The sequence below is a fragment of the Nocardioides sp. P5_E3 genome (genome assembly GCF_054049275.1).
Map to the genome: position 1 here is coordinate 1 of NZ_JBFUMR010000035.1, position 48307 is coordinate 48307.

Sequence of the window (48307 nt, forward strand, 5' to 3'; positions counted from 1 at the left end):
ACGCTCGCCCGGATCTGCCGCGTTGAGGGCGGCTACGCTCGCCCGGATCTGCCGCGTTGAGGGCGGCTACGCTCGCCCGGATCTGCCGCGTTGAGGGCGGCTACGCTCGCCCGGATCTGCCGCGTTGAGGGCGGCTACGCTCGCCCGGATCTGCCGCGTTGAGTGAGCCGCTCGTGTGACAACACCATGCAACATCACCCCTGGTCCTATCCGGGGGTTACCGGGGTCCAGTGGTAGCCGTCGTGGGAGATGGAGATTGTTCGCATCCCTGTGCGTGCCACGGTCACCCCGCCCGAGGTGGTGATCCCCACCGACCGGAAGGGGCCGAACAGAGCCGGGGCACCAGTCAGGGGCTCGGGCACGGTGCTACCGCGAGGGAAGCGCCAGATCGTGCCCGGCCGCGTGCAGGGCGACGTGTCGCAGTAGGTGTCGGGTCCGGTGAGTTGAGCGAACAGCAGTGCGCCGTCCGCCGCGTACGTGACGCCGCCGAAGAACGGTCGGTACCACGGCAGCGGGACTTGGCGGAACCGCTTCTCGTTGTCGGTCTGCCAGAGCGCGTTCACGTACGGCGGTGCGTCCTGCAACGAGGTCGTCGACACGGTTGCCTGCAGGTGACCGGGGCCTACGGCGGTGCCCGAGACGCCGCCGAATTCGGTGCCACCGGCTGATCTCACGGCTGGCAGGTCTGCGTCTGTGGCGGTCCAGGTCCGGCCGCGGTCGGTGCTGGACTCGAACTGCCACTGCTGGTCGCGCCGCTTGAAGCCCTGGATGCTCAGGACGGCGCCGTTGCGGCCGCCTACGTGCTGCCACAGTTCGCCGAACCGAGTCCCTTGCACGGGGTAGACCTCTGCTGCGTCGACGTCAGCTGCCCACAGCCGGCGTGGGTGGAACTTGTCGAAGCCGCCGAGGACGCTGCCCCACTGGTCGAGGTCGAGGAGCGCGTCTCCGCGGCCCCGTTCCTGCGGCCCAAGGACGCGTAGGGGCTTCGTCCTGCCGTTCGGATAGAGGACGAACCCCGGGTAGTTGATGTAGGGGGCCTGCTGTCGAGCCTTGATGGCTACCGCCCCATCACCGAGTGGGCTGTAGGAGACGAGGTACGCGAGTGCGCCACTGATGAAGAGCCGGGAGGCGTGCGCCCAGTTGTCGTCAGTAATGGCGATGATGGTGCCCGCGTCGCGCCCACTTACGTCGTAGAACTCAGCCACAGCGTCGGTGCGCGAGGTGTACTGGACCTCGTCGAGCTCGAACTGAGGGCCGACATGGTCGAGGAACCGCGTCCTGTCCAGGAACCCGGTGAGCTTCTCGCGTCTCGCCTGCGAGATGGGGCCCTTCGTGGCCGGGGACGCTGCCTCGGCGGAAGGCGAATCGGTGTCCGGGCTCTCGACGGCGGGGCTTTCGCTGGCAGGGACCTCGGAGCCCGGCTCGCTGCGCGGTCGGCGCTCGTCGCTGCTGCACCCCGCGACCAGAGTGACGAGGGCGGCGAGGGTCACCGCAGCGACGTAGGACCTGTCCTCCCGCATGACCCCTCCCGACTGTCCGGGGTAGGTGTCCACCTCGCCTCAGAGTGCCCACGCGTATGGCGTCTGGCAAGGGTCAGCGTTCGGGGGCCAGGCGGACGACGTCGATCTCCTTGAGGTTCGGCGCCGCCCAGGCGATGGCGGTGTGGCCTCTCGGTCCGATGGCGACTCGGAAGGTGCGTTGCGGGTGGGTGGCTTCGGCGGTCACTTCGATCGGTTCGGTCCAGGCCTGCCCGGCGGGCTTGTAGCGGGCCCACAGCTGCGGGGTGTCGTCGGTGATGCGGTAGACGACCACGGCGTCGCCACGGGCGTTGACTGCGACGGCGCCTGAATCCTCGTCGGAGTCGAACGGGTTGCTGGCTCGGTCGGTGAGGACGCACGGCGTGTGCCACCGTCCGTCGGCGTCGCTCCACCGGATGGAGAGGCGTCGTTGGTGCCAGTACATGTAGGCGGCGCGGCCGTCGCCGTCGATCGCCACGACCGGTGCGAGGCCGAGGGTGTCGGGCTGCCGGACGGCGGCGCCCCAGGTTCCGGTCGGGGACATCGAGTACGTGTAGTGGCGGGTGTTGGGGAAGCCGCGGCTAACCCTGACGAGCGCGGCACCGCCGGTGGAGGCTTCGAGCTGGTGGTCGTTGCCGGGGAGGAGCGTGGGTCGGCCCCAGCCGGTGCCCGGGGTTCCCTTGACGGCGAAGACGTCTTGGTCTTGGTTGCCGTAGAGCATGACGACTTGTCCGGCGTCGTCGATGCCGACGTCGACCACGCCGGCGGCGTCCGGTGGGGCTGAGTGTGCGGGTCCCCAGGCGGCGCCAGCGGTGGGCCGGTAGCTCAGACGCAGCGGTTCCTCGAACCCCTGCCAAGCGACGACCGCTGTGCCGGAGGCGTTGACCGCCAGGTGGCCCCGCAAGAGGAAGGCGGTACCTGCCACGTGCGGATCCGGTGGCCAGGCCCGACCGGCCGGCCTGTCGGAGAGCACGAGGTCGTACGTCTCGGAGCCCATGCCGCGACGCCGTCGGATGTCTTGGTTGAACATGGCCGTCACGGTGCCCGCGTCATCGACGCCTAGGTGGGTGCTGCCGTCTGGGAAGGTTGCAGACACCCCGTATCCGTCCGGCACGGGCATGTTGGGCGGTGGGCCTGGGAGCTTCTGCGGGTCACCTTCGGCAGCGGGCACGCTGAGGGTGCGTGCGTTGAACAGTCCGCCGACCCACTCGTCGAAGGCAAGGGTGGCGGTCCCGTCGCGGTCGACGACGAGGTCCCCAAGGTCTCCCCAAGGGAAGTCCTGGGTCGTGCTGTCCACGGTGGACCACGCGCTCCAGGGTTGCGACGGGCACGGCCGGTAACCGGTTGGCGTCGACCTGGTCGCTTCGACCTCAGACGGTGTGTCGCCATCAGGCGTGGTGTCGTCCTCGAGGTCTGTAGCAGCCTCGGACGACGGGCTCTCCTCGTGCTGCTGTGCGTCGGAAGAACTACTCCCGGAGCCCGTCGCGTCGCAGCCCGACCACGAAACGAGGACCACAGCGACCGCAAGCCCCAACACGGCCCTGCGGCCGCCCGCTCGCTGGTTGCTGTCCATGAGTCGAGTGTGCGCCGCTCGGCGTGCTACCGCACGGGCTGCCGTCCCGGCCGGGCCGGGAACCTGAGGCGCCCACCTAGTCCCGGCCCCGGTGTCAGAGCCGACCGTCACACTCGGACGCATGGCCGAACACGGCCCGAGCTCGAGCGGGAGCACCGGTTCGGGACACCAGCGAGCAGCGTGACAGGTGGCAGCGGCGGGCGACCTGGCTGACTCAGCTCGGGCTCAGCACCGAAGAGCCAGCGCCGGTCGACGTCATAGAGGCGATCGCCGGTGCCGTGCTCACGGTCTTGACCGAGGTGCAGCGGCTCGAGTTGGAACGCGCTGAAGCCTGCGCGTGGGCGTGGTCGGACTACCACCGCGAGGTTCACTACGACTGGGTGAGCGTCGCCGGCAACACCTACGACGGGGGCAGCGACGAGCTCCCGGACTGGCTGGCGGGTCCGCGCACCCCAGACGCGCAGGAGTGGTGGCCCACCGCCGAGGGCTGACCGGCCACCGCCCCGGAGGACCGCACGACGGTGGTCTAGGCAGCGCGGCCTTTCGCTCCGGAAGGTCGGCGGACCACTTGGCAACGCGCTCGGTCGGGCGGACCCTGAAAGGAGAGGGAGGCCTTCGATGTCGACGCTGAAGGCAGCGACGGGAGCGGGCGCCGTGTTCGGGGGCGTCGCGTGGATGGGTGCCTGCCTCGAGCTGGCATCCCTGCCGGAGGGGTGCGTGGGCGACGAGTGCGTCACTCAACCCCAGCGCGACTGGTCGACGCTGGCGACGAGCTTGTCCTTCCTCGGGTTCGGGCTCATGGCTGCAAGCGCAATTGGGATGCTGCTGCTGGCTCTGCGCGCTTCCGGTGGCCGGCGTAGCCGGCTCGCTCGAGCGGCGGCTCTGGTCGGTGCGGCCGGGGTCGCGTTGCTGGTGACCGCTGGGGTGCTGGCGGCTCTGGGCGTCAGGTTCATGGACGACGCAATGCCGGGGTTCGTGGTGCCGGGTCTCGCGCTATGTGTGGTGTCGGCGGTCCTGACGGCGTGGCTGGTCGTCCAGACGCGTGTGCTGCCGCTGTGGGTTGGCGTGGTGCTCGCGGTTGCCGCCGCGGTCGCGCTGGGAGCCAACGAGCAAAAGGACACAATCCTGGTCGGTGTGCCCCTAGGCGCGGCGTGGTTGCTAGCCGGGGTTGTGCTACTGCTCGACGCTGCGCGCTTCGCGCGGGCGGGAGCGCGAACGGCGCCCGTCGCCTAGAGCCAGCCGCACGCCCACGGACGGCCGGCACCATGCGGGCCCGCCGAGGAAACGCGTCGGTGTACTGGTGCGCGAGGCGCGCCGTCACCGTAACCCCGGACCGGACGGTTGGTCAGCCGTCGGTGTCCTCCGTGCCGAGCTCCGCCTCGAGTTCGAGGTCGAGTTCGAGGTCGAGGAGCCCACGCGCAGCTGAGGACTTCGCGTCGCATCCCTGTGCCGCTGACAAGCAGTCACCCCCGCCCAGACGGCGCGGGTGAAGGCGGGTTCTGAGGTTCGTCTTCGCAGGATGAGTGCTCAACGGCCGAGAAGGTGGGCGAGGATGTTGTTCGCGCGTTCGGCTGCAGCGTGACCGTCCTCGGTGGCCTCTTCCAAGGTGGCGGGCGTGGCTTTGCTGTGCGTCAGCCACCGGACGCGGGTCACGCTGTCGACGCCGACGGTGAATGCCTCTAGGTCAGCGGTGATGGAGACGAGCCCGGTGTACTCCTGCACCCAGTTCGGAGCGATGGTCACCCGACGGTTCTGATCGTCGATGCCGGGCTGCAGCCCACCGCCGGTCGCGTGAATGGCGACGAGCGCCTCCACCACCGCAGCGACGGGCTTGTGGTAGTCGAACGACAGGTCGTCGCCAGGATCGTGCATCCACTCACCGTCGGTGAGGGGCCGCTTCATCGACTCCTTCTCGGTCAGGACCCTGTCGACGGGCTTGCGGTCGCCGTCAAAGATGGGCACACAGGGCAGGTCGGGACCGGCCTTCCGGTGAGCCGGCGCGGCTGGTGTGGTTGAACGCCTCGACAGCCAGATTCCCCAGAATGCGACCGCGAGCAGTCCGCTGACGCCGGCGATGTCGAGGCGTGTACCTGCAAGATCGGGGCGCCCGCCGCTGTCGACGAACCCTGCGACCGCGCCTGCGGCGATCACGGTGGAGAAGACGGCGATGACGAGCACCAAGGATTGGACGCCCCCGGCGGCCGGAGGCGCATGGGTGGGCTGGCGGCTCGCAGCCGTGCTGGGCACCGACGCGGCTGCGCCCTGCAGGATCCGTCGAGCGCTCCCATTCACGGGCGTCATCGCTCCCTGGATGTCGTACCGGAACAGGGCGACACCCAACCTGTTGGCGTCCTCGAGTGCCGGCTGGGAGTAACCGTGGCCAGGGCCGGTGAAGAACAGGAGGGTCTTCTCATGACGCTGCCCCCGTGCGCCAAAGAGCTTCTGTACCGCGTCGCGCCCCATGGGTTTGCCTGTCCACTTCACCTGAGCGAGAGCGGCGCCGGCCTGCACGTCGATCCCGCGGTCGCTGCCAGGTGGGGTCACCTGCGCGTCGCGGTAGCCCCAGTGGCGCATCCAGGCGGCGGAGTTCTCTTCAGCCTTCTCCCACCGGTCGATGGGTCGAGGCGCAGGTCTCGGGCTCACGCGCGCCATCATGGCCCAGCCGTGCGACAGTTGCTGCTGCGCGGTCAAGTGCGGTTCTCCGCAGTCGTGTCTCGGCATCCCCGGCCGCGGATGGTGCATCCGGCCCAGGCCATCGCTGCCCGGGCGCAGCCGCGAGACCCTATTTCTGCTGGCGACGCCCCGGCGTCACGCAGCGCCCGCGCAAGGCCAGGTCGCGGAACCAGGCTTGTCGATGGATGCAAACGCACTCATCTGCGGCGATGAGTGCGCTCGGGTGGCAGCTACGAACCATCTCCCTCGGATCGTTCCCGAAGTGGCCTAGGCCGTTCCGGAGCGTCCGTTCCGCAAGAGTCGAATGCCATTACCTACATCAGTCCTTCGCCTCGAACGTGTCCGGCAAAGACGCTGCAAGGAATGAAAGTTCGGATGTCCCAGAGGCCCGGGACATGGGGGCTCCGTCCGACGAAGCGTCCGGACAACCTCATGATCCTGCCGCGCATCTTCGCAGAGACCGGTCGGATCACCGACCACGGCGGTCGGCCGGGTCGGGTGACGGACGGGACGGCACGGGCGGCGAGACCCGCCCTCGACCTCGCGCCGACCGCGCTAGGCTGGAGGTCGACTGCCAGTGGCAGGTCCGTGCCACGGTCACGTGGCGTACGGGCCCTGACGTAGGCAGCAATCACAGGCGGTAGCGAGATGACCTCGCAGCTCAGCACGGTCCGGCCCCCCGAGCACGCGGATCACGCACGCAGGTCAGGTGTTCGATGATCTCGTTCGTCTGGTCACCCGGAGAGCGTCTGCCGGCCGGCACGGGTGGGTCCGAGAACTTCACGGTGGGTCACGTGCGCGAGCTCAACCGGCGCGGGATCGAGGCTCGGGTGGTCACCATCGGCGTGGGCACGGCCGACGGCCGCGACGAGTTCGACGACATTCCCTTCCACTCGGTCCCGGCACTCGACTCGGTGGGGGGTCTGGACGACATCATCGTGTTCGTCAGCGAGGCCCCTCCGACCACCACCGTGCACCCCGCCTACCAGATCCTCCACGTGCCACCGCCGCTGCGGCAGCACGCTCATGCATCCGTGGTGGCCGGGACGCGGGACCGCACGCTCGTCGCGACCAGCCGCTACGCGGCCGCGCTCTGGGCGGACTTCCTCGACGTGGGCCTCGACACGATCCATGTCGTGTACCCGTTCGCCGAGCCGGAGTTCGCCACCCGGCCTCGGGCGGAGAGGACCGATGAGGTGACCCGCGTGCTGTACGCCGGGCGGCTCACGCCCGAGAAGGGCATCTACACCCTGCTCTCGGCGCTGCACACCGACTTGTTCGATCCGGGCTCCGTCTCCGTCACGGTGACGTCCGCCGGCGCTGACAAGCCGCAGGGCGCCATCATCGAGCGGTTGCTGCGCTCGCACCCCGGCATCGCCCTCGTGCCCGCCCGGCGCACGCCCGCCGACATGGCGTCGTTGCTCGTCGAGCACGACGTGGTCGTGATGCCGTCGAATGCGCAGTACTGGCACGAGACCTTCGGGATCCTGTCGATCGAGGCCCAGCACGCCGGTTGCCGCGTGGTCGCCTCGCGCGACGGCGGGCTGCCGGAGACCGACTGCGGCGGGCTGGTGCTCGTCGAGCCCGACGACGCGGAGGCGCTGGCCCAGGGCATCCTGGCCGCTCGTCGTCTCGGACCGGTCCTCCGGCGAGAACGCATGGACGCCGGCCGGGACTTCACGGTCGCGGACTCGGTCACGACCCTGCTGGAGGTCCTCGAGGGCGTGACGGGGCCGACCCCCTCGGAGGTCATCCAGGCGCTCGAGGAGCTGGTGGCGCTCCCGTCGGCGGACGAGCCGCACACCCGTCCGCTCGTCGAGTCCCCAGCCATCCGGGCCGAGACCGTCCGCCCGGCGTTGCCCGTACGAGGAGTGTGACCACCCGTGATCATCTGGGCCCGCGCGCCCCGACCGGGCGTGGAGGCGCACGCCAAGCCTGAGGGCAACGCCACCGACCTGCGCTACCTGGAGGACGCCGTCGCGGCACTGGTGCCGATCATGGCGGTCTGCGTAGGTGCAAGCCGCAGCTCGCGGCCGGACGTTCGAGCCCTGGCCCGCGACGCTCTGTCGGTCCAGGCGGACCGCTTCGCGGCGATGTCAGCCGTCCTGCTCGGCTGGGGTCAGCCCGAGAAGGCGCCTCCTCCGATCGCGCCGCCGGGGGCTCTCGACGGGCTGGGCGGGGAGGCGCTGGACCGGATGTTCGTGGACCGACTGACCGCTCATGCCCACGCCTCGCTCATCCGTTCGCGCGCCGAGATGGTCGCCGGTGCGAGCCGGTCGACGCGCTCCCTGGCCGAGCACGCCATCCACGCGGACGACCGACAGCTCGCGGTGCTCCACGGTCTGCTCCTCGTCCTGGCGCAGCACCAGGCCGCCGCCCCGGTGGTCCAGGACTCGATGTCGCGATGGAGCGACGACGGCGGGTCGTGGCCTTCGCCGGTGACCGCGCCGAGCCCCAGGGGGCGATGACCATGGCCTACCTGATGCTGTACGGCGACGGCTGGACCCAGCGGTGGCGGATCGCCGACGAGAACGAGATGGCGGTTCGCGAGGAGGTCGAGCGCGTGGGGACGGACGCGACCGGCCGTCTGCCGGTGATCGATCCCGGCTCCGACTCCGGAGCCACCCTCGTGGTGGCGTGGGCGAAGGTGGCTGCTGCTGTCGTCCTGGACGGGTCCGCCGAGCAACGGGACGACTCCGCGGGTCGGTACCCCTGACCCGTCGCGGTCGGGCCGGCGGCTGCGACGGCGACCGCCGTCAACCCACGGGCGCCGCGAGCACGGCCGCGGCGAGGCTGTGGTCGATGTGGGCGGTCATCAGGTCGGACGCGGCAGCGGCGTCACCGTCGACGACGAGCCGGACGAGCTCGTGGTGCTCCTCGAAGTCGCGGGTGCGGTCCTCCCCGCCCGGCGGCAGCTGGAGCCCGACGCGTCGGTAGCGGTCCGACTTGTCCCAGAGGTCGTCGAGCATCCGGACGACGACCTCGTTGTGCGACGCGGAGTAGAGGGCGCGGTGGACCTCGCGGTGCGCGGCGAGGGCGGTCTCGCCCCACTTCCGGGTGACGGGCTTGAGCCGCTTCAGCGCTGCCTGCATCCGTACGACGTCCTGGTCCGTTCGGCGCTCGGCGGCCAGCGCGACGGCGGCCGGCTCGAGGGCACGCCGGGCCTCGAGCAGCTGCCGGGCCTCGTGGAGGTCGAGCTCGGCGACGCGGGCGTTGCGGTGGGTGTCGAGCCGGATCCAGCCCTCCCCGCTGAGTCGTCGTACGGCCTCGCGCAGCGGCGTGATGCTGATGCCCAGGTCGGCGGCCAGCTCGTACTGCGCCAGGGGTGAGCCGGCCTCGAGCGAGCCGTCGAGGATCTGCTGGCGGATGCGCGCGTAGGCGACGTCGGCCTTGCTGGTGAAGAGGGGATCGGCCACGGGCTCATCTTATAAGACCGATTGGTGATCGACGGGACGATGTGCGTAGGGTGCAGATCTCGCATCTTATAAGAATTGGAGCCACGCCATGAGGATCGTCTCCGCCCACGAGGGCGTCATCCCGATCAGCTCGCCGATGAGCAACGCCTTCATCGACTTCTCGACGATGGACTGCTCGGTCCTCGCGCTGGTGAGCGACGTCGTGGTCGACGGCGAGCCCGTCGTCGGCTACGGCTTCAACTCCAACGGCCGCTACTCCGCGGGCGAGATCCTGCGCCGTCGCATCCTGCCGCGACTCCTCGAGGCCGACCCCGACAGCCTCCTCGACGAGGCGGGCACCCTGTCGCCGAGCGCGGCCTGGGAGGTGATGATGCGCAACGAGAAGCCCGGTGGGCACGGGGAGCGGTCGGTCGCCGTCGGCGTCGTCGACATGGCGCTGCACGACCTCGCGGCCAAGGTCGCCGGCGTGCCGCTGCACCGCTGGATCGCCGACCACTACGGCGACGGCGGGTCCGACGACTCCGTGTTCGTCTACGCCGCGGGCGGCTACTACGCCCCCGGCAAGTCGCTGGGCGACCTCCAGGACGAGATGCGCCGCTTCCTCGACGCCGGCTACGAGGTGGTCAAGATGAAGATCGGCGGTGCCGACCTGGCCGAGGACCTGCGGCGCATCGAAGCCGTGATCGAGGTGCTGGGCGGCGACGGCTCACGCCTTGCGGTCGACGTCAACGGACGCTTCGACCTCGACACCGCGCTGGCCTACGGCCGGGCGATCGACCCCTACGGGCTGTTCTGGTACGAGGAGGTCGGCGACCCGCTGGACTACCGGCTCAACGCCACGCTCGCCGAGCACTACGGCGGCCCGATCGCCACGGGGGAGAACCTGTTCTCCCTCCAGGACGCCCGCAACCTCGTCCGCTACGGCGGACTGCGGCCCGACCGCGACTGGATCCAGGTCGACCCGGCCCTGAGTTACGGCCTCGTGGAGTACCGCCGCATCCAGGACATGCTCGCCCAGCACGGCTGGTCCTCGCGCCGCTGCATCCCGCACGGCGGCCACCAGTTCTCCCTCCACATCGCCGCCGCCCTGAGGCTCGGCGGAAACGAGTCCTACCCGGGCGAGTTCCAGCCGACCGGGGGCTTCGCCGACGACGCCGTCGTGGAGGGCGGGCGGGTGCGGCTCGACGACCGACCCGGCATCGGCTTCGAGGGCAAGGCCGCCTTCCACCGCGTGCTCCGCGACCTGCACGCGTGACCCGTCGGCCCTAGCGTGGGGCCATGGACACCCTGGTCGAGATCTGCCTGGAGGACGTCGGTGGAGCCGCGCTCGCCGCAGCGGCGGGCGCGGACGCCCTGGAGGTGTGCGCCGGGCTGGCCGACGGCGGGACCACCCCGACGCTCGGGTTCGTCCGGCACTGCGCGGCCGCGGCGCCCCGGCTCGAGATCCGGGTTCTCGTCCGTGCCCGGCCCGGCGACTTCGTCCACTCCCCGGAGGAGGTCGAGGTCATGGTCGCCGACATCGAGGCGGTGCGCGGGGCGCTCGCCGGGTCGGCGCGGCTCGGGTTCGTCGTCGGGAGCCTGACGCCCGACGGTGACGTCGACGCGGGTGCCGTACGACGACTCGTGGCCGCGAGCGGCGACGCACCGGTCACCTTCCACAAGGCCTTCGACTCCGTGCCGGACCAGCCGTCCGCGCTGGCGCTGCTGGCGGACCTCGGCGTCTCCCGCGTCCTGACCTCGGGTGGTCCCGGCCCGGCGCTCGACCACCTCCCGCACCTCGCCGACCTGGTCCGGCGCGGCGGTGAGGACGTGCGCATCGCGGTCGGGGGCGGCGTACGACCGGTGAACGCGGCCCGCATCGTCGCGGAGACCGGGGCGCGCGAGGTGCACCTGCGGGCGCCGGGCACGGTCACGGCGGCGGGGTCGTCCGCCGGCTACGACGACGGGCGTCGCAGCGTGACCAGCGCCGAGGTGCTCGCCGAGGTGATGTCAGCCCTCGGGAGATAGCGCGGCGGTGTCGCCGGGGAACAGCTCGGCGTCCGCGAGCGGGTCGACGCCGCTGACGTCGTCGAGGGGGAACATCGGGCGCCGGAGCCGACGGTGACCGAGGCGCACCAGGTCCTGGTCCACGCCACCCGGGGTGAGCGCGAGCATCCAGTCGGCGGCCATGTCGAAGAGCTCGGGCTCGAGGTAGCCGATCTTGACCACGACGAGGTCGGCGCTGCGCGGGTCCAGGCCGAGCCGGGTGAAGTCCTGCTCGAGGTGGTAGGGCCGGCGCCGGCGGGTGACGATCACGTCGACCGTCGCAGTGCGCACGACGACCTCCAGGTTGTCGTCGGACGGCACGACCGCCACCACCTCGCCGGCGACCTCCACCGATGGGGCCGGACGAGCGTCGACCCGCGCGCCCAGCGTGAGGCGCACGTCGGCGCCGACTCCGGCCTCCGAGGCCGCCAGCGCGCCCATGGCGTCGGGGATGGAGGCGTAGATCGCGCGCCTGCCGCTCGCCGCCAGCTCCTCGCTCGCCAGCAGCTCGGCCAGCGTCCAGGTCACGTCGCCCGCCCCGCCGGCGGTCGGGTTGTCGCCGGAGTCGGACACGAAGTACGGCGTGACCGGTGAGGCGAGGGCCGCCTCCATGACCTCCTCGAGCGACCCGGTCGGCGCGACGAAGCCGAAGTCCTCGCGCCGCTCCCACAGCTCGGTGGCCAGCGCTGCCGCCTCGGTCATCGCCCGGTCGGCGTCGTCGCCGACCACCATCACGACCGCCCCGTTGCGCGGCTCGTCGGCCCACGGGTAGCCGATCCAGATCCCCGCGTCGAGGATCCCCTCGAGCGCCTCGATCGCCGGCACGCGGGCGTACAGGCTCGTTGCCGGCTCCTGGCGGGTGCTGGTCATCTCGCCGGGGAGCAGGATCGGCACCGGCACCCAGGCCTTCGCCGGGCGGCGGCGCCCCGGCGGCAGCGCGAGCCGGTCGACGAGGTTGCGGGCGGCCCGTTCCTTCGTCTCCTGCCAGTCGACGTGCGGCGCGGTGCGGTACGTCGTCAGCAGGTCGACCGTCTCGGCCAGGGTGCGCGACACGTTGCCGTGGAGGTCCATCCCACTGCTGATCAGGCAGTCAGGCCCCACCACGGCGCGCACGGCGACGGCGAGGTCGCCCTCCATGTCGTCGAGGCCGACGACGCTCGCGGCTCCGTGGATGTCGAGCACCACGCCGTCGAGGGGCGCCTCGGCCACGGCCGCGACGAGCCCGGCGAGGATCTCGGCCTTGAGCAGGACGTAGTCATCGGCGGGGATGGCGCCTCCCGCGATGCTGCGCGCCTGGAGGATGCCGAGCCACCGCGCGCGGTCCGCCAGGGCGCCGTCGGGCTGCCAGAACTCCCACGCGTCGAGGACCTCGCGACCCCTCCGGGGAGCGAGCATCGCCGCCGTCGTCAGAGCGGGGGAGAACGTCGACGCCTCGAGGCTGATGCCGCAGACGGCCACGCGCGGAAGGTGCGGAAGGACGACGTCACTGGTCACTTCTGGATGGTGTCAGGGGCCTCCGGGAGGCCGCTCGGCAGGTCCGTTGGTCGACTGTTCACCCATAGGTGGTCCGCGACCGGTGACGTCGGGCGATTTGTTGGTAGGGTTGCTCCTGCAACAGGTGCAAGTTCCAGCAGGTTGACGCCCGCGGAGTTTGTGATCCAACGGCGTTCCCCTCTTCGGGCCTTTCCAGCTTGTAAGTCGGAGCGACGTGTCACCGCACTTGATGCGGAGCCGTCGATGTGATGGCTTCTCGTTCCGATAACAGGAGTACCGAGCACATGGCTCAAGGCACCGTGAAGTGGTTCAACGCCGAGAAGGGTTTCGGCTTCATTGCGCAGGAGGACGGCGGCGACGACGTCTTCGTGCACTACTCGGCCATCCAGTCCAACGGCTACAAGTCGCTGGATGAGAACCAGAAGGTCGAGTTCGACGTCACCCAGGGCCCCAAGGGCCCGCAGGCGGAGAACGTCCGTCCGCTCTGATCGGCTGACGCTGGACCTGTTCCAGATCTGATCAAGAGTCTGGCTCCTCCCCCTCAGTGGGGTGGGGCCAGACTCGATTTCGGGGCACACTTGACTCATTCGGGCCATGTTGCGCCGCTTCCGGGTCAGTCAGACTTGGCTCGGACGCATAAAGTCGTGTGGTCCAACAAACAGGCGAGGACGTCAGGAGGGTGACGATGCACGACCAGTTCGACGTGACTCTCGAGGACGGTGACCTCCTCGGCGAGGTCGAGCTCACCACCACGCTGATCATCGCAGCGAGCGAGTCCGACGACCACTTGTCGCGCGAGGAGATCGACCGCCTCCTCGGAGTCACCCCGCGCAAGCCGCAGGACTGACTGCGCCGCCCTCCGCTCAGCAGGTGGCGAACAGCACCGGGCCGCTGGTGAGGTCCGACAGCACGTAGCTGCCCTCGACCGGGCGCAGGTCGAGCACCACCTCGCGGCCCTCCGAACCGGCCCGCTCCACCGAGAACCGGTCGGCGAACTCCCCGCCCTGCCCGGGCGCCGGTCCCGCGGCCAGCCGAGCTCGCGTCTCCGCGTCACCGGCGGCGTCGTCCGCGTCCTCGACCTGCATCACCGCGCGTACGTCGCCCCCGGGCAGCACGCCCATGGCGAACCCGGTCAGCGGGTGGACCTCGCCCGCCGCCTCGACGAGCTGGCCGGCCTCGGCCCGGGCGTCGTCGTCGGCCTGCGCCATCGCCAGGTGCTCGCAGGCGTACGCGCCGTCGTAGACCGCCGCGGCCAGCGGCTCGTCCAGCGAGGCAGCGAGGTCGGCGAGGTCGTCGGGTGCGCCGTCCCCCTCCAGCACCTGTTCCAGGAACGGGGCCTGGTCGGAGGTCAGCACGAGGCCCTGGTCGGCGAGCAGCGCGACGTGCTGCAGCTCGGGGGTCAGCGTCGAGCCGACCCCGGCCAGCACGTCGGGGCCTCCGACCCACACGCCGTCCTCCTCGTCGGGCTCGGTCCAGCCCAGGTCGGCGAGGCGGTCCGCCACGGCGTCGAGGTCGACGTCGTCGTCGACCTTGAGCACCTCGACCGCTCCCGCGCCCGACTGGGCGAGCAGCTCCCACGAGACGGTGGCGGGGGAGAAGCCCAGCTCGTCCTGCATCACGCCAGCGGACGTGCCGAGCGCCGACGTGGACGACAGGTCGGCGGCGAAGGCGTCGACCAGGAAGGCGTCGACCTCCTCGGCCGACGAGTCCGCGCCGACGCCGGCGTCCAGCTCGCGGCGTACGCCGTCCCAGTCCGTCCAGGAGAAGCGGGTCGCGTCGGCCGGCGCCAGCTCCATCGCCTCCTGGAGGCGCGTCGCGGGCGTGAGGGCGCGCCACGCGACGAGCCCGGCGACCGCCACGACGAGCACCACGACGACGGCCAGCACGGCGCGGGTCCGGCCCCGGCTCCGGCCGCGGGTCCCGGCGCGCGGGACGTCACGATGTGGCACGGGGCTCCTCGCGGTCGGGGTGGGGTGTGAGACTACTTCCATGGAGCCCCGCGACGTGCGCGCTGCTGGTGCCGTCGTGACCCGGAAGGGCGGTGAGGTGCTCCTGGTGCACCGGCCCAAGTACGACGACTGGTCCTTCCCCAAGGGCAAGCTCGACCGCGGGGAGCACGTGGTCACTGCCGCGGTGCGCGAGGTGGCCGAGGAGACCGGGCTCGACGTACGCCTCGGGCCGGCGCTGTCGCAGCAGCGCTACCGGATGTCCAACGGCCGCTGGAAGGCCGTGGACTACTGGGCCGCCCGGGTCGCCGGAAGCGACGACGTGAGCCGCTACCGCCCCAACGACGAGATCGACGCGGTCGAGTGGGTGGACTGGAAGGACGCGCAGCAGCGCCTCACCTACGCCTACGACCGCGACACCCTGGCCGAAGCGCGCCCGCTGCGGCGGCGTACCCGGGCGCTGGTGGTGCTGCGCCACGCCGAGGCGCGCTCGCGCAACGGCTGGAAGAAGGACGACCGGCGGCGGCCTCTTGTCCGGCTCGGGGAGACCCAGTCCCAGCGCCTGGTGCCGCTCCTGGCCGCCTTCGACGTCACGGCCGCCCACACCTCCACCAGCACCCGCTGCGTGCAGACGGTGATGCCGTACGCCGACGTGACCGGCTGGCCGGTGAAGCTCTACGACGAGCTGAGCGAGGAGGGCTCCACCGTCGAGGGCGTCGTCGACCTCGTCGACGGGTTCCTCGACGGCGACCTCGACGCCGGGAGCGCGGTGCTGTGCACCCACCGGCCGGTGCTCCCGACCGTGCTCGACGCGCTGCAGGTTCCCGACGTCGAGCTGGCGCCCGGTTCGATGCTCGTGGTGCACCACCGCAAGGGTCGCGTCGTGGCCACCCAGCACGTCGAGCCCTGAACCTCCCTCTATTGCTCTCGACGGCCGCTCGTCAAGCGCCCCGGGACGAGTTCATGTGATCGTCGTCGCACGCCCGAACGGGTGATGCCAACCGGTCCTGCCGAGTTCACCGCGCGTTCACCGACGGCGCCGTGGTCGTTCTCCTGCGGTGCCTACCTTCCTGATCGTCAGCACTCATCAGACTTCCATCAGGAGCACCCGAAGTGAATCGCACTTCCTTCCGCAAGCTGCTCGCCCCGAGCGTCGCTGTTCTTGCCCTCTCGATCTCCCTCACCGCGTGCGGTGCCTCCAACGAGGCCGACGCCGACTCGGGCGACGACACCTCCGAGGCCGGCGGCCTCTCCGGGGACCTGAACGGCGCCGGCGCGTCCTCGCAGGAGAAGGCGCAGGGCGCCTGGGCCACTGGCTTCCAGGGCATGAACGACGGGAACGTCACGGTCAACTACGACCCGGTCGGCTCCGGTGACGGACGCACCAACTTCATCGAGGGCGGCGTCAGCTTCGCCGGCTCCGACTCGTACCTCAACGACGACGAGGGCGAGCTCAGCGGCGCCAAGGAGCGCTGCGGTGGCGAGGACCCGATCGAGGTTCCGGCCTACGTCTCGCCGATCGCGGTGGCGTTCAACCTCGAGGGTGTCGACTCGCTCAACCTCGACGCCGACACGATCGCGCAGATCTTCGACAACAAGATCACGAACTGGAACGACAAGGCGATCGCCGACCAGAACCCCGACGCGACGCTGCCGGACCTGGCCATCACGCCCGTGCACCGCTCCGACGACTCGGGCACCACGAAGAACTTCACCGACTACCTCGGCAAGGCCAGCGGCTCGTGGTCCTACGAGGCCGAGGACGCCTTCCCGGTCAAGGGTGGCGAAGCGGCCGAGGGCACCTCCGGTGTGATCTCCGCCGTCTCCGGCGGCAAGGGCACGATCGGCTACGCCGACGAGAGCCAGGTCGGCGACCTGTCCGTCGTCTCGGTCAAGGTGGGCGAGGAGTACGTCGCTCCGTCCGCCGAGGGTGCCGCCAAGGTCGTCGAGACCTCGCCGGCCGCCGAGGGTCGGGCCGACGTCGACATGGCCGTCGACATCGACCGCACCACCACCGAGTCGGGCGCCTACCCGGTCGTCCTGCTCAGCTACCTGATCGCCTGCCAGACCTACGAGGACCAGGCCGAGGCCGACCTCGTCAGCGGCTACCTGTCCTACATCGTCTCCGACGAGGGCCAGGCGGCCGCTTCGCAGGAGGCCGGCTCCGCGCCGCTCTCCGCCTCGGTCGCCGAGCAGGCGCAGAGCATCGTGGACACCATCTCCGCGGGCTGATCCCACGGCCGGGGCCAGCTGCCCCGGTCACCCATCGCCGCGTGCGGCGGGTCGGACATCCGGCCCGCCGCACCGACGCATGAACCGACTGAATGAGGTAGCACGTGGCAACCATCGCCGCTGATCAGGAGACGGGCCCGGCGAGGCTGGGCGACCGGGTCTTCTCCGCCACCGCCCTGGCCGCCGGGATCGCGATCCTTCTCGCCCTGGCAGGCGTCTTCATCTTCCTGGCGATCGAGGGCGTCCCGGGTCTGGCAAAGCCGGCCGAGTTCTACGGCGAGGCGAGCAACTTCTGGGGCTACGTCGCCCCGCTGCTGTTCGGCACCGTGCTCGCCGCCGTGATCGCGCTGATCGTGGCCGTCCCGCTCGCCTGGGGCATCGCGCTGGTGGTGAGCCACTACGCGCCGAAGTCGATCGCCACCCCGATCGCCTACGTCATCGACCTGCTCGCCGCGGTGCCCTCGGTGGTCTTCGGCCTCTGGGGCATCAGCGTCCTGGCGCGCCACCTGCAGCCGGGTTACGTCTGGCTGGACGAGAACATGGGCTGGCTGCCCTTCTTCGCCGGGCCGGCCTCCGGCACCGGACGCACCATCCTCACCGCCGGTCTGGTGCTGGCGATCATGATCCTCCCGATCATCACCGCGATCTCGCGCGAGGTGTTCTCCCAGACGCCGCGGCTGCACGAGGAGGCCGCGCTCGCGCTGGGCGCCACCCGCTGGGAGATGATCCGGATGGCCGTCTTCCCCTACGCCCGCTCCGGCATGGTCTCGGCGGTGATGCTCGGCCTGGGACGCGCGCTCGGCGAGACCATGGCCGTGGCCATGGTGCTGTCCGCCGGCGGCGGCATCTCCCTCAACCTGATCTCGAGCAGCAACCCGGCCTCGATCGCGTCCAACATCGCCTCCAACTACAAGGAGGGCACCCCGGGCAAGATCCAGGTGCTGATCGCGACCGGCCTGGTGCTCTTCCTCGTGACGTTCCTGGTCAACTTCGCCGCCCGGTGGATCGTCACCCGCAACGAGAGGAAGTTGACTCGATGAGCATCACCACAGCTCCCGCCCGGCCCACCTCGGAGCCGGTCGCGTTCACGCAGGCCAAGCTGCCACGCCTGGCGCCCGCCCTCGTCGGTGTCGTGGCCATCGCCGCTGCGGCCCTGCCTGTGCTCCTGCTCGGCTGGGGCCTGATCGCGTGGGCGCTCGTCGCCGGTGTCCTCTACCTCGTCGCGCTGCCGGCCTGGGCGCGGGTCGTGGAGGGGCCTCGCGGGGCGGCGGACCGGATGGTCACCGGGCTCGTGTGGGCGGCGTGCCTCGTCGCCATCGTGCCGCTGGTATCGCTGCTCTACACGGTCGTGGACCGGGGTCTGCCCGCGATCAACTCGACCTTCCTCACCTACTCGATGTACCGGACCGAGCTGGATCAGGAGGTGGGCATCTACCACGCGCTGGTCGGCACCCTCCTGATCACGCTGGGCGCCGCCGTCATCTCGGTGCCGATCGGCATCATGGCCGCGATCTACCTCATCGAGTACGGCAAGGGCAGCCGCCTCGCCCGCTGGATCACGTTCCTGGTGGACGTGATGACCGGCATCCCGTCGATCGTGGCCGGCCTCTTCGCGTTCTCGCTGTTCATCCTCATCTTCGGTCCGTCCACCCGGGTCGGTATCGGCGGCTCGGTGGCGCTGTCGCTGCTGATGATCCCGGTGGTGGTCCGCTCGACCGAGGAGATGCTGCGGCTGGTTCCCGCCGACCTGCGCGAGGCGTCGTACGCCCTGGGCGTGCCGAAGTGGCGCACGATCGTCAAGGTCGTCCTCCCGACGGCCCTCGGCGGCATCGTCACCGGGGTCACGCTCGCCATTGCCCGCGTCGTCGGCGAGACCGCCCCGCTGCTCCTCATCGCCGGCCTGACGACCCGCACGAACTTCAACGTGTTCTCGGAGCGGATGACCACCCTGCCGGTGCTGATCTACACCCAGAACGCCAACCCCGGCATCGCCGAGACCCCGGGTGGCACGCCGCCCGGCATCGAGATCGCCTGGGGCGGCGCGCTGGTGCTGATCCTGATCGTCATGATGCTGAACCTCGTGGCGCGCCTCATCGGCGCGATCTTCGCCCCCAAGACCGGCCACTAGGCCCCGAACCAGACACAAGAGAGACTCACCCCATGGCCAAGAGCATCACCGTCGGCGACCTGGACATCTACTACGGCGACTTCCTCGCCGTGCAGGGCGTCAACATGACCATCAAGGCACGCTCGGTCACTGCCTTCATCGGTCCGTCCGGATGCGGCAAGTCGACGTTCCTGCGCTCGCTCAACCGCATGCACGAGGTCATCCCCGGCGCACGCGTCGAGGGCAAGGTGATGGTCGACGGGCAGTCGCTCTACGACAGCGCCGTCGACCCGGTCGCCGTACGCCGCCAGATCGGCATGGTCTTCCAGCGGCCGAACCCGTTCCCGACGATGTCCATCTACGAGAACGTCCTGGCCGGCAACCGCCTCAACTCGAAGAGGATGAAGAAGGCCGAGGCCGACGACATCGTCGAGCGCTCGCTGAAGGGGGCGAACCTCTGGAACGAGGTGAAGGACCGCCTCAACAAGCCCGGCATGGGTCTCTCCGGCGGCCAGCAGCAGCGGCTCTGCATCGCCCGTGCGATCGCCGTCGAGCCGCAGGTGCTGCTGATGGACGAGCCGTGCTCCGCGCTCGACCCGATCTCGACCTCCGCGATCGAGGACCTCATCCACGAGCTGAAGTCCGACTACACGATCGTCATCGTCACCCACAACATGCAGCAGGCCGCCCGCGTCTCCGACGAGACCGGCTTCTTCAACCTCAAGGCCGCCGGCCAGCCCGGCCAGCTGGTGGAGTTCAACTCCACCCAGAAGATGTTCGCGAACCCGGACAACGAGGCCACCGAGGCCTACATCTCCGGCCGCTTCGGCTGAGCCCTCTCCCCGGCCCCTTGCCGCCGGGGTGGTCCGGAGCGTCCTGGGTGTCCGATCGGGGGTTCGGACCCCCAGGGCGTCCCCGTCCACCCCTGCGCCTTCGAGGGCGTGCTCGTGCGTCATCCGAACCCGCACCCATGGGTGCGGGTTCGTATGACGTCCCCTGACGTGGCTGCGTGACGGCTGAGCCGCCGCCCGTCCACAGACCTCCGCCGCGGCCGGTCGTCCACAGGCGCACGCCCGTCTCGTGGCGGGGCGTACGTCGCCGCCGCGATCGTGGCGAGGTGATCGCATCGAACGCCCCTCGCACCGCATCTCTCCGGGCCGCGCGTCGGCAGCGGGCCGAGAGGCTTGCACACGACCAGGCGTGGGCGCTGTCGCGGCGTCAGCTGTACGCCGCCGGCATCACGCGCGCTGAGGTGCGGGCCAACCTGGCGGCGCGCAGGTGGCAGCTGGTCGGGCGCCACGTCGTCGTGGTGCACACGGGTCCGCTGGCGCTCGACACCACGCTGTGGGCGGCCCGGCTGTCCGGTGGTCCTCGCGCCCGTCTCGACGGGGTCTCGTCGCTGATCGCGGCAGGTCTCACGGGGTTCGACATCGATCGGCACCGCGTGTCCGTGCCGCGTGGCGCGCGGGTGTTCCGCGACCGGGTGATCGACGTACGCCAGACGCGTCGGTGGAGGGCCGACGACGCCGCCGGTGGTGCCGGGCCACCGCGCACCCGGCCCGAGATCGCCGCCGTGCGCGGGGCTCTCTGGGCGCGGAGCGATCGACAGGCAGCCCTCCTGCTGACCATGGTCGTCCAGCAGGGTGTGGCTCCCGCGGATCGGATCGGGCAGGCGCTCCTGCAGGTCAAGCGCGATCGTCGGCTGGCGTTCGTGATCGATGTGGTGACCGACCTGCTCGGCGGCGTACGAAGTCTTGCCGAGCTGGACTTCGCCCGCGAGTGCCGTAGGCGAGGTCTGCCCGAGCCGACACGCCAGGTCGTCCGTCGCGGCAGGGACGGCCGCTACTACCTCGACGTGGTGTGGGAGGAGTGGGGCCTCGTCGTCGAGGTGGACGGCATCCACCACGCCCTCGCGCAGGAAGTGGTGGCCGACGCGCTCCGCCACAACGACGTCACGCTCGGCAACCTCACGGTGCTGCGGCTACCGGTGCTCGGCCTGCGCGTCGCGGCCGACGACTTCTTCGACCAGATCGAGCGAGCCCTGGTCGACGCGGGCTGCCCGGGACTCGGTCCCGCGGCCTGACGGTTCGGCGTACGCCGGAACCGCCCGCGCCTCGCGGCCGCCGGCCCGCCTCGTCAAGCGTCATACGGATCGGCAGGTATGGGTGCGGCTTCGTATGACGCTGGCCGTCGAGCGTCCGGAGCGTCATACGCATCGGCAGGTATGGGTGCGGCTTTGTATGACGCTGGCCGCCCCGGGGGAGGGCCAGGAAAGCGGTCAGGGGAGGAAGACGCGGGCGATCCAGTAGCAGATCGCGGCTACGGAGGCGGCTGCCGGGAAGGTGAGCACCCAGGCGATCAGGATGGACCGTGCGACACCCCACCGGACGGCGGAGAGGCGCTTGGTCGCGCCCACGCCCATGACCGCGGAGGTGATGGTGTGGGTGGTCGAGATCGGCGCCTCGAAGACGTACGCGGTGGTGTAGAGCACGCTCGACGCCACCGACTCGGCGGCGAAGCCGCGGGCCGGGTCGAGGTGGATGATCCGGCGTCCGAGGGTGCGCATGATGCGCCAGCCGCCGGACCAGGTGCCGAGCGAGATCGCGGCGGCCGAGGTGAAGATGACCCACAGCGGGAGCGGGTCGCCCTCGGAGACGTAGCCGCCGGTGAGCAGCGCCAGGAAGATGACACCCATCGTCTTCTGGGCGTCCTGCAGGCCGTGGCCGAGCGCCATCGCTGCGGCCGACACGGTCTGGGCCATCTTGAAGCCGCGGTTGGCGCGGCCCGGGTTGGCCCGGCGGAAGATCCACATGATCGCGACCATCAGGGCGAAGCCCAGGGTGAAGGCGATCACCGGGGAGATCAGCATCGGGAGGACGACCTTCTCGACCACGACGTCCCAGTTGGCGGTCGTGCCGGCCGCGATCGCGGCGCCGACGAGGCCGCCGATCAGGGCCTGCGAGGACGAGGAGGGCAGCCCGAGCCACCAGGTGACCAGGTTCCACGAGATGGCGCCGAGGAGGCCGCACATCACGATCACCAGCCCGTGGCTGCCTGACCCCGGATTGATCACGTCGGACACCGTGTGCGCGACCTTCTGGCCGAGGAAGGCGCCGACGAAGTTCATGATCGCCGCCATGGCGAGCGCCACGCGAGGCTTGAGGGCGCCCGTCGAGACGGACGTCGCGATCGCGTTGGCCGCGTCGTGGAAGCCGTTGGTGTAGTCGAACACCAAGGCGACGACGACGACCGCGAGGATGATCGCGATCTCCATCAGGCCACGCTCCGGGCGCGCGAGGACGAGGTGATGGCACGCATCAGGATCAGGACTCCTTGACCGCGATCTGCTCCACGATGTTGGCGACCTTCTCGAACGCGTCGATCGCCCCCTCGAGGGACTCCACGATGTCCTTGAGCTTCAGGACCTCGAGGGCCTCGTGCTCACCGCTGAAGAGGTTGGCCAGGATGCGGCGGTAGGACTTGTCACCGGTGTTCTCGAGACGGTTGATCTCGATCCAGTACTCGTCGAGCGAGCCCATCGACTCCAGCGACGGCATCGCGGCGGCGGTCAGCTCGGCGCAGCGCTGCAGCACCTCGACCTGCTGGGTGGTCTCCGGCGGCAGCGACGTGACCTCGTAGAGGAGGACCAGGTCGACGGCTTCGTCCATCATGTCCATGACGTCGTCGAGCGCCGAGGCGAGGGAGTAGATGTCCTCGCGGTCGAACGGCGTGACGAACGTGCTGTTCACCCGTCGGATGATCGAGTGGGTCGTCTCGTCGGCAGCGTGCTCGGCCTCGCGCATGCGCTGGGCGATCTCTGCCTTGGAGTTGCCGGCCGACAGCATCTCGCTGAGGAGCTGGGCTCCGACGACGAGGTGGTTGGCAGCCTCGGCGAAGAGGTCGTAGAACGAGCTGTCGACAGGGCGGAACTTCAAACGCACGGTGAACTCCGAACGGGGGGCGGATGAACCGTGGTTCATGGTAGGGGGTGATCGGTCCCCTGACGCAAAACCGGGGCCACGTTCGGGTCCCTGTGTGACGCTCCGCTCAGCGGCGGCGTACGCGCTGGCGGACGATCAGCTCGTCGTGCAGGTGCCGCGCGCCTCGGTGCATCCGCCACTCGGCGTCCGACCCCAGCTCCCACGCCGTCGTCCCCGGGTCGAGCGCCAGGTCGAGGAGCGCCCCGACCTCCGCGACGACGTGCGGGTCGCGCAGGCGTACGAGCACCTCCACGCGGCGGTCCAGGTTGCGGTGCATCATGTCGGCCGAGCCGATCCACGCGGCCGGGTCGCCGCCGTTGTCGAACCAGAAGATCCGGCTGTGCTCCAGGAAGCGACCCAGGATCGAGCGCACCCGGACGGTCTCGGACAGCCCTTGTACGCCGGGTCGCATCGCGCAGATGCCGCGGATGAGCAGCTCGATGCGTACGCCCTCCTGCGAGGCGAGGTAGAGCGCGTCGATCACCGCCTCGTCGACCACCGAGTTCGCCTTGATCCGGATCCCTGCGGGCCGGCCGGCCTGGTGGTGGGCGATCTCCTGGTGGATCTGGGCGATCAGGCCCTCGCGCACGCTGTGGGGCGCGACGAGGAGGTGGTCGTAGGTGCGGTTGCGGCTGACGCCCGAGAGGTTGTTGAAGAGCAGCGCGACGTCCTCGCCGATCTCGGGGTTGGCCGTCAGCAGGCCGAGGTCCTCGTACAGCCGTGCGGTCTTCGGGTTGTAGTTGCCGGTGCCGAGGTGGACGTAGCGGCGGATGCCCTCGGGCTCGTCACGCACGACCATCGACAGCTTGCAGTGGGTCTTGAGCCCGACGAGGCCGTAGACGACGTGGCAGCCGGACTGCTCGAGCTTGCGTGCCCAGCGGATGTTGGCCTGCTCGTCGAAGCGGGCCTTGATCTCCACGATCACCAGGACCTGCTTGCCGGCCTCGGCGGCGTCGATGAGCGCCTCGATGATCGGGCTGTCACCGGAGGTGCGGTAGAGCGTCTGCTTGATCGCCAGCACGTGCGGGTCGGCGGCGGCCTGCTCGAGGAAGCGCTGCACCGACGTGGCGAAGGAGTCGTAGGGGTGGTGCAGCAGCACGTCGTGGCGTGACACGGAGTCGAAGACGTCGACCGGCGACGACGACTCGACCTCCGCCAGGCTCGGGTGCGTCGACGGGAGGAAGGCGGCGTACTTGAGGTCGTCGCGCGGCAGGTCGGCGATCGAGTGGAGCCCGGTGAGGTCGAGCGGGCCGGGCAGCGAGACGACCTCGTCGCGCCCGACGCCCAGCTCGGACACCAGCAGCTCGAGCACCTTGGGGTCCATCGACTCCTCGACCTCGAGCCGCACCGGCGGGCCGAAGCGGCGCCGCTGCAGCTCCTTCTCGAGCGCCTTGAGGAGGTTCTCCGCGTCGTCCTCCTCCACCTCGAGGTCCTCGTTGCGGGTGACCCGGAAGGTGTGGGAGGCCAGCACGTCCATGCCGGTGAAGAGCTTCTTGAGGTGCTCGCCGATGACGTCCTCGATCGGCACGAACCGCTGGTTGCCGACCCCGACGAAGCGGCCGAACGTGGGTGGCACCTTGACCCGCGCGAAGTGCTCGGTGCCGGTCTCCGGGTGGCGTACGACGACCGCGAGGTTGAGCGACAGCCCGGAGATGTAGGGGAACGGGTGGGCGGGGTCGACGGCCAGGGGGGTGAGGACCGGGAAGATCCGGTCCTTGAAGAGCTTCTTGCAGATCTTCTGCTCCTCGCGGTCGAGCTCGGCCCACCGGACGATCTCGATGCCGTGCCCGCCCAGCTCGGGCAGCAGCTCGACCAGCGCCCGCGCGTGCCGCTCCATCAGCGCGCGGCCCTCGGCCCACAGCGTCTCCAGCTGCTCGCGCGGCATCAGTCCGCTGGCCGCCCGCACGGCGACCCCGGCGGCGATGCGTCGCTTGAGGCCGGCGACGCGGACCATGAAGAACTCGTCGAGGTTGCTGGCGAAGATCGCGAGGAAGCGCGCCCGCTCCAGCAGCGGGAGGGTCGGGTCCTCGGCGAGCTCGAGGACCCGCTGGTTGAAGCGGACCCAGGAGATCTCCCGGTCGATGAAGCGGTCCTCGTACTTCTCGACACCCGCGATGGCCTCGGCGTCGGGCTGGTAGGGCGGCTCGACGTCGAAGGTGTCGGTGGGGTGCCCGAAGGGCTCGGCGACCGGCCCTTCGTCCACCGACGGGGAGACAGCGCTGGTGAGGGTGGCCGGGTCGGACATGTCACTCAGTGTGGCACCGGAAGGTGAACGTCGGATGACCTCCGTCTCAGTAGACCAACGCCTGGACGCCCTCGCCCAGGACCTGCTCGGCGAAGACGGCCGCGCCGGCGATCGTGACGCCCTCGCGGAGGTCGCCGGCGACGATGCCGCGTCGCGCCGCGCACTGCGAGCAGACGGTGATCGTCCCGCTCGTGAGGACCGCCGCGATCAGCTGGTCGAGCGGCGTCGCGAGCTCGAGCTCGAACTCCTCGGCGCGACCCGGTACGCCGAACCAGGCGGCGTCGCCGGTCAGCCACAGCGAGACCTCGGCGCCGGACGCCGCCGCGGCGGCGGCGACGGTGAAGCCCTGGTTGAGGCGCTCGGCCTCCTCTGCGCCGCAGGTGACCTTGACGACAAGTGAGCGAGGCATGCGCCCAGACTAGAGTCGGGCCCATGCCTTTCGAGCTGCCGGACAACCTGCACCCCAACTGCGGCCCCGTCGCGTGGCTGCTCGGCACCTGGCGCGGCAACGGCCACGGGACCTACCCGACGATCGAGTCGTTCCAGTTCGGCCAGGAGCTGATCTTCACCCACGACGGCCGACCGTTCTTCCACTACATGTCGCGCGCGTGGATCGTCGACGAGGAGGGCGAGTTCGTCCGCGACGCCGCCATGGAGACCGGCTTCCTGCGCTGCCCCGAGCCCGGGAAGGTCGAGTTCCTGCTCTCGCACAACATCGGCTTCTCGGAGATCTGGTACGGCGCGGCCGACGGCGGCAAGGTCGAGATGCACACCGCCGGCGTCTCCTTCACCGAGACGGCGAAGGAGGTCACGGCGGGCTCGCGGATGTACGGCAACGTCGAGGGTGACCTGCTCTACGCCTACGACATGGCGGCCGTCGGCCAGGAGCTCCAGCCGCACACCTGGGCGCGCCTCCAGCGAGCCTGAATGAACACCCCACGACGCACTTCTCCTCCGCTGCGCTCCGCCGGACGAGCGCCGCGTGGAGCCCGGACAAGCGGGTCATGAGCGACGACCTGGCGGCGCGGCTGCGGGAGCAGGGGCTGCGGCTCACCCCGCAGCGCGAGCTGATCCTGCGGGCCGTCGAGGAGCTGCGCCACGCCACCCCCGACGAGGTGCTGGCCCACGTGCGCGGCCAGGTGAGCTCGGTCAACGCCTCCACCGTCTACCGCACGCTCGAGGTGCTCGAGGAGCTCGGGCTGGTGCGCCACACGCACCTCAGCGACCGCGCGCCGACGTACCACTCGACCCGCGAGCACGAGCACATCCACGTCGTGTGCCGCAGTTGCGGATCCGTGCGCTCGTACGACCCCGCGATCGTGGCCTCGCTCGTCGCGGCGCTGGGGGAGGACGGCTTCTCCGTCGACGTCGGCCACCTCGCGATATTCGGCACCTGCGCCGACTGCTCGGCTGCCGCTGGATCTTGAGTCTCTGAGCGACTCAGGTCGGACTTTGCGGCCGATGTTCGGGCCGCTGGGACCTTGAGTCTCTGAGCGACTTAAGCCGGACTTTGCGGCCGATGTTCCCGCTTGTCGGCTGAGATTTCGGCCGACAAGCGGGAAGTTCCCCGGATATCCGGGGATCGCTCCCTATTGCAAGGACTCTTTCGAAAGAGTACTTTCGACAGATGCCCAACCCCCGCCGCCTCCGCGACCCCCGCGCCCTCGCCGCCGTCGCCCACCCGGTCCGGATGGGGATCATCGAGCTGCTGTCGGTCCACGGCCCGATGACCGCCACCGAGCTCGCCGACAGGCTCGACGAGACGCCGGCCAACTGCTCGTGGCACCTGCGCAAGCTCGCCGAGCACGACTTCATCGAGGAGGCTGCCGGCGGCACGGGACGCCAGCGGCCGTGGCAGATGCAGCACATCGGGATGTCGTGGGCCGAGGACGACGACGTCGGCCGTGACGAGCTGCGCGCCGGGCAGGCGTTGAGCCGGATGCTGCTCGAGCGGTGGGTCGACCGCTTCCTCGGCGCGAGCGAGCGCGAGACGGATCCGGGCTGGCGCGACAGCGCCGGGCTGACCCAGCACGTCGCGTGGCTCACGTCCGAGGAGCTGGCCGACCTGACCAGCCGGCTGAGCGAGGTCGCGGGCACGTACGACGACCGCCTCGGCACCGGCGAGCGTCCCGACGGCGCCCGGCTGTGCGAGATCGTCGCCTGGGGCTCGGCCGTGGAGATCGAGCGATGAGGGCGGCCTTCGCCCAGCCCGGCTTCACGCGACTCTTCGCCGGCCTGACGACGTCGATGCTCGGCGACTCGATCATGCTGCTGGTGCTCAGCATCTGGGTGAAGACCCTCACCGGCTCGAGCGCGATGGCCGGCTTCACGTTCTTCTTCATGTGCATCCCGGCGATCTTCGCGCCGTTCGTCGGCGTCTGGCTCGACCGGATCAAGCGCAAGCCGATGCTGGTGTGGGGCAACATCCTGTCGGCCGTCGCGGTCCTGCCGCTGCTGCTGGTCCGCGACGCCGGCGACGTCTGGATCATCTGGACGGTCGCCGGGTTCTACGGCGTCAGCTTCGTCGTCCTGCCCGCCGGCCTCAACGGCCTGCTCAAGGAGCTGATGCCCGAGCGGATGCTCGTCGACGCCAACTCCAGCATCCAGACCGTCAAGGAGTCCTACCGGCTCTTCGGCCCGCTGCTCGGCGCGGCGCTCTTCGCCTGGCTCGGCGGCTGGGCGGTCGCGCTCGTCGACGCCGCGTCGTTCCTCGTCGCGGCGGCCATCATCTCGACGATCCGGGTCGAGGAGGAGACCCCCGAGCACGAGCAGGCCGCCTACTGGAACCAGCTCACCGACGGCCTGCGCCACCTCGTGCACGACCGGGTGCTCGGCCACCTCCTCATCGGGTTCGGCCTGTCGATGCTCGTCCTCGGCTTCACGGAGTCGGCGATCTTCGCGCTGACCGACCACTTCGACCGCCCCGCCACCTACGTCAGCGTGATCGTGTCGGTGCAGGGCATCGGCGCGGTCGTCGGCGGCATCGCCTCCGCCGGGTGCGTACGACGCCTCGGCGAGGTCGCGACGAGCGTGCTCGGGCTGGTGCTGCTCGGGATCAGCGCCCTGGGCATCGCGGCGTCGCCGGTGATGGCGGGCGTGCTGGTGAGCATCGTGGTCTTCGGCGTCTCGCTCCCGCTGCTGGTCGTCGCCTACATGACGCTGCTGCAGCGTCGTACGCCGCAGCGGCTGATGGGTCGCGTCTCGACGGCCGCCGAGGTCGTGATGACCGTGCCGAGCGCGGTCTCGCTCGCCCTCGGTGCCGCGCTGGTGACCGTCGTCGACTGGCGGTGGATCTTCCTGGTCATCGGCGTCGCGACGCTGGCCGGCGCCGGTCACGTCGCCTTCTGGCTCCGCGACCAGATCGGGCGACGCCACCTTGAGTCGGAACCCGTCGACGAGCCGCCCGCCCCGCTCGACCCCTCGTCGCCGCTGGGGCCGGGAGTGGGCGCGGCTTGAAYGCCGCGCCCCTCGTCCCCAGCCTGCTGCGCGCAGTCAGACGCACGCGCTGGCTGCGTTGTCGTCGGTCGCCGTGACTCCGTCACGTCTCCACTCCTCCGCCTTGCCATCACGCACGCCTGACTGCGCTCGCGACGGCCGGTGTCTCGGGCCACGGCGTAGGCTCGTCGGCATGCAGTCCCCGCTCCTCGCCCTGCCCGGTGCCGTCGCGGGCGACGGGATCGACGCCCCGGTCGCCGCCCACTACGGCTCCTTCAACACCGAGCAGCGCAGCCTCGCGCGCGGTGACGGGTTCGTCGACCTCTCGCACCGCGACGTCGTACGCATCTCCGGACCCGAGCGGCTGTCGTGGCTCCACAACCTGACCACGCAGTACTTCGACGGCCTCGCCCCCGGCACCTGGACCCAGGCGCTCGTGCTGAGCCCGCAGGGCCACGTCGAGCACGCCTTCACCGGCGTCGACGACGGCGAGGCGTTCACCGCCCACACCGAGCCGGGCGCGGGCGCCGCGCTGGCGGAGTGGCTCGAGCGGATGAAGTTCATGACCCGCGTCGAGGTCTCCCTCGTCGACGACGTCGCCGTGATGTGGCGCCCGGGGGACGGCATCGGTCGCTATGACCTCGTGCCCCGCGACCGCCTCGAGGCGTACGCCGAAGCGGCCGGGCCGGCCTGCGGGCTCTGGGCCTTCGAGGCGCTGCGCATCGAGCGCGGCGAGCCGCGGTTCGGCCTCGACACCGACCACCGCACCATCCCCAACGAGGTCGGCTGGATCGGCGCCGCGGTGCACCTCGACAAGGGCTGCTACCGCGGCCAGGAGACCGTCGCGCGGGTCCACACGCTCGGTCGTCCGCCCCGCCGGCTGGTGCTGCTGCACCTCGACGGGTCGGAGAACCGGCTGCCGCCCGTCGGGTCCCCGGTGTCGTACGACGGTCGTGACGTCGGCTTCGTCGGCTCCAGCGCCCGCCACCACGAGCTCGGCCCGATCGCGCTCGCGCTGGTCAAGCGCAACGTGCCGGTCGACGCAGCCCTGACGGTCGACGAGATGCCCGCCGCGCAGGAGGTCGTCGTCGACCCCGAGGTCGGCCTGCACGTCCGCCCCCTCCGCTGACGCTGGGGGCTCGCCCGAGCTGAGCGTCATACCGATCGGCACCGATGGGTGCGGGTTCGTATGACGCAGCGGGCGTGCCCGATCAGGGGCGGCGGTACTGCACGTGGGTGTCCGCGTCGGCGTGCCCGAACCTGAGGCGGGAGTAGACCGCGACGGCGGGGGCGTTGTCGGACTCGACGTAGAGCAGCACCTCGTCCACGCCGAGGCCGGCGAGGTGGTGCAGCCCGGCCAGGGTGAGCACCTTGCCGAGTCCGCGGCCCTGCGCGGCCGGCGCGACGCCGACGACGTACACCTCGCCGAGGCGGGCGTCGTGCTGCTTGGTCCAGTGGAAGCCGAGCATCCCCGAGTCGTCCTCCGCGACGAGCAGCCCGGCCGGGTCGAACCACGGCTCCGCCATCCGCCGGGCGAGGTTGTCGAGGTCCATCGCGCCCTGCTCGGGGTGGTCGGCGAAGGCGGCCGCGTTGACCGCGACCACGTCGGCGGCGTCGGAGTCGCGGTAGGACCGGATCGTCACCCCGCCGGGCACCTCGAGGGCGGGCAGGGGGAGCGAGGTCGGCCGCCGCATCACCCAGAGGTCGCGCACCCGCTCCCACCCGTGGCGGGCGGCGAGCCTGGCGGCGGCCGGGTGGTTGCCGTGCGACCACGCCGTCAGCCCGGTGCCGTACGACGACTCGGCGCGCGTGAGCAGCGCGGACCCGAGGCCGCGGCCGCGGGCCGTCGGGCGGACGACGAGTGAGAGGTCGCCGGCATGCAGGAGGGCGAAGGCGTCGTCCTCCGCGATGACGGTCGCGGCGCCGTCGGCGAGGGCGATGCGGGTGGCCTCGTCGAGCGGGTCGGCCCCGTCGGCGGCCGCGGCCTCGTCGGCGATCTGCGCGACTGTCTCTGGGGCGGTGGCCTGCATGCGCTCGACCCTAGCGGCGCCCGCCAGCCCGTCGTCCGGGGCCGAACCCGGGTATCTAGGGACGAAATGGGAGTAGATCGTGGACTTCGGCGACCATTTCGTCCCTAGATACCCCCCGAGGAGACGGAGGGACGAGGCAACGAGGGGTCAGGAGGACGTCGAGGAGGGTGCGGTCTCCGGGGCGGGGTCGCGGGTGGGCACGACGAAGCGGTAGCCGACGTTGCGGACGGTGCCGATGTGGTGCTCGTGCTCGGTGCCGAGCTTGGCGCGGAGGCGGCGCACGTGGACGTCGACGGTGCGGGTGCCGCCGAAGTAGTCGTAGCCCCAGACCTCCTGGAGCAGCTGCTCGCGGCTGAAGACGCGACCCGGGTGCTGGGCGAGGTACTTCAGGAGCTCGAACTCCTTGTAGGTCAGGTCGAGGGGGCGGCCGCCGATGCGGGCGGTGTAGGTGGCGTCGTCGACCACGACCTCGCCGCGATGGATGACGTGGGCGGCCGGGTCGTCGGGCGCGGCGGCGCTCGCGCGGCCGATCGCGAGGCGGATACGGGCGTCGAGCTCGGCCGGACCGCAGGTGTGGAGGACGACGTCGTCCATGCCCCAGTCGTGGGCGACGACGGCGAGGCCGCCCTCGGTGACGATGAGCAGGACCGGGGCGTCGGTGCCGGTGGTGCGGATCAGCCGGCACAGGTCGCGGGCCGCGGCGAGGTCCTGGCGCCCGTCGACGAGGACGAGGTCGGAGTCGGGCGCGTCGAGCAGCGCGCTGCCCTGGGCCGGGACGATCTTCACGGTGTGCGACAGCAGCGCGAGCCCGGGGAGCACCTCGGCGGAGGGCTGCAGGGCGCTCGTGAGGAGCAGCAGTGCGCTCATCGCGGGGCCCTCCTCGTGCGGGGGATCAGCCAGTGCGTCAGCCGGTGGCGTCAGCCGGGGATGAGGAAGGATATCCCGCATGAGCCACCCGACGGACGCGCACCGGAGTCGTGAGACAGCGATCACCGTGCGCTACTGGGCGGGCGCCCGGGCCGCGGCCGGGACCGCGGAGGACGTCTGGGAGACGGACGGGACGGAGGGCGAGCTGAGCCTGGCCGACGTCGTCGCGCGCGTCCTCGAGCGGCATCCCGGTGAGCAGATGGCCCGCACGGTCGGGGTCTGCTCGGTGCTCCTCGGCGACCGGCCGGTCCGCACGCAGGACCCGGAGTCCGTCGTCGTACGCCCGGGTGACGTCGTCGAGCTGCTGCCCCCATTTGCCGGTGGGTGACCACAAGCGGGCCGATATGCGATAGAACTGCGTCTCGACAGGCCTCCTACGGGGGATGGCTTGTGTGTCGTGCACGTGCGTGCCGACATGAGTCCAAGGGGGACACAGCATGATCAGCACAAACGGGGGAGCCTTCGCGCGCCTCGTCGCAGGTGGCGCAGCCGCCGCGACGGCGCTCGCCGGCTTCACGATCGGGTTGGCAGCGCCGGCCCACGCCGCGGTCACGATCAGCGGCAGCACCGTCGACACCGCAGGCAACTACGTCGACGGTCGCATCTCCGTCTTCAAGTTCTCCGACGAGAACGGCGACGGCACGATCGGCGAGTTCGAGTACGACTACGAGCCGACCGTCTACACGCAGGGAGGTGCCTTCGACCTCAACCTCGAGGACGGCCTCTACAAGCTCCAGTTCCAGCCGAACTTCGACAGCTCGGAGCTCCAGTCCGAGTACTTCCGCGACAAGGCCGACCTCGTGTCCGCCGACTTCATCACGGTCGCGGGCGCGGCGCAGGCCCTCCCGGCCTGGACCATCGACGCGGTCCCGACGGTGTTCGGCACGGTCACCACGACCGACGGCCGTCCGGTCGACAACGCCAGCGTGCAGGCGTACGCCGCTGACGACAACGCGCTGCTCGCCGGCGACACCACCAACTCCACGGGCACGTTCCGCATCGGCGCGACGGAGGCCGTGAAGCTGCGCTTCTCCGGCTACGACCCGAAGACCAAGAAGTCCCTGGCGATGGAGTACTACTCCGACAAGGCCGACCTCGCGTCCGCTGACGCGGTCGCCCCCGGCACCAACGTGGGGACCATCACCCTGGCTCCCGGTGGGTCCATCTCGGGTCGCGTCACCAGCGACGCCGGTGCCGCCCTGAACCGGGTCGAGGTCTGCTCGGAGTTCAACTGCGACTTCACTGACGCCAACGGCGCCTACACCATCGAGAACGTGACCACCGGCGCGCACCAGATCGAGTTCTCCGACCCGATCGACGAGTTCCTCGGCGAGTACTACAACAACGTCGCCATCGACGAGTTCGGCGGCCCCGTCTCCGCGCCGGCCGTGGTCACCGTCGCCCCCGGCCAGGCCGTGACCGGCGTCGACGCGGGCCTCGCGCCGAAGTCGAAGCCTGCCCCGGCGGGCGTCGACCTCAGCGGCACTGTGCGCGACCAGCTCGGTGGCGTCGGCGTCGGCTACGACGTCCTCGCCTACAACACGCCGGCCAACCCGGTCGACCGTGAGGTCGTCGCGCGGACGATCTCCAACCGTGCCGGCGGCTACGCCTTCACGACCCTCGACCGCATCGGCGGCGAGACCGAGTTCAAGATCGTGGTCGTCGGCGAGGACGCCCGCGAGGACGGCGACTTCGCCCGTCGGAGCATCTGGACCGGCCAGAAGTACGGCTACGACACCGCGACCGCGATCACTGCGGCTCCCCAGGTCATCGACTTCGTCCAGCCGGTCGCCGGCGGCGTCGCCGGTGCGATCACGAGCGACGCCGGGGGCATCCCGGACCAGCCGCAGGTCGCGTTCTACGACGTCGACAAGAACCTCGCGGGCGGTGCCGACGAGCACAAGGCCGACGGCACGTACGAGACCCGCAACCTGTGGCCCGGCGACTACACCGTCCAGTTCGGTGCCGATCGTCACGTCACCGAGTGGTGGGACAACGCGGTCGCTGCCGAGGCCAAGACCGTCACGGTCAAGCCCGGCCAGATGGTGACCGGCATCTCCGCCGCCCTCGCGAAGGACGTCAAGGCCGTCGAGCGCCCGACCATCAAGGGCGACGCCTGGGTCGGCAAGACCCTGCGCCTCGACAAGGGCGTGTGGACCCAGATGGCTGACAACGAGTTCACGTACGAGTGGCTGGTCAAGGGTGCGGTCGTTGCGACCGGCCCCTCGCTCAAGCTCACCAAGAAGAACCTCGGCGACAAGGTCACCGGCCGCGTCACCAACGACCTCGGCTTCACGCAGGGTCAGGCCGTCACCAAGGCCACCTACAAGGTCGGCTACAAGCCGAAGGTGAAGGCGAAGGTCTCCAACAAGTCCGCCGCCATCACCCTCAAGGTGAAGCCCCTCAAGGCCAAGAAGATCAAGGCCACGGTCACCGTGTTCGAGATCGTCGGCACCAAGAAGAACGGCGACGACAAGCTGAAGAAGCTCGGCAAGGGCAAGATCAAGAAGGGCACCGGCAAGGTCACCTTCAAGAAGGCGCTCGGCAAGGGCAAGCACAAGCTCGTCTTCACCGTGAAGGGCAAGGGCAAGGTCGGCTCCGGCGACATCGAGAAGAAGATCAAGCTCAAGCGCTGACCACCTGCTCCACCTGCTCCACCTGCACCACTGCTTCATCACGCGAGGCCCCGGGATCCGTTCCGGGGCCTCGCTCCATTTCCGGCCGGGCTGGGGCGCGCAGGAACAAATCCGTCGCGCACCGTCGTTGGGCGGATGTGACCACCGGAGCCTGGATCGTCGTCGCCGCCGTCGTGCTGGCGCTGGCGTTCGGGCTGTGGCGGCTCGCGACCGACGGTCGCTTCCGCGGCACCCATGTCGTACGCCCTCCCGCGGCGCCCGACCTCGAGGCGGACGACGCGCCCGTCACGAGGCCCGGCGCCGATCTCGTCGCCGCCGCGGGCCAGCAGCTGGGGGAGCGGGCGACGCTGCTGCAGTTCTCCAGCGCGTTCTGCGCCCCGTGCCGCGCCACCCGGCGGGTGCTGGGCGAAGTGACCGGCCTCGTCGACGGCGTCACCCACGTGGAGATCGACGCCGAGGAACACCTCGAGGCGACGCGGACCCTCGGCATCCTCCGCACGCCCACCACGATCGTGCTCGACGCCGCAGGCACCGAGGTCACCCGCGCGACCGGGGCGCCCACGCGCGACCAGGTCCTGACCGCACTGGCACGCGTGTGATCTCAGGATATGGATGCGTGGGTCAAATGGTGAGACAGAGCGGGGTCGAGATGGTCGCAGCGCCTAGGGTCGTCGTCATGTCCTCGACCATGCTCACCAAGCGCCGCGCAGTGGATCACTGCCGCGTGCGCTCGGCGCTGTGTCGAATGTCGTAGCGGTCCCACCGCTCACCTGAGCCCCCGTCCGGCCTGACGTCGCCGGACCGTGCTCGGTCGGTGGGACCCGCATGCCGGGCCCTGCCCCGGCGTGCCCGGCCCCTGCCGTGCCGACCGACCTCAGGAGAGACATGACCACCACCGCCACGCCCAGACCTGCCCAAGGTCCCGGCGCCGCCCTCCGTCCGGAGGGTGCGATCGACCCCCGCGGCCCGCAGCTCGCCGCCGCCCTGACCGCCGTCGTCCTGGTGGCCGTGCTGCTGCTCCCCACGCCGTACGCCGTCGCGCTGCTCGCCGTGCAGGCGGTGCTGTTCGCCGTGGGTGCGGTGCGCGGGGTGCAGGCGACGCCGCACGCCTGGCTGTTCCGCACGCTCGTCCGCCCGCGCCTGGCCCCGCCCACCGAGTGGGAGGCCCCCGAGCCGCCGCGCTTCGCCCAGGCCGTGGGCCTCGCCTTCGCGCTCGTCGGGCTGCTCGCCTTCGCGGCCGGCGCCACCGTCGTCGCCCAGGTGGCGGTCGGCCTCGCGCTCGTCGCCGCCCTCCTCAACGCCGTCTTCGCCTTCTGCCTGGGATGCGAGGTCTACCTGCTCGTCCGCCGCTTCATCGCCACCGTCTGACCCCGACTGTCACCACCAACAAGGAGCACACCAACCATGAGCCGCGAGAACTCGCTCGTCACCGCCCAGTGGGTCGAGGACAACCTCGACACCGACGGCGTCGTCCTCATCGAGGTCGACGAGGACACGACCGCCTACGACAAGGGCCACATCCGGGGAGCCATCAAGCTCGACTGGACGACCGACCTCCAGGACCAGGTCCGCCGCGACTTCGTCAACAGGGAGCAGTTCGAGGCCCTGCTGTCCGAGCGCGGTGTCTCCGACGACGACACCGTCGTGCTCTACGGCGGCAACAACAACTGGTTCGCCGCCTACGCCTACTGGTACTTCAAGCTCTACGGCCACCAGGACGTCAAGCTCCTCGACGGCGGCCGCAAGAAGTGGGAGCTCGACTCCCGCGAGCTGACCGACGAGCTCCCGACCCGCGCGACGACGTCGTACACCGCGCAGGAGCAGGACCCCTCGATCCGCGCCTTCCGCGACGAGGTCGTCGCCGCGATCGGCACGCAGAACCTCGTCGACGTGCGCAGCCCCGACGAGTACGCCGGCCGGCTGCTCGCCCCCGCCCACCTCCCGCAGGAGCAGGCCCAGCGCGCCGGCCACATCCCGACGTCGGTCAACGTGCCGTGGAGCAAGAACGCCAACGACGACGGCACCTTCAAGTCCGACGAGGAGCTCACCGCCCTCTACGACGAGGTCGGCTTCGACACCGACAAGGACACGATCGCGCTGTGCCGCATCGGCGAGCGCTCCTCGCTGACGTGGTTCGTCCTCACCGAGCTCCTCGGCCGCAAGAACGTCAAGAACTACGACGGCTCCTGGACCGAGTACGGCTCGCTCGTCGGCGTCCCGGTCGCCCTCGGTGACGAGCCCGGGGAGGCCTGACATGTGCGGAGCCAAGGAAGGCGGCCTGTCGCTCGACGGCGTCAACGTCGCCAAGGAAGCCGTGATCCAGGGCCAGGTGCTGCGCAGCGGTGACGAGCCCGTCGCCAACGCCTACGTCCGGCTGCTCGACCGCAGCGGCGAGTTCACCGCCGAGGTGCCGACGTCCGCGACGGGGCACTTCCGCTTCTTCGCCGGCGACGGCGAGTGGACCCTGCGGACGCTGGCGCCGAAGGCCCAGCCGGTCGACACCCGCGTCGTCGCCGCGACGGGCTCCGTCGCCGAGGTGCAGGTGCTCGTCACCGCCTGACCCGCGCGGACCCGCGTCTGGTCCAGACCACCGGAGGGACGTCCCGCACGAGCAGTGCGGGGCGTTCCTCTCATTTTCGCCACTGTTCCCCCACACTCGGGGCGGCGGCCTCGCTCCCGTCCTACCGTGGCATCTCGGGCTGTGCGCCGCATGCGGGCTGTGACGTGGAGGGTAGGTGGGTGATGGTCGCTGAGATCGCGCCCGCGCCCGCACTCGAGACCGACGAGCTCTGGCGCCTGACGATGGAGCACTCGCCGGTCGGGATGGCGATCGTGTCCCCGACGGGCGGCTTCATGACGGCCAACGTCGCGCTGTGCGAGATGCTCGGCCACGAGGCCGACGTGCTGATCACGAAGTCCTTCCAGGACATCACCCACCCCGACGACCTCGACGCCGACCTGCGCCTGTTCGAGCAGACGCTGGCCGGGGAGATCAGCTCCTACCGGATCACCAAGCGCTACCTCCGCGCCGACGGCAGCATCCTGGTCGGCGACCTGTCCGTCGCGCTGCTGCGCGACCCGTTGGGCACCCCGATCCACTTCATCTCCCAGATCGTCGACCTCAGCGAGCGCCAGGCCTTCGTCGAGCGGCTCGACGCGGCGGAGGCCGCCGCAGATGCGGAGCGTCGTACGGCCCAGGCGATCTTCGAGGGCGTCGCGGTCGGACTGCTGCAGATCGACGCCACCGGCCGCTACCTCGCCACCAACAGCCGGCACCGGGAGTTCCTCGAGCTCGCCTTCCCCGAGGGTCACCTCGGCCAGGCCGGGCAGACCGGCTTCGCCTACGACCTCGACCAGCAGCCGCTCGCGCGCGACGACATGCCGTCGGTGCGGGCCGCGTCCGGCGAGGAGTTCGACGACGTACGCCTGTGGGTGGGCGAGGACCCCCACTCGCGCCGGGCCCTGTCGGTCTCCGCGCGCCGTGTCCTCGACCGCACGGGTGAGGTGGCAGGCGCCGTCCTGGCCTACCACGACGTCACCGACCTGGTGCGCGCGATGGGCGTCAAGGACGAGTTCGTCTCGACGATCTCCCACGAGCTCCGTACGCCGCTCACGGCGGCGCTGGCCTACCTCGAGCTGCTCGACGAGTCGACCGACGTCAGCGCCGAGGGCCACCAGCAGGTGACCGCGGCCCGCCGCAACATGCTCCGTCTCTCGCACCTGGTCGCCGACCTGCTCTTCACCACCCGCGTCTCGGCCGGCTCGCCGCTGGTGGACCCCTACCGGGTCGACCTCGCCGTGATCCTGTGCGAGGCGGTCGACGCGGCGTCGCTCGACGCCGACAGCCGCGGGGTGCGGATCACGAGTCGGTTGCCCGGCTCCCTGCCGGCCGTCGCCGACGGGATGCGCCTGCGTCAGGTCTTCGACAACCTGCTGGACAACGCGATCGCCTACAGCCGCGAGGGCTGCCTCGTGACGGTCGACCTGGCCGTGCGCGAGGAGCACGTCGTGCTGACGGTCACCGACGAGGGCACCGGCATCGAGCCCGCCGACGTGGAGCAGGTGTTCGGTCGCTTCTACCGCGGCGAGAACGCCCGCCGGCTCCACGTGCCCGGCACCGGCCTGGGCCTCACGATCGTGCGCAGCATCGTCGAGGCCCACGGCGGCGTGGTCTCGTTGGAGAGCACGCTCGGCGAGGGCACCAGCATCTGCGTGCTGCTGCCGCGCTGAGGCTGCCGCTCAGGAAGTGATGACACGCCCGCGGGAGAATCGCGCCGCTGCGTCGCCCTCCGCGGAGAAGTAGAACGACGCGGTCATTCCGACCAGCTCGGTCGGCATGCCTGCCATGTCGACCCAGAACTCGTAATAGGCGCCGCCCGCGGCATCGGGTGCGGGGCCGCGATCGGGGTTGCCTCCGGGCGGACCAGTCCTGGATGTGTGGTGCGACTGCGTGGTGGTGAACCGGTAGAGCCAGTTTCCGGGTTCGTCCTCGACGTGGGTGCGGGTCCATCCGCCATGCACGGAGTCGGTTCCAGGCTTGGCCGCGCCGGCGATTTTGGGCAGTGAGACGACGAGGACGATGCGCCCGATCACCCCGGGGTACCTGTGGTGCGCGGCGATGCTGTCCGAGAAGAGGCGCTGGAGGCTGGCGCTCGGGTTGGGGTCGTAGTTGAGCGGGTCATGGGACATGTCGTACGCCGTGACGGCGGTCGTGGTGGACTCCGACTGCCGGCCGTCCGCGCTCGCGGTGGCGGAGATGGTGAAGGCCGTTCCTTGGAAGCCGCGCCACGGCAGCTCCGTCCGCGAACCGAGGTCGAGCGTCGCCTGGAAGTGCGACGTGGCGCTGGTGAACACCAGGGTGTGGCTCGCCGAAGGTCCAGCGCTGGACGCGCTGGTAGCGGTCGCCGACTCGACGCTGTCGAACCCGCCGTCCGGCACGGTGACGGTGAGCTGGTAGCTCGTGTCGAAGCCCATGACGGTCGCCGAGATGAGGACCTGCTCCGGCCGGTCGGGGGCGTACGACGCGACGAAGTCGGTCACGCTGAGCTGGCCCGAGGCGCTGGCGAAGGCCGGTGCGGTCGTCGCGACGGTGACCGCGGGGATAGACCACACGGCTCCCCGGACGGCAGCCCGCCTGCTGAGCACGGTCGACCCCATGCGTGCCTGATCGGACACGGTGTACCCCCACGTTTCGACGAAACCAGCGCCCCCACGGGCTGGTTCGGCGAGCGTAGGTCGACTTCAGCCCGTTGCAGTCGGGCTGCACGGAACGTGCGGCAAACCTTGATCTGGCCGCCGAGCGGTCTGGTCCGCTGGTGCAGACCTTCGACCTTCCCGGGGTCAGCGTCGGGTCTTGCGCCATCCGCTGGTGCCTTCGACGTAGTCGTCGGTGCCGTAGCCGTAGTGGCCATAGTTGCCGGCGCCGACGGTCCGCTTCGAGACCCGGTTGAGGATGATGCCGAGCGGACGGGCGTTGACCGTGCGCAGGTGGCCCAGGGCGTTGTCGAGCTCCGTGTCGAGGGTCCGGCCGGCCGAGACCACGATGAAGGCACCGTCGGCGGCGTGGGCGACGACGGCGGCGTCGGTCACCGGCAGCAGGGGAGGGGCGTCGATGATCAGCATCCCCTTGGCGGTCAGGTCGTCGATCACGCCGCGCATGGCCTGCGACCCCAGGATCTCGCTGGGGTTGGGCGGTCGCGCGCCCGAGGTGAGCACGCTGAGCCCCTCGATGGTCGGGTGCGACTGCAGGGCGTCGGCAAGCTCGATGCGACCGGCCAGCACGTCGGTGAGGCCCACGGTGTCGTCGACCCCGGCCGCGGACGCGACGGTCGGTCGCCGCAGGTCGGCGTCGACGAGGGTCACGGCCTGGCCGGAGCCGGCGATGGCGGCCGCCAGGTTGGCCGCGACGGTGGACTTGCCGTCGCCCTGCTTGGGGCTGGTGACCACGATCGCGCGTGGCGGGTTGTCGACGTCCATGTAGGACAGGTTGGTGCGCAGGCGGCGTACGCCCTCCGCCGCGAGCGCGGCGTTGCCGGTGCTGGTCCCGACGAAGATGCCACCGGCCTTGCCGATGTCAGGCACCGAGCCCACGACCGGCACACCGGTGTCGCGCTCGACGTCCTCGGCTGAGCGGATGCGGCGGTCGAGCAGGCTGCGGACGACGGCGTAGCCGAGGCCGAGCAGGGCGCCGAGCACGGCGCCGAGGAGCACGTTGCGCTCGACCTGCGGGGACACCGGGCTCGTCGGGAGCTGTGCCGACTCCGACACCTCGATGCGCATGCCCTGGTTGCCGCTGGACTTGCCCGCCTCGATGCTCTTGACCCGCTCCGCGAGCGCGCCCACCCAGGCGTCGGCGAGCTGCTGCGCCTCCTCGGGCGTGCCGGCGCGTGCGGTGATCGAGATGACGACGGTGTCGGGCGTCTGGGCTGCGTCGATGCTGCCGACCAGGCCCTCGGGCGAGGTGTCCAGCCCGAGGTCGTCGATGACGAGCGACGCGGTCTCACGGTCCTTCGCCAGCACGACGTACGACGCCGCGCGCGACTTGGACAGCGAGTCGTTGAGGCTGTCGAGGCCCGGGTCGCCACCGCCACCGGAGGTGACGAAGCCCGACGAGCTGGCGGCATAGACCTTGGGCTGGATGCTGCTCCACCCGAAGGCGGCCAGCGCGGCCACCAGGATGAACGCCGTCACGGCGATCCAGTGGTTGCGCAAGATGCGCAGGTAGTCGGCGAGCTCCACCGGATCCCCTTTACTTTCGGACGTCTCGAGAAGCGTAGGTGCCTGTGGAAGAGACGTCCGGCGAATGGGGTGGTCCGTGGGGAAGTACAACATTCATCGAGGAAACCCTCATTCGGGTAAAACGCGGCGGACCCCCGGATTTCGATGTATAGCCTTCCGATCACCCGGACGGCACGAGTCGATCGGTAGTGGTCGGGGGCGACCACTCACAACTTCAAGGTGGGGGCACCACAATGAGCGATCAGCTCACCAGTCAGTCACGCTCGAACGAGAGCGGCATCACCCGTCGGACCGCGCTGCGTGGGGCAGCGTGGTCCGCATCGGCGGTCACGGTCGTCGTGGCGACGCCGAACATCGCCGCGGCCACGCCCGGAACGGCGGTCACCCCGTCGGTCAGCGTCACGACGACGACTCCCGTGAAGTACGGCGAGAGCGTCAAGTACGTGGCTTGGGACATCATCGTGACGTGCAACAACATGGACCTCAAGGGCCTTGAGCTGCACCTCACCTACAACCAGACGGGCGGCGGCAAGGATGCGAAGCTGTCTGCGGCGGAGGTGGCTTGCTTCTCGCCCGCCGCGAGCTGGAGCAGCACCGTCACCAAGGACACGATGGTGGCCACGGTCTCCGCGAGCTACGCCGGCCCGGACATCGCCCGTGGGGTGCCCGCCAACATCCATGTTCGTCTCCAAGGCACGGACAACTCCAAGGGTCAGGTCGGAGCGACGGTGATGGCCCGCGACTCGCAGGACAACCTGGTGGCCATCTCAACCCTCGACCCGAGGAATTGGGACGCCGGCAGCCAGCACACGCACTGACGGAGCAGCCGTCATCGCGCCCTCGGCGCAGATCTCCATCGCTTGTCGGACGGGGGATCTGGGCCGAGGGCGCTTTCACGTTCCGTCGACGTGGTCGACCAGGACTCCGCACGCTGTCAGCTCGCCCACCTGGGCGCGGGTGATCACGTCGGCTGCCTCGACCCCTTCCGGCGGCCCGAAGGCGGCCACGAGGTGATCGATGACAGCGGCGAGGGGCACGAGGGCGCCGTCGGGTACCGCTTCGAGTATCGCGGTCGCCATGGGCGACAGCACGAGAACGTGCTCGTCCACCATGACGACGCTGCGATCGTCCTCGACGTAACGATCGATCAGCGCGCCACGACTGAGGATCACGACGACGCCGCCAGGAGCCGGGCGATCACCGGCTCCAGGTCCGCGGACTCGCGGTAGCGGACGCGCCGGGCGCCACCGACGAGATGGATCAGCTCCGCCAACCGGTGGAGCGGCCGCTCGAGGCTGGGCAGGTAGGACGACTGCGGAGCGATGGCTGCGATGGCGTCAACGGTGGCCAGCGACTCCACGAGCGGCTCCCCCTCATGGTGGCGGTCGCGTTCGATGACGAGCAGGGCGCCCAGGCGGCACTCCTGCTCCGTCATGAGCAGCCCGAGCGCCGAGGGCGCGATCTGCTTCTTGAGGTGCCCGCCGTCGATGATCGACAAGGGCTTGAGGTAGGGCAGCACTATTCCATCGCGAGTGATCGCCGCCGTTTCGTCGGTGACATAGGCCAGCGACTTGCCGAGGGTCACCGAGGCGGTTGTCTTGCCGGTGCCCGACGCGGCCACGAGCACTGCTGTGCGACCCGTCCGCGGATCCGCGAGGGCGGCGGCGTGCAGCATCACGAGCTGGCCTGCGCGCGCACCGATCGCGGTCGTGGTCACCGCGGGGGACAGGTGGTGCAAGGCACTGTCGACATCGGACCCGGTTGCCTCTACCGCGGGCGTGGTCGTGCTGGTGGTCGGGTCGGCGTCCATGAGGGCGTCACGCCACGCCTCCAGCACCGGAGCGCGCATCTCGTCAGTGGCGCATATCGGCACGGCCACACCGAAGGCGTCGACGTGCCCCACGAGTCGGGCGTTGGTGTGCCGGGTGGTGCTGACCATGGCCGCCACCCTAAGCGGGCCAGTCCGCACCGGCAGGGGGAAAGACGAAATGGGCCCCCCGCGTGGGGTGCGGGGGGCTCCGGGCGCTCCGTGGGGTGAAGCGCATTTTCTTGGCTCGACGTGGGGGCACGTGGCGAGCGTGACAATTCGGCGGGGGCGTTTGCCAACTTGTCTTTGACTCAGTTTGCCAGACACGGCGCGTCCGCGCAGCATTTTTGACACAATCGCGGCGAGCGGACGATTTCCCCGGTATCGCTCGGTCAGCCCACACTCACAAGGAGTCACCCCATGAAGACCATCGCTCGCCTCGTCGTCGCCGCCACCGCCCTCGTCAGCATCGCCGGCATGGCCGCTCCGGCCACCGCGGCCCCCAGGGACGCCCAGCAGCGCAACGTGTGGTGCTGCTGATCCAGTACGGACTTCACAGGTCGTCTCGACCCGTCGCGTGCGGCCCCGAGGCCACATCACCTCACACGTGTACGGACGTGGCGACCGTTGAACGGGTGCGAAGACCTGTTGAGGCCGCTGCGCGGCGGTACGCGTCGCGGGCGGCCTCGACCAGGTCGACGCTCTCGAGCAGGGCGGCCAGGTCGAACCAGGATTGTGCCGCAGCCTTGTCGGCTCCGATCGCCGAGAGCTTCAACACTGCCTGCTGGTAGTAATCGGCTGCGTCGTCCATCCGGCCTTCCGCCGCGCACGTCCGGCCGGCCAGGGTCAAAGCTTCCGCCTCCGCGAGGGGTGCGTGCCCGCTGGATGTGACCTCGACCTCGCCGATCAGGTGGCGCGCCTGCTCGAGCTCGCCCGAGAGATAAGCGGCGCGAGCCAGGCCGAGTAGCGTCCAGGCTCGATCGGTGGGAGAAGCGCTGCTCCACTCCATCTCGGACACAGCCTGCGTCAGGTTCTGGCGGGCCTCTTCGACGGCGGGCGGGTCGAGCTCGAGCTGGAGTCGGCCCACCTCGGTCCGCAACCGTGCCAGGTTGCGAGCATCCTGGCCTTCGCCGAGGAGAGCGAGTGCCCTCTCGGCGAGGGGCACGGCAGCAGCGATGTCGCCCCTGTTCGCCTGCATCACGCTGGCGTTCCAGTAGGCCGAGGCGCGAGCGCGCGGCGAATCAAGGGTCTCCGCCTCGGAGATGGCCTTGCTGCAGAGTCTGACGGCGTGCGCGGTGTCGCCTCGCTCGAAGTAGGCAGCTGCGACCGTGACGGCCAGCTGCACTGCTTCGTCGCTGGCGTCCATCCCCGCGGCCCGTAGCTGCGAGAGCACCTCCTCGCCGCAGGTGATCGCGCGACCGAGGTCCCCTGTCTCTCGGTGGATGCGGCTGATGGCAATTCCGGCTTTGATGCGGGTCAGCCCGCTCACCGCGTGGTCCGCGAGCAGCTCTTCCAGCTCGATGATCGCGTCGTCCTCGCGGCCGCTCGCCTCGAGCGATCGAGCGTGGAGAAGCTGTGCGCGCTCACGCATTGCCGCTCCCATGGGACCGTCGAGGCGGCTCAGTGCCGTCTCCAGGTGGTGCTCGGCCTCGCCCGGATCTCCAGACTCAAGGGCGAGCTCGGCGTAGTCGAGTGCCAGTCGGACCTCGTCGGGGTCCTGCTGGGGGTCGGCGGCAAGGAGGGAGTCGATGGTCACGTCGAGCCGGGCTGCGAGGACGGTCAGCGCCTTTACGGTGGGTCGGCGAGCGCCCGTCTCGAGCCGGGAGAGGTAGGCGACGGACAGCGTGTCCCCGACCACGTCGCCCTGGGTCAGCCCGCGCGAGACTCGGATCGAGCGCAGCCGTCGGCCCAATTCGTGCTGGTCGGCCTGAGCGAGGAGTTCAGCCTGGCGAGCATCCATTCCGCCATTGTGGCCGCTTGCACCCGTCCAGTTGTTGAATTCTGGCAAAAAGATGCGCCTGCCATGGCAACGAATTCTTGACCCAGCATGAGATCAGCGGAGATCTCGCTGCCGTTCACGTAGCCGATGGCGCACTTCGGAGGCGCGCAGCATAAGAGCTTTCGGCGCTGCGACAGCCGCGTGGGGTGAGCTGTCAGCGGCGAGAGACCAGGGCGGGAAGGCGCTCGTGGACAGCCGTCGGGCGAACTCCCGAGGATGAGCATTGGCGTGCCAGAGCGGCCGCAGCATCTGCAGCGTGCCCAACCCTGGTGTCCAGTCCTGAGGAGCACTTCGCTCGGGAGAGAGCTGTCCGCGGCGGGCGTGGGCCATGACCGGCCGAGCGGCAAGGGCGGCATCGCGGACGACGGCCGGAGCTGAGTCGGGGACGCCGAAGAGCCGGGCCGCGATGCCGACCGTGAGCAACTGGTCGCCGGCCAGGGGCCGATCCGCGGCCGACCAGGTGGCGCGGTCCGCGACGAGTCGGTGCACGTCCGCCAGGCCTCTCAGCCACCTCCAGTGGTCCTTTGCGCTGTGGCTGGCTGAATGCGCAAGAGCGTCGTACGGACTGAAGGTGTGCGCCCCCCGCCCCGCGATGCTGACGTACGCGCGGCGCGCCCACAGGCCGTCGAAGTCGGGGAACGCCGCGCGGGACGGCACCGGGTGCCAGTGCAGGTCGACAGACGTTCGACCTCGCGCGAGCGCCATCTCGTACTCCGTGCGGATGAACTGTCGCCATCCCCAGGATGGCCCTGGGGCGGGGTAGACGTAGTCGGTTCGCCAGCCGGCGCCGGTGAGCGACCGGTAGGCGCGGGCCAGGTCGCTCGGGGAGACCAGCAGGTCGATGTCGCCGTATCCACGGGCGGCGGCGTCACCCCAGGCTTGCGCGGCGAGTGCCTGTCCCTTGAAGACCAACGCGCGCACACCCGCGTCCGCCAGCGTCTCGAGCACCAGGTGCAGGTCGCGTCCCACCTCCGCGCTGGCTGCTGCGAGCCCCGCATGGAGCGCGGACAGCCGGGCAGCGAGCGAGCCCGACACGGTCGACAAGTCGAGGTGCGAGGCCAGCTGGGAGACGACTCGCTGTCGCTGGGCGGCTGCCAGGAACGCCGAATCACTCACGCCGGAGGGGAGCGTCCACCCGACTCGATCGGGAGCCAGCAGCGATCGGAGCGCGTCCGCAACGGCATCGAGCGCTCTATCAGCTTGCGTGTCATCGTCCGACGTTGCCGACATTCCGTCCCCGGCTGTCTCGTCCACAGCGACGAGGACGCGGTGGGCGACCAGGTCGATGACCTGACGTCGGACCACCGGCTCCGCGTCGGCGGGCGGCTCGGGCGCCCCATGCGCGTCGACAACCGCCGCCACCAGGTCTGCGACGTCGATGACGGCGCCTGAAGGCACCGACCGAAGGATCGTGGTGGCAATTGGGGACAACACAAGTACCTGCTCTTCCACCATGACCACCGATCGGTCGCCCTCCTCGTAGAGGTCACGAATGGGTGCTCTGGTGACGTTCCTCATGCGCGAGTCAGGCGTCGTGAAAGCGGGACGTTGCAGTGGTGGTGAGCCGGCCCCGGGTGCATCGGAGCAGTTTAGAGGGATCGATTCCACCCGTGAGGGTGTAATCGGGTGAGTAGACCAACGTGAATGAAGCGTCAAGAACTTTTTGACGTAGAGTCCTGTTCGCCAGTTGACGAGAAGCCCCACCGTGAAGCAAAGACCGTGTGAGACTTTTCGAGCGATCTGTCGTTGAGCAGTTCGCCCCGTTATCACCGTCTGTCTTCGTGGGGGAGTCATGACTCGAGTTGAGCTTCAATCCAGCGTGCGCACACGCCGGACCGTGGTGCTGTTGTCCTTCGATGCGGCGGCGCTCGCGCTCGCCTATCTGATCAGCCTGCTCCTGCGCTACGGGAGCGACCTGACCGAGCAGGTGTGGATGGCTGCTGCTGGCGTCGCCGTCGTGGCCATCGCGCTCCAGTGGGGGGTCGGCCTGGTCAGTCAGGTCTACCTCGGGAGGGTAGGCGTTGCCACCATCGAGGAGACCATGGGACTCGGGCTGGTGACCCTTGTCGCCGGGACGATGGTCTCCTTGGTCAACGCGATGGTCGATCCCCACTGGGTCGCCCGCAGCGTGCCGGTGTCGGCGACCTTCCTCGGCTTCTTCCTCATGCTGACGGTCCGAGCGTTGTGGCGACACCTGACCGATCAGTTCACCCTTGCTGGGGGCGACAATGCCCGTCGCGCGCTCATCGTCGGCGCGGGGTACAGCGGTAACCGCCTCGCTCGCTCGATGCTCAGCCGCCCGGAGGCCGGCATGGTCCCTGTGGGGTTCCTCGACGACGACCAGTGGAAGCGCCAGCGTCGGCACTACGGGATCCCGGTGCTCGGCACCTTGAGCGAGCTCCCGCAGGTCGTCGCCAGGACGGGAGCCGAGGTCGTCGTCGTCGCCATCCCCCGAGCGGACAAGGCGATGATCGCTCCGCTGGTCGACGCAGCCCGCGAGGCGGGTGTAGCCCTCAAGGTGCTGCCGTCCTTTGCCGAGTCGTTCTCCACGAAGGCCGACGTGCGGGACGTGCGTGACGTGAACCTCACCGACATCCTCGGACGCGCCGCGATCGAGACGGACGTCGCGAGCATCGCCGGGTACGTCACAGGCAAGCGCGTTCTCGTGACGGGCGCAGGTGGCTCCATCGGCTCCGAGCTGTGCCGACAGATCAACAAGTTCGGCCCGTCCGAGCTCATCATGCTCGACCGCGACGAGTCGGCCCTGCACTCCGTGCAGCTCTCGATCCACGGTCGCGCACTCCTGGACAGCCAGGACGTCGTGCTGAACGACATCCGCGACGAGGCCGCGCTCCGGCTGATCTTCCAGGAACGTCGGCCGGAGGTGGTCTTCCACGCCGCCGCGTTGAAGCACCTGCCCATGCTCGAGCAGTACCCGCACGAAGCGATGAAGACAAACGTCCTCGGCACGGCCAACGTCCTCAAGGCCTCGGCCGAGGTCGGCGTGACCACCTTCGTCAACATCTCCACCGACAAGGCGGCAGATCCCAAGAGTGTCCTGGGCTACAGCAAGCGGGTCGCTGAGCGGCTGACCGCCGCGACGGCTCGTGAGGCCGACGGGGCCTACATCAGCGTCCGCTTCGGCAACGTCCTCGGTTCCCGTGGCTCGGTGCTCCACACCTTCACCGCCCAGATCGCTGCGGGCGGGCCGGTGACGGTGGTGCACCCCGAGATCACTCGGTACTTCATGACCGTCGAGGAGGCCGTCCAGCTCGTGATCCAGGCTGGCGCCATCGGCGAGGACGGCGAGGTGATGATCCTCGACATGGGTCAGCCGGTGAAGATCGACGACGTGGCCAAGCAGCTCATCGAGCTCTCGGGCAAGACCATCGAGATCGTCTACACCGGCTTGCGTGAAGGCGAAAAGCTCCACGAGCAGCTCTTCGGGGGCGCCGAGAGCGACGAACGATCGAGGCACCCTTTGGTCTCGCACGCTCACGTGAGCCCCTTGTCGGCCAATGTCGTGC

General features: G+C 70.2%; 48 protein-coding genes. 29 read left to right on the forward strand and 19 right to left on the reverse strand.

The window, feature by feature from the left end; genetic code table 11:
- Positions 1–206: 206 nt before the first annotated feature.
- Both ACXJKB_RS19130 and ACXJKB_RS19135 read right to left on the reverse strand, forming a co-directional pair.
- Entirely contained in the window at positions 207–1553 is a 1347-nt protein-coding gene (locus ACXJKB_RS19130; RefSeq protein WP_457191186.1) for a hypothetical protein, read from the reverse strand.
- Between the two features lie 40 nt (positions 1554–1593).
- A complete protein-coding gene (locus ACXJKB_RS19135; protein WP_457191188.1) occupies positions 1594–2547 on the reverse strand; it encodes a hypothetical protein in 954 nt (317 codons plus the stop codon).
- A gap of 857 nt (positions 2548–3404) precedes the next feature.
- Here ACXJKB_RS19135 and ACXJKB_RS19140 point away from each other — a divergent pair.
- Positions 3405–3581 carry a hypothetical protein gene (locus tag ACXJKB_RS19140; RefSeq protein ID WP_457191190.1) on the forward strand — a complete coding sequence of 59 codons (177 nt, stop codon included), beginning with the start codon at positions 3405–3407 and terminating at the stop codon, positions 3579–3581.
- Between the two features lie 127 nt (positions 3582–3708).
- Positions 3709–4323 carry a hypothetical protein gene (locus ACXJKB_RS19145; protein WP_457191192.1) on the forward strand — a complete coding sequence of 205 codons (615 nt, stop codon included), beginning with the start codon at positions 3709–3711 and terminating at the stop codon, positions 4321–4323.
- A gap of 294 nt (positions 4324–4617) precedes the next feature.
- On the opposite strand, the gene ACXJKB_RS19150 is transcribed toward ACXJKB_RS19145, so the two are convergent.
- Positions 4618–5781, reverse strand: coding sequence for a restriction endonuclease (locus tag ACXJKB_RS19150; RefSeq protein ID WP_457191194.1), 1164 nt, complete (start codon positions 5779–5781; stop codon positions 4618–4620).
- 776 nt (positions 5782–6557) lie between these two features.
- Here ACXJKB_RS19150 and ACXJKB_RS19155 point away from each other — a divergent pair.
- Genes ACXJKB_RS19155 through ACXJKB_RS19165 form a run of 3 tightly spaced genes read left to right on the forward strand, consistent with a single transcriptional unit; the run spans position 6558 to position 8479 of the window.
- The gene (locus ACXJKB_RS19155) at positions 6558–7640 is read left to right on the forward strand and encodes a glycosyltransferase family 4 protein (RefSeq protein ID WP_457191196.1); all 1083 of its coding nucleotides are present in this window, start codon (positions 6558–6560) and stop codon (positions 7638–7640) included.
- A 6-nt stretch (positions 7641–7646) separates the two neighbouring features.
- On the forward strand, positions 7647–8231 hold the full coding sequence (locus ACXJKB_RS19160) for a hypothetical protein (protein ID WP_457191198.1): 585 nt from the start codon (positions 7647–7649) through the stop codon (positions 8229–8231).
- 2 nt (positions 8232–8233) lie between these two features.
- Entirely contained in the window at positions 8234–8479 is a 246-nt protein-coding gene (locus ACXJKB_RS19165; RefSeq protein WP_457191200.1) for a hypothetical protein, read from the forward strand.
- 40 nt (positions 8480–8519) lie between these two features.
- Here the strand turns inward: ACXJKB_RS19165 and ACXJKB_RS19170 are convergent, their stop codons facing one another.
- Entirely contained in the window at positions 8520–9179 is a 660-nt protein-coding gene (locus ACXJKB_RS19170) for a GntR family transcriptional regulator (protein WP_457191202.1), read from the reverse strand.
- 88 nt (positions 9180–9267) lie between these two features.
- Between ACXJKB_RS19170 and ACXJKB_RS19175 the strand changes: the two genes are divergently transcribed.
- Positions 9268–10434, forward strand: coding sequence for an enolase C-terminal domain-like protein (locus ACXJKB_RS19175; RefSeq protein WP_457191204.1), 1167 nt, complete (start codon positions 9268–9270; stop codon positions 10432–10434).
- Between the two features lie 23 nt (positions 10435–10457).
- Positions 10458–11186 carry a copper homeostasis protein CutC gene (locus ACXJKB_RS19180; RefSeq protein ID WP_457191206.1) on the forward strand — a complete coding sequence of 243 codons (729 nt, stop codon included), beginning with the start codon at positions 10458–10460 and terminating at the stop codon, positions 11184–11186.
- On the opposite strand, the gene ACXJKB_RS19185 is transcribed toward ACXJKB_RS19180, so the two are convergent.
- Complete coding sequence (locus tag ACXJKB_RS19185; protein ID WP_457191208.1) at positions 11169–12698, reverse strand: M81 family metallopeptidase; 1530 nt, start codon at positions 12696–12698, stop codon at positions 11169–11171. The genes ACXJKB_RS19180 and ACXJKB_RS19185 overlap by 18 nt on opposite strands.
- A 284-nt stretch (positions 12699–12982) precedes the next feature.
- Between ACXJKB_RS19185 and ACXJKB_RS19190 the strand changes: the two genes are divergently transcribed.
- Together ACXJKB_RS19190 and ACXJKB_RS19195 are read left to right on the forward strand one after the other, a co-directional pair.
- The gene (locus ACXJKB_RS19190) at positions 12983–13186 is read left to right on the forward strand and encodes a cold-shock protein (RefSeq protein WP_056598399.1); all 204 of its coding nucleotides are present in this window, start codon (positions 12983–12985) and stop codon (positions 13184–13186) included.
- Positions 13187–13383: 197 nt separating this feature from the next.
- The gene (locus ACXJKB_RS19195) at positions 13384–13545 is read left to right on the forward strand and encodes a hypothetical protein (protein ID WP_300047447.1); all 162 of its coding nucleotides are present in this window, start codon (positions 13384–13386) and stop codon (positions 13543–13545) included.
- A 16-nt stretch (positions 13546–13561) separates the two neighbouring features.
- On the opposite strand, the gene ACXJKB_RS19200 is transcribed toward ACXJKB_RS19195, so the two are convergent.
- Entirely contained in the window at positions 13562–14647 is a 1086-nt protein-coding gene (locus tag ACXJKB_RS19200; protein ID WP_457191211.1) for a hypothetical protein, read from the reverse strand.
- Positions 14648–14687: 40 nt separating this feature from the next.
- Between ACXJKB_RS19200 and ACXJKB_RS19205 the strand changes: the two genes are divergently transcribed.
- From ACXJKB_RS19205 to ACXJKB_RS19230, 6 genes are all read left to right on the forward strand, one after another.
- On the forward strand, positions 14688–15554 hold the full coding sequence (locus ACXJKB_RS19205; protein WP_457191213.1) for an NUDIX hydrolase: 867 nt from the start codon (positions 14688–14690) through the stop codon (positions 15552–15554).
- A 203-nt stretch (positions 15555–15757) separates the two neighbouring features.
- Positions 15758–16876: a phosphate ABC transporter substrate-binding protein PstS gene (locus ACXJKB_RS19210; RefSeq protein WP_457191215.1), complete on the forward strand. Its 1119-nt coding sequence runs from the start codon at positions 15758–15760 to the stop codon at positions 16874–16876.
- 104 nt (positions 16877–16980) lie between these two features.
- Positions 16981–17916 carry a phosphate ABC transporter permease subunit PstC gene (gene pstC / locus ACXJKB_RS19215; protein WP_457191217.1) on the forward strand — a complete coding sequence of 312 codons (936 nt, stop codon included), beginning with the start codon at positions 16981–16983 and terminating at the stop codon, positions 17914–17916.
- Positions 17913–19004, forward strand: coding sequence for a phosphate ABC transporter permease PstA (gene pstA, locus ACXJKB_RS19220; protein WP_457191219.1), 1092 nt, complete (start codon positions 17913–17915; stop codon positions 19002–19004). Before pstC ends, pstA begins: the two co-directional genes overlap by 4 nt.
- Positions 19005–19036: 32 nt before the next feature.
- Positions 19037–19816 (forward strand): phosphate ABC transporter ATP-binding protein PstB, encoded by a 780-nt coding sequence (gene pstB / locus ACXJKB_RS19225; protein WP_300047436.1) that lies wholly within the window; start codon positions 19037–19039, stop codon positions 19814–19816.
- A gap of 284 nt (positions 19817–20100) precedes the next feature.
- The gene (locus tag ACXJKB_RS19230; RefSeq protein ID WP_457191221.1) at positions 20101–21066 is read left to right on the forward strand and encodes a hypothetical protein; all 966 of its coding nucleotides are present in this window, start codon (positions 20101–20103) and stop codon (positions 21064–21066) included.
- A 195-nt stretch (positions 21067–21261) separates the two neighbouring features.
- Here the strand turns inward: ACXJKB_RS19230 and ACXJKB_RS19235 are convergent, their stop codons facing one another.
- From ACXJKB_RS19235 to ACXJKB_RS19250, 4 genes are all read right to left on the reverse strand, one after another.
- Positions 21262–22257, reverse strand: coding sequence for an anion permease (locus tag ACXJKB_RS19235; RefSeq protein ID WP_457191223.1), 996 nt, complete (start codon positions 22255–22257; stop codon positions 21262–21264).
- A gap of 49 nt (positions 22258–22306) precedes the next feature.
- Positions 22307–22924: a DUF47 domain-containing protein gene (locus ACXJKB_RS19240; protein WP_457191225.1), complete on the reverse strand. Its 618-nt coding sequence runs from the start codon at positions 22922–22924 to the stop codon at positions 22307–22309.
- Positions 22925–23030: 106 nt separating this feature from the next.
- Complete coding sequence (locus ACXJKB_RS19245; RefSeq protein WP_457191226.1) at positions 23031–25208, reverse strand: RNA degradosome polyphosphate kinase; 2178 nt, start codon at positions 25206–25208, stop codon at positions 23031–23033.
- A 46-nt stretch (positions 25209–25254) separates the two neighbouring features.
- Positions 25255–25617, reverse strand: a complete 363-nt coding sequence (locus ACXJKB_RS19250; protein WP_300047428.1) for a DsrE family protein — start codon at positions 25615–25617, stop codon at positions 25255–25257.
- A 23-nt stretch (positions 25618–25640) separates the two neighbouring features.
- Here ACXJKB_RS19250 and ACXJKB_RS19255 point away from each other — a divergent pair, with 23 nt between their 5' ends.
- The 5 genes from ACXJKB_RS19255 (at position 25641) to ygfZ (ending at position 29772) form a co-directional block, all read left to right on the forward strand.
- Positions 25641–26135 (forward strand): FABP family protein, encoded by a 495-nt coding sequence (locus tag ACXJKB_RS19255; protein ID WP_457191229.1) that lies wholly within the window; start codon positions 25641–25643, stop codon positions 26133–26135.
- Between the two features lie 77 nt (positions 26136–26212).
- Positions 26213–26635, forward strand: a complete 423-nt coding sequence (locus ACXJKB_RS19260) for a Fur family transcriptional regulator (RefSeq protein ID WP_457191231.1) — start codon at positions 26213–26215, stop codon at positions 26633–26635.
- Between the two features lie 200 nt (positions 26636–26835).
- Positions 26836–27399: a winged helix-turn-helix domain-containing protein gene (locus ACXJKB_RS19265; RefSeq protein WP_457191233.1), complete on the forward strand. Its 564-nt coding sequence runs from the start codon at positions 26836–26838 to the stop codon at positions 27397–27399.
- Positions 27396–28664 carry an MFS transporter gene (locus ACXJKB_RS19270; protein ID WP_457191235.1) on the forward strand — a complete coding sequence of 423 codons (1269 nt, stop codon included), beginning with the start codon at positions 27396–27398 and terminating at the stop codon, positions 28662–28664. The genes ACXJKB_RS19265 and ACXJKB_RS19270 overlap by 4 nt, the downstream gene beginning before the upstream one ends.
- 172 nt (positions 28665–28836) lie before the next feature.
- Positions 28837–29772, forward strand: coding sequence for a CAF17-like 4Fe-4S cluster assembly/insertion protein YgfZ (gene ygfZ, locus ACXJKB_RS19275; RefSeq protein ID WP_457191237.1), 936 nt, complete (start codon positions 28837–28839; stop codon positions 29770–29772).
- A gap of 82 nt (positions 29773–29854) precedes the next feature.
- On the opposite strand, the gene mshD is transcribed toward ygfZ, so the two are convergent.
- Both mshD and ACXJKB_RS19285 read right to left on the reverse strand, forming a co-directional pair.
- Positions 29855–30673 carry a mycothiol synthase gene (mshD, locus tag ACXJKB_RS19280; protein WP_457191239.1) on the reverse strand — a complete coding sequence of 273 codons (819 nt, stop codon included), beginning with the start codon at positions 30671–30673 and terminating at the stop codon, positions 29855–29857.
- Between the two features lie 147 nt (positions 30674–30820).
- Positions 30821–31540, reverse strand: a complete 720-nt coding sequence (locus ACXJKB_RS19285) for a winged helix-turn-helix transcriptional regulator (protein ID WP_457191241.1) — start codon at positions 31538–31540, stop codon at positions 30821–30823.
- A gap of 79 nt (positions 31541–31619) precedes the next feature.
- Between ACXJKB_RS19285 and ACXJKB_RS19290 the strand changes: the two genes are divergently transcribed.
- The 7 genes from ACXJKB_RS19290 to ACXJKB_RS19320 all read left to right on the forward strand — a co-directional run bounded on the left by ACXJKB_RS19290 (position 31620) and on the right by ACXJKB_RS19320 (position 38466).
- On the forward strand, positions 31620–31928 hold the full coding sequence (locus ACXJKB_RS19290; RefSeq protein WP_300047408.1) for a MoaD/ThiS family protein: 309 nt from the start codon (positions 31620–31622) through the stop codon (positions 31926–31928).
- A 109-nt stretch (positions 31929–32037) separates the two neighbouring features.
- Positions 32038–34236, forward strand: coding sequence for a carboxypeptidase-like regulatory domain-containing protein (locus tag ACXJKB_RS19295; protein ID WP_457191243.1), 2199 nt, complete (start codon positions 32038–32040; stop codon positions 34234–34236).
- A gap of 137 nt (positions 34237–34373) precedes the next feature.
- The gene (locus ACXJKB_RS19300; protein ID WP_457191245.1) at positions 34374–34835 is read left to right on the forward strand and encodes a TlpA family protein disulfide reductase; all 462 of its coding nucleotides are present in this window, start codon (positions 34374–34376) and stop codon (positions 34833–34835) included.
- Between the two features lie 286 nt (positions 34836–35121).
- On the forward strand, positions 35122–35604 hold the full coding sequence (locus ACXJKB_RS19305; RefSeq protein WP_457191247.1) for a DUF4395 domain-containing protein: 483 nt from the start codon (positions 35122–35124) through the stop codon (positions 35602–35604).
- 36 nt (positions 35605–35640) lie between these two features.
- Positions 35641–36489 carry a sulfurtransferase gene (locus tag ACXJKB_RS19310; RefSeq protein WP_457191249.1) on the forward strand — a complete coding sequence of 283 codons (849 nt, stop codon included), beginning with the start codon at positions 35641–35643 and terminating at the stop codon, positions 36487–36489.
- Position 36490: 1 nt separating this feature from the next.
- A complete protein-coding gene (locus ACXJKB_RS19315; RefSeq protein ID WP_457191251.1) occupies positions 36491–36796 on the forward strand; it encodes a DUF1416 domain-containing protein in 306 nt (101 codons plus the stop codon).
- Between the two features lie 182 nt (positions 36797–36978).
- On the forward strand, positions 36979–38466 hold the full coding sequence (locus ACXJKB_RS19320) for an ATP-binding protein (protein ID WP_457191271.1): 1488 nt from the start codon (positions 36979–36981) through the stop codon (positions 38464–38466).
- Between the two features lie 9 nt (positions 38467–38475).
- Here ACXJKB_RS19320 and ACXJKB_RS19325 read toward each other — a convergent pair whose 3' ends face one another.
- The 3 genes from ACXJKB_RS19325 to ACXJKB_RS19335 all read right to left on the reverse strand — a co-directional run bounded on the left by ACXJKB_RS19325 (position 38476) and on the right by ACXJKB_RS19335 (position 41377).
- Positions 38476–39411 carry a hypothetical protein gene (locus ACXJKB_RS19325; protein WP_457191253.1) on the reverse strand — a complete coding sequence of 312 codons (936 nt, stop codon included), beginning with the start codon at positions 39409–39411 and terminating at the stop codon, positions 38476–38478.
- A gap of 165 nt (positions 39412–39576) precedes the next feature.
- Entirely contained in the window at positions 39577–40974 is a 1398-nt protein-coding gene (locus tag ACXJKB_RS19330; RefSeq protein ID WP_457191255.1) for a polysaccharide biosynthesis tyrosine autokinase, read from the reverse strand.
- Positions 40975–41227: 253 nt separating this feature from the next.
- Entirely contained in the window at positions 41228–41377 is a 150-nt protein-coding gene (locus tag ACXJKB_RS19335) for a hypothetical protein (RefSeq protein ID WP_457191257.1), read from the reverse strand.
- 13 nt (positions 41378–41390) lie between these two features.
- Here ACXJKB_RS19335 and ACXJKB_RS19340 point away from each other — a divergent pair, with 13 nt between their 5' ends.
- Positions 41391–41792 (forward strand): hypothetical protein, encoded by a 402-nt coding sequence (locus ACXJKB_RS19340; RefSeq protein ID WP_457191259.1) that lies wholly within the window; start codon positions 41391–41393, stop codon positions 41790–41792.
- Positions 41793–41867: 75 nt separating this feature from the next.
- On the opposite strand, the gene ACXJKB_RS19345 is transcribed toward ACXJKB_RS19340, so the two are convergent.
- The 4 genes from ACXJKB_RS19345 to ACXJKB_RS19360 form a co-directional block, all read right to left on the reverse strand.
- Positions 41868–42146, reverse strand: coding sequence for a hypothetical protein (locus tag ACXJKB_RS19345; RefSeq protein WP_457191261.1), 279 nt, complete (start codon positions 42144–42146; stop codon positions 41868–41870).
- Positions 42143–42913, reverse strand: a complete 771-nt coding sequence (locus tag ACXJKB_RS19350) for a hypothetical protein (protein ID WP_457191263.1) — start codon at positions 42911–42913, stop codon at positions 42143–42145. The genes ACXJKB_RS19345 and ACXJKB_RS19350 overlap by 4 nt, the downstream gene beginning before the upstream one ends.
- A gap of 469 nt (positions 42914–43382) precedes the next feature.
- Entirely contained in the window at positions 43383–44741 is a 1359-nt protein-coding gene (locus ACXJKB_RS19355; protein ID WP_457191265.1) for a helix-turn-helix domain-containing protein, read from the reverse strand.
- 93 nt (positions 44742–44834) lie between these two features.
- Positions 44835–46298, reverse strand: coding sequence for a nucleotidyltransferase family protein (locus ACXJKB_RS19360; RefSeq protein ID WP_457191267.1), 1464 nt, complete (start codon positions 46296–46298; stop codon positions 44835–44837).
- A 301-nt stretch (positions 46299–46599) separates the two neighbouring features.
- On the opposite strand from ACXJKB_RS19360, the gene ACXJKB_RS19365 reads away from it, so the two are divergent.
- On the forward strand, positions 46600–48307 hold a 1708-nt coding region (locus ACXJKB_RS19365), incomplete at its 3' end, for a polysaccharide biosynthesis protein (protein WP_457191269.1).

What these genes read in the sequence shown, in the direction of transcription:
- ACXJKB_RS19135 (WP_457191188.1), bottom strand. Translation starts at nt 2,547, where the DNA reads ATGTTCAACCAAGACATCCGACGGCGTCGCGGCATGGGCTCCGAGACG.
- ACXJKB_RS19145 (WP_457191192.1), top strand. Translation starts at nt 3,709, where the DNA reads ATGTCGACGCTGAAGGCAGCGACGGGAGCGGGCGCCGTGTTCGGGGGC.
- ACXJKB_RS19165 (WP_457191200.1), top strand. Translation starts at nt 8,234, where the DNA reads ATGGCCTACCTGATGCTGTACGGCGACGGCTGGACCCAGCGGTGGCGG.
- ACXJKB_RS19175 (WP_457191204.1), top strand. Translation starts at nt 9,268, where the DNA reads ATGAGGATCGTCTCCGCCCACGAGGGCGTCATCCCGATCAGCTCGCCG.
- ACXJKB_RS19180 (WP_457191206.1), top strand. Translation starts at nt 10,458, where the DNA reads ATGGACACCCTGGTCGAGATCTGCCTGGAGGACGTCGGTGGAGCCGCG.
- ACXJKB_RS19190 (WP_056598399.1), top strand. Translation starts at nt 12,983, where the DNA reads ATGGCTCAAGGCACCGTGAAGTGGTTCAACGCCGAGAAGGGTTTCGGC.
- ACXJKB_RS19195 (WP_300047447.1), top strand. Translation starts at nt 13,384, where the DNA reads ATGCACGACCAGTTCGACGTGACTCTCGAGGACGGTGACCTCCTCGGC.
- ACXJKB_RS19205 (WP_457191213.1), top strand. Translation starts at nt 14,688, where the DNA reads ATGGAGCCCCGCGACGTGCGCGCTGCTGGTGCCGTCGTGACCCGGAAG.
- pstA (WP_457191219.1), top strand. Translation starts at nt 17,913, where the DNA reads ATGAGCATCACCACAGCTCCCGCCCGGCCCACCTCGGAGCCGGTCGCG.
- pstB (WP_300047436.1), top strand. Translation starts at nt 19,037, where the DNA reads ATGGCCAAGAGCATCACCGTCGGCGACCTGGACATCTACTACGGCGAC.
- ACXJKB_RS19235 (WP_457191223.1), bottom strand. Translation starts at nt 22,257, where the DNA reads ATGGAGATCGCGATCATCCTCGCGGTCGTCGTCGTCGCCTTGGTGTTC.
- ACXJKB_RS19245 (WP_457191226.1), bottom strand. Translation starts at nt 25,208, where the DNA reads ATGTCCGACCCGGCCACCCTCACCAGCGCTGTCTCCCCGTCGGTGGAC.
- ACXJKB_RS19250 (WP_300047428.1), bottom strand. Translation starts at nt 25,617, where the DNA reads ATGCCTCGCTCACTTGTCGTCAAGGTCACCTGCGGCGCAGAGGAGGCC.
- ACXJKB_RS19255 (WP_457191229.1), top strand. Translation starts at nt 25,641, where the DNA reads ATGCCTTTCGAGCTGCCGGACAACCTGCACCCCAACTGCGGCCCCGTC.
- ACXJKB_RS19260 (WP_457191231.1), top strand. Translation starts at nt 26,213, where the DNA reads ATGAGCGACGACCTGGCGGCGCGGCTGCGGGAGCAGGGGCTGCGGCTC.
- ACXJKB_RS19265 (WP_457191233.1), top strand. Translation starts at nt 26,836, where the DNA reads ATGCCCAACCCCCGCCGCCTCCGCGACCCCCGCGCCCTCGCCGCCGTC.
- ACXJKB_RS19270 (WP_457191235.1), top strand. Translation starts at nt 27,396, where the DNA reads ATGAGGGCGGCCTTCGCCCAGCCCGGCTTCACGCGACTCTTCGCCGGC.
- ygfZ (WP_457191237.1), top strand. Translation starts at nt 28,837, where the DNA reads ATGCAGTCCCCGCTCCTCGCCCTGCCCGGTGCCGTCGCGGGCGACGGG.
- mshD (WP_457191239.1), bottom strand. Translation starts at nt 30,673, where the DNA reads ATGCAGGCCACCGCCCCAGAGACAGTCGCGCAGATCGCCGACGAGGCC.
- ACXJKB_RS19285 (WP_457191241.1), bottom strand. Translation starts at nt 31,540, where the DNA reads ATGAGCGCACTGCTGCTCCTCACGAGCGCCCTGCAGCCCTCCGCCGAG.
- ACXJKB_RS19290 (WP_300047408.1), top strand. Translation starts at nt 31,620, where the DNA reads ATGAGCCACCCGACGGACGCGCACCGGAGTCGTGAGACAGCGATCACC.
- ACXJKB_RS19295 (WP_457191243.1), top strand. Translation starts at nt 32,038, where the DNA reads ATGATCAGCACAAACGGGGGAGCCTTCGCGCGCCTCGTCGCAGGTGGC.
- ACXJKB_RS19305 (WP_457191247.1), top strand. Translation starts at nt 35,122, where the DNA reads ATGACCACCACCGCCACGCCCAGACCTGCCCAAGGTCCCGGCGCCGCC.
- ACXJKB_RS19310 (WP_457191249.1), top strand. Translation starts at nt 35,641, where the DNA reads ATGAGCCGCGAGAACTCGCTCGTCACCGCCCAGTGGGTCGAGGACAAC.
- ACXJKB_RS19315 (WP_457191251.1), top strand. Translation starts at nt 36,491, where the DNA reads ATGTGCGGAGCCAAGGAAGGCGGCCTGTCGCTCGACGGCGTCAACGTC.
- ACXJKB_RS19320 (WP_457191271.1), top strand. Translation starts at nt 36,979, where the DNA reads ATGGTCGCTGAGATCGCGCCCGCGCCCGCACTCGAGACCGACGAGCTC.
- ACXJKB_RS19350 (WP_457191263.1), bottom strand. Translation starts at nt 42,913, where the DNA reads ATGGTCAGCACCACCCGGCACACCAACGCCCGACTCGTGGGGCACGTC.
- ACXJKB_RS19355 (WP_457191265.1), bottom strand. Translation starts at nt 44,741, where the DNA reads ATGGATGCTCGCCAGGCTGAACTCCTCGCTCAGGCCGACCAGCACGAA.
- ACXJKB_RS19360 (WP_457191267.1), bottom strand. Translation starts at nt 46,298, where the DNA reads ATGAGGAACGTCACCAGAGCACCCATTCGTGACCTCTACGAGGAGGGC.